The organism is Legionella bononiensis (assembly GCF_016786215.1).
Lineage (GTDB): Bacteria > Pseudomonadota > Gammaproteobacteria > Legionellales > Legionellaceae > Legionella > Legionella bononiensis.
The window spans coordinates 1-57,671 of sequence record NZ_JADOBG010000015.1 but is presented as its reverse complement, the minus strand read 5'-3'; the positions used below and the strand labels follow the sequence as shown (position 1 = coordinate 57,671).

Below are 57,671 nucleotides of genomic sequence, written 5' to 3'. Positions count from 1 at the left end.
CATCAGATTACAGAGGAGATTACCATCAAATCTGTAACAGCCCCGTATTTTTTAGCGACAAAAATAGAGGCTTTTAAATCAAGGGGCAACTATGATTTTCTTGGAAGTCATGACTTTGAAGACATGATTACGGTGATCGCTGGATGTATTGATATTGCAGAGCAAGTGCAAATTTCAAGCGATGATTTAAAGAAGCACTTAAGGATAGTATTCAATGAATTCTTAAAGAACGATGAATTCATGCAGTCACTCCCTGGCCATCTTAATGACGGGCCAGTGACAGAGCAACGAGTTCAAACTGTCATAAAACGAATAGAACAATTTGCTCAAAAAGAATAGGGTACATACAAATGAAACTGGCTTGGTTAACGGATATCCAATTCAATTTTCTAGAGGTTGAGTCTCGCCAAAAATACTATAGGGACACCAGAGTCCTAGCGCATTATTTTTAATTATTTGTATAATTTTACTAATATTAAAATTCATGTAATTACCTATTTAAAGACTACTCAAAAATATCATCCAAAGATTTTCACGAAAAGATGAACAACGATCGCTCTTATCTACCACGATTACTGAATACAACTAGCAATAAATTTAGCAAAAGGAAGGATATTCTGATGCTCACTTGCCTGTTCCAATGCCTCCATATATTCATTTCTTCTATCCACAGGAATAATAGTCCACGGATAATGACCACTCGCCAGCATAACATTCATCAAAAAACGTCCAATTCTGCCATTACCATCTGAATAAGGGTGGATATAAACAAAAAAGAAATGTCCGAGAACAACTCGAACAGCAGGTTCCTTTTCTTGAATTATTAACTGAAAAAATTCTTCCATTAGTTCACTAACAATTTGCCAACGGGGAGGAATATGTTTTGATTGACGTATGTATACAGGGCTGCGTCTGTATCCTGCCAGATCAGTTGGTTTTAAAAGACCTACAGCAACGCTAGGTTGAAATAATTCTCTATACCAATCCCCATGTTCTTTTTGTATTATTTTTCCGGGGTTTTCTTCATTTAATATTTCTATAAGGCTCTTTTTCACAGATTGAAATGCTTGCCAGTATCCACGGGCGGCTAATGCACTACGGTGATTACGATCCTGCTCTGTAGCATCGGGATTCCATTGCCCAGAACGAACTTTTTCAATTAAGTCTGGACTTACTTGATAACCTTCAATAGATAGAGAATGGTAAGCGTCTGAGATATAATTTTCGTCTACTTGTTCTAAATATTCTTTATTATCGGTTGTCTTGAGAGGGGGCTTAGGGAAGTTTTCCCTGACTGTCTCGCGCATATCATGCCACATAACTTCCAAACGACTGCGATAGGCTGGCTTATAAGTTGCGGAAAAATCTATCGGTGTATTTGTTAAAAAAGGATCTTCTTTCCTTATTTGATAACCGGCACTCTCCATGGTTTTTTTGATCTCTTCTGCCATGTGAGATTTGCCAATATTTTGAAGTGCGCCACAAATCCTTCCTGCTATCCAGGAATGTCCTTCTTCTAATAAATAATGCAGAAGATCAGATGCACTATTAAACATTGAAAGAACAGAGCGTGCTTCAGTAGGATATTGAGAAAAAAACTTAGGTGAACAATAGATCAATGCTGGCACAATTGCATAAACTCGCATGTCCTGCTTAATCTCTATATCCTGAGTAGCTGGCATTTTGTATTGTACTGAAAATAAAGAAGTATTATGAGGCAACTCCATATTACGGTTTGTTCCGTTGGGGCTGCGTATCATTAGTTGTTTAGGTACAGTCCAGTTTTCTGAATGAAGAAGTAAAGATTGTTCTGGGGAAAGGCACCATTCGTCACCAAAACGTTCATTTAAATAAGAAGCACAAAAACTCCAGAAAGAAGCATACCAAGCCGTACTTTCCCCTTTTTGTTCATCAGGTTTTATAGGTACATACCAACCTTTTACAACCTCTTCTAAAAATGCATTGTCTACAAGTCGTTCCCTATGAGTACGGCTTATGTCTTTTGATTGGATAGCGTACTTACCTTGCTTTTGTAGATTGTGTAAAACTTCTAGTGACTGCGATAGTTTTTCTGAAGGTTTCATAATATTTCAATTTATAGGTGTATGTAGAAATTATAGTATATTATGTTGTGGAAATCATAGTATATGATGATGTTTAAATTATAGTTTATTCGGTTGTGGAAATCATAGTATATTGCGTTATTAAATATCTAAAAATCCTTAAAGCAATTATTAAACATATAGTTACATTCGTCTAATATGGATTGTAAGTCCGTCTAATATGGAATATAAATGAATTTTTCTCCTTGAAGACCTTGTAAAAATGCCAGGGACTGCTGGGACAGGTGGGACATCTAAGCCATTATTGAGCTAGACTGGTCCCTATCCTACTTTGTAACCTTGGGACATATGGGACACTAAAAACTCTGCATTTAATTATGATAAATTCGCGATTCGCGATTCGCGAATTTATGACATGCTACATTTCATTTTCAGCAATGAGAATACGGGGTCAGATCGTGCCTTTTGCTTCTTAATCATAGAGTAGTTTTATAATTCTGTTAACTCATGAATTCCAGATCCCCAAATTTTTACCAATTTTATTCAAGCAAATGGCAATCTGACCCCTTTATGTTCGCAAAGGTATTTTACCTAAACGAATACCTTTAAGAGCATTAGAAATGTCGGGCAATAAGTTGCCCGGCCTACGCTTACTAATATAGAAAGAAAAATCATTACCTTTTTAACAGCTAATTTTGGCCTCAAAAATAGCTTTTAAGAGGGGAAATATAGGGGGTTTTATGGATATCTTATTGTTTATTAATATAAAATTTTGGTCAGACCCCTATGCAGGATACTATTTCCGAAAAATTACTTATTCGTTTTAAGCCATTGTAGGAGACATTGTTTGGTTTTTTCAGCACATTTTTGAAATTTAGCATAAACAATTTCTTTTTGGCCATCATCTTCATTAAGTGCAATTTCTTGGAGATTCTTGGTCAAATTTAGTAGAGCAGTTGTCGAGCTATATAAGCAAGAGCTTTTAAATTTGTGGACACGGGATTTGAGTTGTTCCCAATCTTTTGATACAAAAGCGGAGTCAATTTCGGGGATAGCTCTCGTTAGTTCTTCATTTACCATATATTCGATCGTTTCAATAACTGCTTCTTTAGCCCCCCATAACTTGATAGCTGTATCAAATTCAAATAATGGGTCATCATTTCCTATATCAACTTGATCATTAGCATTTGTAGTATTGAATGATAATTTTTTCGAATCTGAGCAATATTTTTGGATGAGAAACTTCAACTCCTCAGATTTTAGAGGTTTTTCGAGTACGATTGTCATGCCAGAAGACTCTTGTTGTACTTTGGCTTCTTCTTTTGCATGTGCTGTAAGCCCAATGACGGGGGTAGGAGAGAGACCTTGTTCTTGTTCATATTCCATGATTTTTTTTGCCAGTACAAAACCTGAAAAATCAGGTAGGCCAATGTCAGATAAGATAAAATCAAAACGGTTTTTCTTTACAAGTTTCAGGGCATCTGTCGAATTGCTTGCTTGGTCAAAACGGCAACCTACCTTTTTAAGCATGTTACTGGCAATGCGCATAGCCATTGGGTTGTCTTCAACCAATAACACAAAAGGCTGGCCTTCGATATATTGAATTGCATTAGAATTACTACTCGATTGCAAGGACGTTTCTATATCTTTTTCAAGCTTTAGAGGAGCAATTATTTCATTGCTAACTGGTCGGAATGGAATTGTAACAGATATGGTTGTTCCTTTATTACGTTTACTTTGTACTTCAATGGTGCCTTGTAAAGCCTCAATGTATTTTTTAACAATTGAAAGACCAACGCCATGTCCCTCATATTTACCTTCATAAGATGGAGAAGCTCTAAAGAAGGTTTCAAATATTTTATCTTTGTCTTCTTCAGCAATACCGATGCCTGTATCAGTTACATCAAATCGTAATAGTGGGGAAGAACGTTCTTGTTCCAAGAGACTTGCTTTTAATGTGACGCTGCCCTCAGTGGTAAATTTTATAGCGTTGCTCACCAGGTTTAATAGAATGCGATAGACCTTACTTTTATCAGATTCTATCACTTTAGGAATATTATCATCCATTTCGAGCTTTATCGTTATGGATTTCACCTGAATCGCTGGAAGTTCCAATTCAAAAATGTTGTGAAGCATTTCTTCTAAATCAAATTCAACTAGATTTAGCTTTTTGTCTTGGATGGTTCCACTGGCTACAATATCAAGCACGCTATTTAACAGTGATAATAATTGTTCACCACTAATATTTAGCATATGGGCATGTTCTTTTTGTTTGATTTCAGAGACTTCATCCTCCAAAATTCCCGATAGTCCGATAATCCCTGATAAAGGGGTTCTAATATCGTGGCTCATATTAGCGAGAAATTCTGACTTGGCTTGACTGGCAGCTTCCGCTTTTTCTTTAGCTATTTTTAACTCGTTTTCTAGTTTTTTTCGTTCAGTAATATCGAGAGAAAAACCAATCATACCTATGATAATACCCTGGTCGTCTCTTATCGGCTGTTTTTGGGAAAGAAATACTTTTACCTCTCCATTTGCCATTGTTATGGATTCTTCCAGCTCTTGTGGAATGCCATTTTGCATGACTTGATTATCTATGTCATCGATCGCCTTTGCAGAATCATAATCCTCTAAAATTTCAAAAATAGTCTTGCCTATAACTTCATCTCTGTTTAACCCGAAGAGTTTTAGTTGGTTGGAACTGGTTCCCTTATAAATGCCTTTGGTGTTTTTCCAGAAGACATAAGAAAAGGGCATACTATTAAAAAGCAATTCAATGAGGCGCTCTGAATTATTATGCTTATCCATAATGATATCTTTCTCCTATCAATAAGCATAATGTATAGGCCACGAAATTGCTAATCAGATTGTTATAAGAGAAAGATGAGGGTTAGGCAGACTCTTGTTGGAACAGGAGAGGTTTGTAATTTTTTAAGTATTCAAAAGTATTATAAATTTTATCATAGCACTCATCCCAGAAGATAATACTACAAGAAATATCTAATAAATTAGCTGCCTGTTCCAGCTGGTCATCGGGTTTCACAAATTCAATAAATTCACTGTCAATATCTAAGCTGGGTTTTACGATTGATTGGAGCGAGCCTTTTATTTTAGGAAAATTGAGGAAGCCAGCATAGATATCTTTTTGGGTTACATTAATCTCTTTCAGTTCCCCCATCTGTATAAGATAGTTTGTTTCTTCAATATTGAGATTAAACAGTTTTTCATACACTTTTGTGATAAGTGCACCACCAGTTCTCGCTCCTACCTCAAGAAAAACAAACTCACCTGTTTTATTATCTAAAAAAGCTTCAAGATGATATGCGCCAGATGGACAGGATAACTTATCAAAGACTTTCTGACTAAATTGTTTCAACTCATTAAACATGTGTTGATCTACAATTGGTATGCTGCCAACTGGTTTTCCTTCAAAAAATCTCGAAAGAGCAAAGCTGCACTTACCGATCATGAAAAAATGCATAACACCATCGATAATCATTGCATCGCAATGAAAGAGCTCGCCATCAATAAATTCATCAATTTCAAAATCATAATCATGGACGACTATACGATCTAGCACATGAATCAGCGTATCCATGTCCGGAATACGATGGGTTTCAATACTGCTAACTAAATCTACAGGTTTGGCAAACATTGGAAAGCCCAAGTTATTCTCTAATGATTGGAGGTAGTCATCCTTATTCTCTAAATAGGCTTGTTTATCAAACTGTATGTATTTTGGCATACGAACGACATTTTCCAGTCTGTCCTTTGATACAACCTTATTGACAAAAGGGAGCAATGTCTCTGCTCTATGGCCGCTTATACCATATTTTTCGCGCAGATGCCCGCAGACTAGTAGAGTACTATCTTCATTGCTAAGTAGACGTATATTTTCTGGACCATATTCTTGTAAATATTGGAGAATAATTTTTTCGATTTCATCCAGATCTACTTGTTGAAAATCTCTGGAAATGGGATGGATTTCATCAAAGCAAGCACGGTTTTCATCACTCAGTTCGTTGAGACAGTAGGGGCTTGCAATTAAAATAAGCTTTTGAGATTCACTAGTACGTATTTTAGAAAAGTCACATTTAATATACACCACATTATAGATAAAAATATCTATCATACAGATCTCCTTACAAAACTTTTCTCATACGATTTTTCATATTGAAAAGAATGCACATCATATCATAAGTGTAAAAAACGCTCAATAAGGTGATTGTATGAGCATGAATTTAATATGATTTTTTATAATTTTGTGCAATTTATTAAAGCCCAAGGGGGCTTCAATAATTAGAAAAACCATGAGCCTTTAAAGAGAGACTGTATCTTCAATTCAAAGTGATCTTTGTAGGTGTATTTCTCCGAACGGATACGATTAAATAATAAAAGATTTAGATTGATTCTATTTTTTAGTTTAAAGGCATAGGTCTAATAGCCAGCCTAGCAACTGTCTTGAATGAAAATTCAAGACAGTTGCTACTCGCTTCAATATAATTAATCTTTTACTTTAAATTTAGTTTAAATTTAATTGCCTCTGATTGAAATATTTTTTGAAATTCATCCGAGGAGAATCCTAATTTTGAAAAAATTAAAAAGCATAATAGAACATCCATTTTGAAACAAAGTTCTAACAAATTGTTTTCATGAGATTTTTTTATATTTTTAGCATCTATATGGGTTAAGTTATTTCTTGTTCGAACAATTCTAGTTATCAAATTGTCACATTCTTCATTATCTTTTAAATATACTTTAAATGGCTCGATTAATTGGTTGAGCCTTTGCTTGAAAGTTATGTCATTCATATGAGATATTACATCATTTAACCATTCTTGATGGATATTATTTTCCTCTATAGCACACCAATCTAAAATATGAGTTTTTAAAGTTTTAAATTGCACAGGGTCCATATAAGTATGATTTTTTTTCTCTAGATCGATACGATGAAATGCCTCTAAAGATTGTGCTAATGCGAGGAACTTAGTTTCAAGCACATGATATTGTTCACTTAAGTATGATAAATACAAATAAAAAATAGGGTAATGAGTTTCATAGAGATCTATGAAGTTTTTCAAAATTAGTAAAAAATTCTCAAAATCATAAAACTCTAAAAATTCACTAGATTGAAAATCTTTATTCTTATCAAATATAGTTGATTGGTGGTAAACAAGTACCTTACACTTGTTTTCATCAACCATACTTATTTTTTTTAAATTTACTATATGATTCAATATTAGAATAAAAAAGTATTCAACTATTTTTATTTTTTTATAAAATTCCTCTTGTGTGAATGGAATTGAGCTGGTTAATACAAAACTAGTGTTATTTTTATTTACTTTTAGGGTTAATAAAGTGTCATCGTTTATTTTAATTGAAGTTGTGATTTTTTTATTGAACCATTTGTAAAGTGAAATAAACCTAAATGTCCCTTCGATTAAATTAATTTTATCAGCATTTAGATAATGTTTACCATATAGTGCTTCATGAACATGTATTTCAAATTGTTTATCCAAAGGATATAAAAAAGGGTATCTTCTATAATAGGAGTTAATAAGACTTACTGGCCTATTATCTATTAGGCCGTGTATAACATCAAAATTATCTTCGGAATTTCCAAGCGGTTTTTCCATTAATAATTTAATTCTTCCTCCATCAGTTATTATTAAATTCCCTTCGAATTTATTTTCATTCATGGGTAACCAAAATAATCCTTTGTGTTTTATTTTTTTAAGAATTCTCATTTTAACTCCTAAAATGATATCACTTAGTATAGTATGTCTTGATTAGGATTGGAGCATTTTGATATGCTCACGCCAGTCTACATATACCCAACAAACACAATGCAAGAACTGTTACCATGTACTTAGTCGAATGCTCACGCAATCTGACAAGAGTTTGATTAATTCCAATCTTGATATTAAAAAATATATGAAGATATCGTTATGAGTTATTTTCAGGATTGAAATCTTTAGGGAGTTGATACCATTTCCCTCTTTTTTTTCGAACCAAGCGATGGATAGTTAAGGAGTCTGGGTTTTGAGGGTCAAAATCTATTTTTTCTCTTGGTATTGGCTCTGCATTAATCATGCTCTTAATTTCTTCGAGTATTTTTGGATTAATTTCATTGATAGGTTTCTGGGTACGCCAATCGGAAAAATATCTATCCCAAATTTTGCTAATTAGAAAGCTGTCTTCTTTGGGTGGTGTTTTCGCAAAGGAGATAATTCCTTTCTCCTTTTCTTCAGGGGAAAAATTATCAAAATACTGGTCAATTTGTTTTAAACCTTCTTTTAATTCAGTTCCTCGAACAAACAACTGGTTGTTTTTCAAAAATAACGGTGCACATCTTTCGTGAAGCTTATCTTGAGAAACAAAAAAGTCACAAAATGGAAGATAGTTAAGGTATGCCATATCCATCAAATGTGAGTTTCTCTCTCCCGATTCTAGGTTTGATGCTATTAAAATGTAAAAGAACAGTTCAACCGTTGCTACATAAGCTGCATAGGGGGCATAACGACTAAGTGGCATATTGCCCGAACTATTCCAGCGAGCAAATATTTGATGCATGTATGATTTTGGTGTCCTTAAGAGTATGCAGATTAAGTGCATTCGTTCAAATATTTTATCTGTTCCATGAATAATATTTTCAGCAATAATTTTAGCATCAGTATGCGTTTTACAGGATCTGGTATTTATCCCCAGTTTATGAAGCTCATTAGCTGTACTATTCAAATCTACATTCGATAATTGAGCGCGCCAATTTTTTGCATATAATCGTTCAATCTCTTGGAAATCTCCACTGACCCATCGATTAAAAGCATCATTTTCGGATGTCACTTCCTGTACTATCCCCGATTTTCCATCTTTGTTTACAAATTTACCTCTATTTAAAGGGATACCTTTTCGCATGGGAATGGAAGAGCCGAGCAAATTTACTAGTGCCATTTCTAAATGAAATGCGCAAGGGGAGCCATTTGCGTCCGGGAACTTATTGGCGATTCTTTTCACAATGGTTTCTGGAGGAAGTTTTCCGTTTGTTTTTGCTAGGTCTGCTAAAGTTTCAACATAAAATATAGGGCAGATAATGGGGTAAAAAAAATGTCCGAACCATACAGATTCATCCACAGAAAGGGCTTGTATGAATGATTTATCAAAAAGCGTTATTGGTCCCATATCCGACCTTAAAATTTCCTTATAATCTGTCTACATTGCGTCTACATAACTTTTTCGAACTTTCTGAAAACTACCGTCACTACTTGATTTTATTGGTGGGCCCACTAGGACTTGAACCTAGGACCAACGGATTATGAGCCCTCAGCCTTTAAGTTAACTCGTTGATTTAAAATAAATAATTTGTCGCGCGATACCACTACAAATGTCGTACGATGTATAACAGTGTCGTACTCAAACACGCAAATCTCACGCAAGGTTATTTTAGCCTCTTGTGGATTACGTTATCAACTTTTTATTTTAAATAGTTATGGTATTAATAACTTGTTCAATTCTCTTTATATTTTCCAATATGTTCTCAAAGTCAGGTGCCTCACCAAAAAACATATCAACCATTTTGCTATGATCTTGCTTTAATTGATTTATAAATTCTTTGTTAGGGTACAAGCGTAAAGTTCCAACTACCGCCTCTTCATAATTTGCTCTTTTTGTTGGGAAATATATGGATTTATTTTTTACAACATCTGCTAACAGATTAATATCTTGTAAGGCATCTTGTGTTAGACCGCTTTGATCTAACTTAACAATATCATAATAATGACGAAATAATCTGCGAGGAACAGTACCCTCAGTAGGGCGATGATACTCAGCATGCAGTAAAGTTACTTTTTCCCAATAGGTCCGTTTAGCTAACAGTGTAGAGACAGATATTTCGGGGATATCATCAAATAATTCTGGCAAAAGTTGGTGGCAATAAGAGGTTATTTTTTTAGGCTCAAAAGGGCTAATATCTCCCCGAGCACCAAATTCCAATTTTACTGCTGATTGAATATATTCCGAGGTTTTTTTAGGGAAGCAACTTGGATAATGAAAAATCAAGCTTTGATCATCATTTTCATCAAGTTCTAAGTGCCAATCACTTTCGTTAAAATGCTCTGAAAGACCAGCGTTAAATGAAGTCGTTAGTAGCTTTCTGATTTCTCCAGAAATTTTTTCTTTAACTTTCTCACTTAACTCATCCAAGCGCTTGTCTCGTTGTTTTCTTGAACTTTCTTTTGCTGGGTCATTATTTTCGTTGATGCCGATATAGTTTTTGCACAAAGTTAAATCAATATCTTCAGAAAAGCGTTCAATTACATTGTAGCATTTCGAGAGAGAGGTTCCTCCTTTGAAAATAACGTGAGGTAATAAATCAGGGTGTGAGAAAATTTGATTTAGAGTCCAACATACCCAAAAGTCTTTTTCAATAATAATGGGGTTCTTAATCATTTCTGATCGAGCTGTTGCTTCTTCAAAGGTCAGTTGGCGTTCTTTCGAGCTAAGCTCCAGTAGTTCTCTCATTTCATTTTCCTATAATATTTACAACAACTCTAATCATCCAATCTGGTAATTGAGTCAATATTTTTTTGAGCTGCGCTTTATCTCTTTGTGACAGGATAGCTTTACTTTTCTGAATCATGTCGTCAGTAATACTGTCTTTTCCTAGATGATTTAATGCGTTTAATACCTTAATTACATTAGGATTTAAAGGGATATTATTTAAAAATTTCGAATGGCTAAACTTCATTGGATAGTTAGATATTCTTTTTTGTTTTGTGCTACCGGAGGTAATATAAGACGGCTTTGCTGAAACCTGATTATCAAAACCTAGCTGATTAGCAAGTTGCGCACCACCGGGTTGAATAGTGTCTCCTGTGCGAACTGCAACTGCTCTGGCAATCGCATCTGCATTTGCTGATAAGGTCCCTAACTTTGGGTGCTGAATAGGAAAATCATAAATCCCGTGGCCTATCTTTCTGATAATCCCCTTATCAACCAATCTATGTAAGACAACACCGACAGTATTACGAGGTGCTATATCCACAAAATCTTTGGGCGTGAACACCCACCCACGCTTTTTGGCTCTTATACGCCTTATAATACTATCACTCACTGATTTCATGGAAGTATCTCTTGTAATGAAATTACATTAAAAAACATTACATTAAAATTTAATATTTAAATGTTTATTCATTGAAAAATATATGTTTTTTTAAATATATATAAATATAGTGCTTTTTAATATTATAGCAGGCATTGTTTGAATAACAATAATGTTATTCATTTGCTAATTTGCGAGCAACTGATTTGAGCAATTGCATGTTGGGAAGCATACAGAGCATTCACGTAACATATGTAATTCAATTTAAGTTTGAAGGATATGTTGCCATACCTCTATAATCATAACCATGGCCAATGTATCTAGTTCGCAGTATCTTAATAAAGCGTTTCTAAGTTCTTCTCGTTCAGAATTACTCATATTGGTGAACTGTAACTTTGCATAAGCTATTGTTGCGGCACCACCTTCTTTTAAGTCTTCACTATCAAATAAAAGCTGAGCATCTTCATCAGTGATGTCTTTATTGATTGGTGGTAACAAATGATAGGGATCTTTTATTCGATCATTTTCTTTAACTATCCAACATTGATTTATAAAGTTATGGCTGTGAATTCCATTTACGGATCCATATATTGGTTGGCTATATTTTTCTTGAAGGAAATCTGATCGATTTAAAATAGCAGGAAATACTTGTTTAATTGAATTAGAACCATTGGTTAGAGGATCATAATAAAAACGTTTAACTAATTCCAAAATATCAACCATACAACGCGGACCTTCCCATTTTACCTTGCTATCAGATGGTGACTTTGTGATGGAGCGTATAAAAGAGCCTAAATCTTCTTTATCATTAGGAGGTTCAATCATTTGTTCTAGTCGTTCAAGAATAGAGTTGAGATAGGTGTTTTCATGGTTACTATATCGAAATATTGTCCCATCATCATTTTCTAATTCCTTTTTTAGATGGCGAACAAATTCGATGCTTGGATCAACTCCAGGCTCAGAATTCAGATACTGACCAACATGAGAAACTTGACCGTTTTCATTAAGTGTATGATGTGAGAATTGAAAGGTGATACCTTGATAAGGGTGAGAACCTTTATTAAAAGGAATTGGCAGCATAGCTGTTTCAAAGTCTATAAAGTGGAAGGGATATCGCCATGAATCAATTTCAGCCTTTAGGTTTTCTTTATCAATCCAGATGCTATTGTCTTGAGTTTTAATTTTTTCTATCTGGAGCCATTGCCTTTCTGTTCTCGAAATACCTGATTTATCCGATTCGTTTATTTTGAATTCTGTTTCGTTAATATCCTTTAGCTTGATTAGTCCTTGCTGAAAGTATTTCGGTTTATCTCGGCAATCCCATAAATCGAGAATTGTATGGTCATTAAAATCTGTTTCTTTGTACCCTAATGATTCACGCCAACATTCTTTAAAACCAGATAGGAATTTGTCTGATTCTTTTGTATTAAACTGGCAATCACCACATTCGCTTTTTGCTTTAGGAGTGAACTTCTGCTCACTAAAATACATTTTGCTGAAATTGTGAAACTGGTCTTTTACCGTTTGTTCTTCTTCATTTTTTTCTTGCCAAAACAATTCGATATGATGGTCAACATTTACTTCTCTTAAGATTTTTATCGATAAATCTTCTTCCGTTACTGGTGATGTTAATGTAACAATAGCTTTACTGTTGCTATCTTTTTGTACCAGAAATTTTTGATTTAAGCCATCAGTTGGACAGATAGCATCTTTATCGACAAGCATTAAATAACTACTTATGGTGAAGGATGGGTAGAGTTGCTGCAGAACCCATTTTTGAAAAGCGATATCAGCAATATATGGCTGCCATTTTTTAGTTGCCATCTTAGATTCATCTTTTTTACTAATTGATTTTGCTTTAACTTCAATTATTTTGATATGCCCTGGTCTTTTTTGCAGGATATCAGCACGCAGAAAATAGTTTTGATATTGAAAGGAGGCCTCGAATACAGTTATTGAATCCCTTTGAATTAACAATTGAGTTTTGTTTAGTGCCTCCGTTGTACTTGAGCTTTCAATTGATATGCCATCTGGAAAATAACATCTTGCCAATGCTTCTACTTGAGCACCACCTTCAGCCAATGCTTTTAGAAAAGAGTCATCATCCAGTATATTTGCATATTCATCAGGTCGATCATAATACCAGAGCTTAGTTGGGCATTCTAAAGCCATTTTGAACTTTGATTTAGTTAGGAGCTTTCCCATCCCTGTCTCTATCAGTATTTGTTTAAATATTCATGTTATTAAGTTTAGTTGATAAAAATAAGAAGCCCCAATCTGGGGCAAGAGATAGATTTATGAATTCTTTTGCGATGAAATCTATTTACAAAATAGCAAGAGAACCACACAAGAGGCAGCAAACAATGTGGCTGAAGATACCAATGCAAATCGACTGAATTTCTGTGTCTTTTGTGTGAAGGAGTGGGCCTCAATCAATGAATCCGAGATCAGTTTCTTCATAACTTGAACCGATTCTTTAGTAGATTCGTGCAGCAATCTGGTTATAGCTTCTTTACTACTAGCTAATGCTGCATTGAGAACCTTTTCAGCTTTTTCTTTGGTATCATCTTTCCATTGTGAGGAAATGCCTTCTATTTCCTCTCGGAACTGTACCAGCAAATCCTGTTGGGTTTTCCGATTATCCTCAATCAGTTGTGCATTCATAGTCTGAAGTATGAGGATTGGATCGTCTTTACCCAAAAGTACACCATGTTTGACTGTGATGTCTTGAATGATTTTATCCAGTTTTTCTGACATTAGATCACCCTGGCGCTATCCAGTTGTCCAAATAGTTGATCGCGAACGATTTTTAAGCGTTGGCGGGTCATAATGCTTTTCTCTGGCGTACCCAAAACTTCATCGAAGGTCAGTTTCTGTTGAAGCATCTCGGTTAGATCTCTGCCATAGGTTTCTTTTTTCAGATCGGGGATTTGAATTAAGGCTGATATTCTATCCTTGTTATCTCGATAGGCTTTCAGTTGTTCAAATGCTTTGCCTTCATGTTCAATAGCTCCCCAATAGGGATTGAGCCAGACTACAAACTGAGCTTCATTTGCAAACTGGTCAATCAGCTGTGCGAAGCCATTAATGGTATCAAATAAGGCCTGGCCTCCGGTTATGACAGTATGAATCACCATTTCATGGCCTAATTCCTTTAACAAAGCCGGAACTTGATTGCTGATGAGGTAGTGAGATAGCGGTACAAAAGAACTGGCACCGTTGTCAATGACTACATCATTAGTTGTGGAGGCAATTTTTTCAATGAGGGTATCAAAAAGACGGGGGTTAATTTCATCACCACTCATAACTTGAATATGATCGACGTTTAGAGCCTTAAAGCCATGAAAGGTCGAATTGATGGGGTCGGTGTCAATACACAGCGGAGTGTGGCCTTTGTGTTGTTTGTATTGTGCTGTAGTTGCTGAAATAAATGATTTGCCGACACCGCCTTTTCCCTGCAGTGTGATATGTATTTTTGCCATTACAAGAGTTCCTCCAAGTTGGGTTTGGGATTAAAAGTAAAGCCGCGAATTTCGGTTTTTGCCTTACTTTTAGCCTTTTCATCATCCTTGGTGTTTTCCTGCATAGATGGCTTTTTTTCTGCAGCAATCAAACGTGCTACATAGCCACAAAAAGTTTTATATGAAAATGAAATTTTGCCTTCTTCAACTAAGGTTTCCCAGACAAGCTTTATAGACCAGCCGTCAGCTAGCGCTGAAGCGATATCATTTTTTAATGCAAGAAATGCGGCTTTATTTACAGATTTAGCAGAGGCTTTTCTTAACATTTGCTTTGCTGCGATTCGTTCGCTGAGGGAGTTTCCCATGTCATACCATCAACTTATTATTGTTCTCTTTCTGATGGTACAAACTATTTTGTTGCTGTGCAATCAGTTGAGTTATTTTATTTCCTTTTGGCGTAATTAAACCTTCTATAAAACGCATAAATATGTAATTTATCGTAATTATTGGTAATTATTAGAAATTAATTTGGTTTAAAAACAAATAGCCTTGAAATTACATAAAATTACCTGATAGTATGCTATTAGATGAACTTAAAACGCAGGGCAAGATAGGTGAAGTTAGCTAACCAGCAAGCTGGCTACCAAACCTCACAAGTCTTATTCGCACCTTCGGTGCTCAACGAAAAACCAGTGTTTTGAGATCAAATTAATACCTAAAGGATTGTCATAACCACTTTATTAAGAGGTCGGCATCCTTATGGACGATAAGCTTAAAACACCCACTAGAAAAAATGGTCGTCATCTTCGCGTTCCTGTTTTGCCTTCCGAAGAAATTCAGATTAAATCAAATGCAGCCACAGCTGGGCTTTCAATTGCCGAGTATTTAAGAAGGATTAGTCTCGGTTATCAAATTCAAAGTAGTGTTGATAAGGATTATGTACTGCAACTAGCCAAAATTAATGGAGACCTAGGACGGCTTGGTGGACTGTTAAAACTATGGTTGACTCAGGATAAACGTGTTGCACACTTTGACCTCCAAACAATAAAAACATTGTTAGCTCGTATTCAAACTACTCAGGATGCGATGTTTGAAGTGGTGAAAAAACTATGATTATTCGCCATATTCCTATGAAGAAAACCAGGCTTAGTAGTTTTTCAGGTCTTGTTCAATATCTATGTAATCAACAAAACAAACAGGAGCGAGTGGGTAAGATCAGATTATCAAACTGTAATAGTCTCGATCCCATTTGGGCTGTTCAGGAAGTATTGGCAACACAAGCTAAAAATCAAAGAGCAACAGGCGATAAAACTTACCATATGCTTATTTCGTTTGCTCCAGGAGAAAACCCTCCAGCTCAAGTTTTACAGGAAATCGAAGATACGGTGGCTTCATCGATTGGATTTAAAGAGCACCAAAGAATATCAGTTGTTCATCATGATACAGACAATCTTCACATTCATGTTGCGATTAATAAAATTCATCCTCAAACCTTTAATATGATTGAACCTTACAGGGCATATAAGACTTTTGCTGAGGTCGCATCCAAGCTAGAGATTGAATTAGGTCTTCAAATAACCAATCATCAAACCCGTAAAAACCATTCAGAAAATCTTGCTGACGATATGGAGCATCACTCAGGTATTGAAAGCTTAATTAATTGGATGAAACGCTATTGTAAAGAAAAAATCGATGCTGCCAGTAGTTGGAAGGATATTCATACTATTTTGGCAGAACATGGGTTGATGATTCGTATTAAAGCCAATGGTTTTGTGTTTTGCAATGTCCGAGGGCTTACTGTTAAAGCAAGTTCAATTTCCAGAACATTTTCTAAAAAAAATCTCGAATCCAAGCTAGGTTCATTCGCACCATCTTACCCAGAAGACGATGGATCTACATCAAATGTTTATCATTATGAACCATTAAATAAAAAGGTACTTGGCACCAATCTCTATGCTAAGTATCAGCATGAAAAATCACACACTAAATGTTTTGTTTCAGACAAACTTAAAAAGTTACGTGAGGCCAGAATAAAACTTATTGAAAAGGCGAAAAAGCGAGGACGAATTAAACGAGCTGCTTTGAAGTTAATGAACCTTTCTAAAGCACAGAAAAAATATCTCTATCAGCATATAAACAAAACGCTGCTTAATGAGATTGATAACATAAGAAAAAATTATGCAAAAGAACGTAGCCAGTTATTAGATTCTCATAAAAACCCAACCTGGGCTGATTGGCTGAAACAAAAAGCACAAGGTGGCGATCAGGATGCTTTAATGGCAATGAGGTATCGTAATCGTAAAAATAAGCATGATTACACCATATCAGGATCAGGCTCTTCTTTTTCTTCCTCTTTAAACTTTAGACAAATCGACTCTGTTACTAAAGAGGGTACTGAGATTTATAAAAAAGATAACAGTGTTATTAGGGACAATGGAAAAGAAATTATCATTTCTAAAGGCGGCTCTATTCCTGCGCTTAAAAGAGCCTTGGAAATGGCAAGACAGCGCTATGGTGACTGTATTTGTGTGAATGGGTCTCCATTATTTAAAAAGATTATCTTGCAGATTGTTATTCAGTATCAAATGCCAATCACTTTTGCTGATTTGGATTTGGAAAATCAACGTCAAAAACTAAATTTTGAACAGGAGAAACCCCATGATCAATCAAGAGCAAACCGACAAAGCCATCGAGGAAGAACTTCAGGAGACCATGAGGCTGCTGGAACAGCCACTGGAAATAGAAGGGGCAGCACAAAGCCCAACTCTTTCAGCATTAGACAAGGCTCGCCAGCCAAAGATCACCACAGCTTGCGAAACTTGTCCAAATGCGATCTGGTTCAGCTCACCGGAGGAGGTCAAGTGCTATTGCCGGATAATGCACATGATCACCTGGAGCGGAAAGGATTCAAATCTGATAACCATGTGCGATGGAAAATTTTTGGAATAAATGACAAAAGTAAAAGCCGCAAAAATAAATAAATTGGGGTTAATTTTCCATCTATCCTATAGTTATTAGATGGGGTAATTAAGAAAAACCACACTGATATTAGGAATAACCAGGGTTTTAAGTAACTTAGGGAAAACTATGGACGATGATAAATTAATTTTGGATGCGGCTAATAGCTATGGTTTTAATTTAGAATTCCGAGCAAAAAAGATACTGGAAGAAAAGAGTTTTTCTGTTTTAATGAATCAGTTAATAAAGAATGAGGATGAATTTGTAGAGGTCGATATTAAAGCAGCGCAATATCAAGGTAGGGAATGGCTAATTGAGTGTAAAGGGGCCACAAACTCATCATATCTGATTTTGATTAAAGAAGATAATGGCATTGACCCCAAAATGTATAATACAAGGCGACATGCTATTAAGGATTCTAACTATCGAATTGCTCAATTCAAACCAGATGAAAATCAGTATTTTTTTACGTTTACTGGTGATTTTTTTAATAAAACAGGTAATCAACTAAAAAAAGCAGCTAAGAATGACTTTGAAAATAATTTCTTTAAGGCTCAGAATCAAATTTTGTCGGCTATAAAGGCTATATCAGTAACAGATGTAGATAAAAATAAATCAAGAGACTTTCCCATCATCATCCCCATTATTATTACAAATGCTAAGTTATGGGTTATTGATTACAATAATTCCTCAGCCCCACAAGTTAGCCAATATAAATGGGCTTTACATAAAATACCAACTAAAAATAATTTATATATTGCTCCCAAAAATGAAAGAGAATTTGACTCAATTTCAATACTGGTATTAAACATTGAATATCTGGAAGAGTTTCTGAGTAATTATTCATTTTGTGAAGACGGAGAAATAACAGTTAGTAATGGCTCATTGTAATAAAACAGGTAAAGGTTCAAACCTGATGGCTTGAACTTTTACCCATTATGTCGAATCTAGGAAATATGAATTACATTGTTCTTTGACAATCGCATACGATTATAACGTTTAGCAATTTTTTCAACCTTTGGTTTGATCTGACGTATAACCCCTTCGAAACCCAATTTGCTATGATTTGCCAAGTCATTAAAATCACTGAATTTTTTAGGGTTTGATGACTGCTCATTTGACGCGAAGGTTGGTAGCACAATAAAACCATTGACAGCATCAGCAGCTTCGCCAGCTTTTTCTTTACCGGGGTTGATACCCTTCGATAACTCCAGATGCTTGTCATCATCCGCGGCCAGGATAACTGGAGTATGTGGATACTTTTCATGCAATGCTTTAGCTACTGCTTTTAGGTTCCCTGAATCAAAGGCAGAAACGACAGCAGGCAGCTCACATGCTTCTTTTATCGTTGCAGCAGTAGCATAACCTTCGGCAATTATAATTACAGGTGTATCAGCAAGCTTTTCCAAACCACCTAGCACGTGGAAACAACCCTCCTTTTTGGAATCTTTTGCAAAGCGTTTGGTTCCATCTTCGGCAATGTATTGAACAGTCCAAAGTGTTCCTTCGCAATCTGTTGCTGGAATACAGGTTATTTTTCTTTCTTCATCGGTATATACGCCAGAATGAACTTCAATACCCTTAGCCTGCATATAAGGTGTGGGTTCCACAATCTCTGCCATTATTGATAATTTTTCCTTGAGTCTTAATGCAGTATTTTTTTGTTTAGTTTCAAGCTCACGTTGGCGAGTCTGTTGATGCTCAAGCGCTTCAGTCTTAAGCGTTGTCTTGTGTTCATCAGTCAAAATGTAACCCTTACATTTCCAATTAAGCTCAGCACCAGTTCGATTATTTTTAATATATCCAGCCGGAATACCATCTAAATGGGCTACATAAAATCCTGCCTTTTCACCATTTTTATCACCCTCTGTAGCTATGCGATGAGGTTTACCATCCATAATTGGATGCCCACCTGAAACAATAGCACCAAGGTTTATCAATGCTGCTTTAAATTCATCGGCAGGTATAAGCGCTTTATCCTGAGACATTTCTTGATTTTCAGGAAGCCAGGCTTTGATTTTCTCAATAGGAACACCAGGATTTGCATACCAACATTTTTGGACTTTATCCCAGGCAATACCTGGTGTTCCATCAGAGAGTTTTCCTATTGTGGATTTAGCACTCTCTTTTTGTTTGAAGGAGATGCTTAACCAGACCTTTTCAGAAGTGATGTTTTCAGACGTCATAAATGCTACCTCTTTAAGTTTCTCATCCTTGATTTCAATAAGTTCTGCTAGTTGAATGTCTTGGGTTTGCTCAAAAGCACACAGGTGACTAACGATTTTTTCTGCATCTGCAGATGCTCTGAATATTTCTAAAGGTTCATCTTCCAGAACTTGAATCCACGATTTGATATATGCCGTGTGCTGAGAAGGGTCATGGCCTATACCAAGCTCTGCACCTAAGAGCATACTTGCAATTTCTGCTCTCAATTCTTCTTTGGCGTAGGCATCTGAACCAAAGGGATGACCTAAATCTCTATCCAGTCTTGAAGGATGACCGCTCCAATGTCCAAGCTCATGCAGGGCAGTGGCATAATAGTTTGCTGCAGATTTAAATTGCTCTTTTGGTGGAAGATGAATGCTATCAGTCGATAATCTGTAAAATGCTCTGTCCGCTTCAGAATGAGTAATGGTGGCGCCAGAGTTAAGCAGTAGTTTTTCTGCTCTTTCAATTAAGGACCAGTCCGGCTCTTTTGTAATGAGTTTGGGCATATTATCAATTTGTGATGCATGAAATACTGTTGCATAAAACACCTTGGGTCGTTCAAGATTCACCTGCACTTTTAATGGATTACCTTGCTCATCAAGCACAGGTTTACCCGCAGCATCTTGTTTGATTTGTTCTTCATGAAATTTCCAATACTGAATCGTCGTGCCTTTTTCTCCCTTGCGCACTTGCGCATCGATGCTTTGTGCTTGTTTGTAAGTTAACCAGCGATTGTCATCACTTTGATTCAGCATTAAATACAATGCATTAATCCCGCGATAACGTTTACCTGTTATTGGATTATAAGGAACTTGACCATTACCTGTGCCTGGTTCCCATGGTTTTAGCCAGGGTGCCGTTCCTGCTTTCAAGCTTTCAATAATTTGGTTGGCGACGACCTGATGATAAGGCATTTTAGTCATAAATAGCCTCCATCGCATCTTCTTCATTGAGTGCATCTTCAAAAAATGCGCCCATGATATCTGCCTCTATCGGACTGACTTCGACAAGAAAGCCAGGGATTACTAAATCCTCGAACTTTTCTGAAATCACATCCATTAACTCGGTTTCATGACTCATGTGGTTTTCTCCCGTTTATTAATTACCCATATGGGTGTGATCATTCCCTTGATTTGTCTTGTGTGAACAAGACCATAATATCGACCATCGAATGACCATTCGCTTTGACTGGTCATCGTCATGATTTCATTTACTTTAAGTTGATAATTCATTACCTGCCATTGAGGTAACGCGCGATTTATCCCATCCTGTAATTTTGGTTTTGAATAGGGGATTATTACTTGATTCACAAAAACCCCTTCATTTGTCACAGAGAGGATATCGCCAGATACAGCCACTACTTTTTTCATTAAATAGCCATATCCATTACAATAAAGACCTTGGTCTATATAGCCTCTGTTCTTGGCTAATTTGAAAGTTTGCCTATCATCTGGGCAAAAAATCACATAAGCATTTTTTAGCGGCTCTGCACCGGTGATGCGATATAAGCCTACAGGAATGGATTCAGTAAGATTTATCCTAAAGCCCATAGAATGGAATAATGAGCCTGCAGCTATAGTACTTATCAAAACAATAGCGATGACGACGGACATTTTTTTCATAACCGGATCACCTCGTCTTCACTTAAACGAACACGTAAAATATCTGAGTGAATAGGTGCCTCTACAGAGGCTCTAGCCATGAAGACTGGATCTTTAAAATAAAGCGGCTGTTTACCATAAATTGCAGGAAAGCCCGCTGCATAAATAACCATGTCGCCTGCTTCAACAATTAAACCATTTGAATCCTTTTTAGGCCCAAGCATACGCAGACACTCATCAACGGTTAAAAGTGGTCTCGATATTTCCTGAATGGTTTTTGATATTTGATTTAAGAACGTAGAGAAACGTTTACCGCTGGTGGTGATGTGTTCTTTAACAATCGTCGTTTGACCTGTCAGCTTGGAAAGATGTTCTGCCGTTTCAACTCGGTTGGGTGGATAAGCATTTTGGATGTGGCAATTAGAAGTAATGGTCTCATCAGGGCCATAGCCCCGTTCACGGCTTTTAAGCTGATTAATGTCCTGACAAATTAAGTAAAATTTTAAACCATAACCTGCAACAAAGGCTAATGACTCTTGTAGAATATCGAGTTTTCCAAGGCTTGGAAATTCATCAATCATGCAAAGCAGTCGATGTTTATACGTTTTTTTAGCACTCACATAAGATAATCCTTTGTCATCGGATACACGCTCAAATTCCATTTTGTCAGCCAATAGTTTCACTATCATATTAATCATGACTCTAACCAGAGGTTGAAGCCTGGCCTTGTCATTAGGTTGGGTAACAATATAAAGACTCACGGGATTTTCATGGTTCATCAAATCTCGAATACAAAAATCGGAAGACGAGACGTTATGTGCTACCACTGGATCGCGGTATAACGCCAAATAAGATTTTAAAGTAGATAATACAGATCCTGCTTCTTCTTCGGGGCGGTCTATCATGTCACGCGCAGAGGCTGAAATAACAGGATGGGTTTTGCCCTCAATATGTGGGTATTGCGTCATTTCAATGAGCAGGTCGGCAATATTAATATTGGGATCAACGAGCATACGGTCAATGTTGGGAAATGTGGCTGGTTCTCCCTGGTTGTTCAGTTTATAAATCGCATGCAGAATAAAACCAACCAAAAGGGCTTGAGAGGTTTTTTGCCAATGCGTTTCCAATCCTTTACCATCGGGATCAACTACAAGTGTTGCCAAATTTTGTACGTCGCCGACCTCTGATTCAGTACCGACTCTGATTTCATTTAGTGGGTTCCAGCGTGCACTTCCTTTTAACGTTGCAGGCTCAAAGCGAATGACTTTGTTGGTCGCATGTTTCTGCCTCCATCCAGCGGTCATTGCCCAAAGCTCACCTTTTAAATCAGTGATTACGCAGGAATGTTTCCACGATAAAAGGGTTGGAATCACAAGGCCAACACCTTTCCCAGAACGTGTGGGCGCATAAGTTAGGATATGCTCAGGCCCATTATGACGAAGATAATGAATATCCCCTTTGTCATCCTCAAACGCCCCAACATAAACTCCTTCATCATGTCCAATGAGGCTTGCACTGTTTAAGTCCTCCCAATTAGCCCATCTGGCTGAACCATGGAGGTAATCACTCACATTGTTCTTTTTAAAGTATTTGGAAGCCAGCACGATCATCATTAAAAAGAGACAGCTAATCATGACAATCAGACCAAAGGCGGCATTAAAAGAATCTGGGTAATAGTATTGATATTTAATAGCCCAAATAAAAATCTGCCAAGGCATATAAATATGAACGAATGAAGTCCCTAAGACATCAGCATAGTGAAATTGATGCGCGAAAAACTGCGTGCCAATTTGCATACTGATTAAAAAAGAACAAATCACTAACCAGGTATGCGTTTTATTTGCCTTGCCATGATTTTTTTCTCTGACTTGAGGGCCTATGGCTTTATTCAGTTTGTTTTGGCTCATTGGCTCTCTCCCGATGCCCTTTGGTTCACAAACTGACTGAGCTCATCTGATGTATCAGTACCTGAACTAAAGCTACCTCCAGGAGTACCCATAGACAAAATATTTTGTGCGTTGGATTCTTGCGATTCAGAAGCAGATGAATCTACCTTGTTCTGAATTGCCTCAGCAATTTTTCCACCTGTTGTGTCAGCAATTTTTTCAGCAATGGCCTCTTTAACCGAGTTTGCTTTTTCACGAGCCACATCCATAGTACCTGATGCTAAATGGGAACCAAAAGAACCTGCAAATTTGGCAGCTGTTCCCATGGCTTCGGCTAAACCACCGGTTTTAGAGCCTTTATCCATCCCTGACAGAGAACTTGTATCGCCAGAGTTGGTTGATTGGCTGGCTGCTTTAAATGCCGCATTGAGTGCGGATAATCCACCACCGCTTTGGGCAAGTACACTACCTGCAGCCCCCGCCATGGCAGCCCCAGCTATTCCAGCAGCTCCCATAGCACCACCCAGACCGAGCCCACCGCCACCACCAGAACCACCTCCTGATACAATGCCTGCTAAAGCAGGTGGAATTTTATCAATAAGAACCAGTAACAGTACGGCAACTACCAGCATGACAAACATTTCTTTAAGCATGATGTTTTCAGACATTGCAGCGTAATATTGATCTACAAAGGATTTACCAATACCAATAATTAAAATCATGGCAAAAGCTTGTAATGCAATCCCCAACACAGTTTTGTAGTAGTTAATTGCAATGTCCTGAGTCCAACGGCCACCGCCAAACCCTAATAAAACAATACCACCATAAGTTAAAATCCATGCGGTGATTAAGATAATGAGCATATTGATACTGACTAAAGCCAATATAATTAGAATGACCCCGGCAACGAGCAATCCAACGGTAGTTGCTGCAGGAGACCAGATGGATGAGCTGTCTATGGCTTTTGAAACAATATCAAACCCAACATCCACAATATCAGAAGGAGAGACATGTTCATTAATTCCAGAAGCCTTGGCTGCAAGTTGCCGCATGGAATCTATTATCGCTTTTGCAATTGCAGGTCCATTGTCTAAAATCCAATAGAAAAAACCGATAACCACAAAAAAACGTACTGTTTCAGCTAAGAATTCTTGAATGTCTGCTTTACGCAATGCCATCAAGCCGTAAGTCCACACCATACTGATTGAGGCCAAAGACCAAAACAAATATCTGGCGTAACTCAACATGGTTTTACTCCATAGCGCAGATGTGCTGGCAAATCGCTGTAAAATATTATCCAGTAAATCACGGCTATCCATGCCATGCCCCTGAGCATGGCAGCAAGCAGAAAACCCAAGTAAGCAAAAAAGAATAAAATAAGGAGTTATTTTTTTATTCATACCATCACCACTTCTTGCCAGAGCTTTTGGAATAGCTACCACCACGGAAACACGCATCACCAATAGCTTGGAGTTCTTCTTTAGTTCGACCCTCTCTTGAGCTGTTGCATGTTAGAGAAGCCAAATGTTCAGCCTTTTTTTGAGCCGCGGTTTCAGCGCTGTCGCAACCTGACAGAACACAAGTAAGAACCAAAATTGATAAACATATAACTTTCATTTCCTCTCCTTTTTATGATGGATTACCATTTTTTCCCTGAGCTTTTATGGTATGCCCCTGATCTGAAATGCTCATCTCCTGCAGTCTGTATCGCTTCCTTATTGGCATTCGCTGCATCTTTGACTGCCTGGGCATTTTGTTGCGCCAATAACACACCTCTGATTTGAAGCAATTGATGGGATTGATTACTTGCTAATTGAGAAGCAGCTTGAAGAGCCTGTTTTTGGCCGGCAGCACTTTGTGCTTGAGATTGCAAAGTACGTAGCTTTGCAGAATCATTTTTTAAGCTCTGTTGTTGTTTGTCAATTCCTTTGAGCATGGCATCATTTGAGCGTTTTTCAGCAACTGAAGCCGCTAATCTGCTTTGTTTGATTTTTCTAAGCTCTTCAGCAGAACATTGACCCGTGCCATTAAAACACGGTGTCTTTTGGTAGTATTCCTGACTTTGGAATCGGTCCAAATATCCTTGGAGGCTGCCAGCTTCCTGCTTGTAGTAATCAATGGTATCAGTCGACTCAAGCAAATTATTAATAACCGAGTTGGCATTATCCCATTCAAAGGAAGTCAGTGATTTGGTGTTGTCTAACATGTTTTGATATTGATCCATCTGATTCTTGTATTGATCGACTTGCGTTTTATATTCGCTAAGCTGAGTTGCAATCATTTTTCCATTTTGAATCCAGTTCGCAATGTCAAATACAGGCGCACCACCCGCGAATGCTGGCAAAACAAAGCAATAAATAATTATGGATTTAAATTTCATAATGCTCTCCTTCATTGATAAGCAAATTGCCTATAAGGCTGCTTAAACGTTAAATCTTTCACTACGATGATATTGAAACGATAACCTGGACGGACATTGATAGTAGGAGACACATTCAGGTTTTTTGAAACCAGTTGCGAAGTAACCTCGCCCAACTGTTGCCCTAAAGCCTGACTCATCACACTGCCAGCTGTGGGTTGGGCGTAACCGAATTGGTTAGACTGGTTGGTATTTTGGCTATAAGTAATACCCGCAATAATGCCTGACATTAAAAGCGCTGAACCATAAATTCGCGCATAATGATTATCTACCTGATCGCGAAAACCACCATATCCAGCACTATCAGCACCCGGCATAGACCCAATATCCAAAGCTTTACTGTCTGGAAACACTAGGCGTTGCCAAGCCACTAATACGGAAGACTGACCAAAAGGGACATCACTGGAATAAAGCCCCAATATCTTGGTGCCTTGGGGTATCAAAAGATATTTTCCGGTAGCGGTGTCATATACGTTTTGTGATACTTGAGCGATAATTTGACCTGGTAATTCTGAAGAAATACCACTAATCATTACCCCTGGAATCACGCTGCCAGCTCTTAGTTCGTATCGACTGTTCGGATTTTGCAGCGTTGAATTTAAATGCCAGCGCATTTCATTTTCCTCACCACCTAATGTTTGTGGCATAGGTTTGGCCTGTCTTCCTTGTAATAATGCGAGCTGCTCTTTAAATGCTGATGAAGGGTCGATGTTTAATGTCATCTCATTGCTATTCATGGAAGTTTTAGTAGTGTCGCGATTATTCAATCGTGGGTTATCTACCATTACGGATGACTTAGCTTTGACAGCCTCTTCAAATTCTTGAGTTTTTTCCTGACGAATACGCTCGATTTCAGCTTCAGATACCTCTTGTGTCAGAGTATCTTCTTGATGAGGAAGTTGTTCAGTAATGGGCAAAGGACCTGCTTCATTATTAGCTATCGTGTCACTCTGGGGCGGAATCACTGCTGTTTTATGATTTCCTACCACATCATTGGCAAGGCTCATGGTATTTTTCTTAGGGTTCTTAACCTTTGCTATTTCTTGTGGCTGGTTTTGCGCATTAGCCCGTTTATTGGCAACCAATGCGATGAGCACCACAAAAAGAGTTAAAATACCAATTGCAATCATTAGTGGGACATTATTTACACGTTTTACACCTGTGGTTTGAAGCTTTTGCGGTGAATTGTCTGGTGACAAATAATCATTATTTTTATTCATAGTTCTTATTCCTTATGTGTCCATGCGCTGATAGGGATGATATTTTCGCGGCTTTTTGCATACAGACGGCTCAATGTTTGCATTCCTACAAAAAGGCTTACTCGATAGCTTTGAGGTTTAAGTTCATCTAACACATAGAAAAAATTAGCCTTATTCTTAGGGCATTGATTTTCATTGATGCCATAACCTCTTTTTCTCAAGTTTTGAATAAGACTTAAGCCAAAGCCATCTGTTACTCTTTGACCAATACAAAATGTATTTTGAGCTGGTGGATATACTCGAGTTAATTGATTGGTTGCATCTACAGCCAAATAACTATCTTTACCCTGAGACATGTGAGTGAAATTGCCATAACGCATGCTGGCACAGCTTGATAACAAGACAGCGAGCAGTAAAACACTTAATTCTTTCATCTTCAGCACCTTGTAATCGTAATTTTTTCTTGAGAGGAACCGCTGCCGATAACCAATACGGCTTTATCAAAAACACCATCCACGATGTAACGACAACCCTGAAGGCGATAATTGACCATGACGGACTCTGATTTTTTAAATAGCCCTCGACTTCTTAAAACTAGCAGCGCGGGCGCTTCACTTTGAGCCATGGTTCTTGGCATCTCAATAATCGTTTTGACGCCATTGTTATAAACTCTAACTGGCTTAAATCGGGCATTGCCTTGAATTCGATAATTGAAGTTAAGATCGCCTAGATACTCATTGGTTTCTGGTAAGGTATCTACTTTTCGTCTTTCAGCCTGGATGCGTTGTAGTAACTGCCATTTGGCTTTTGCCTCATCAGGATAGGTAAATGAAATGTAAGGCATAAATTCGTTTCTATCTGACTTTAATCTAAAGTGATACGTTCTTCTGTCTGTGGTGACTACCAGAGAAGAATCAAGCCCTACATCTTTGGGTTTTATGAGCAGATGGATTTGTTGCATAGCCCCAGATCCTGTGATGGATGTTTCAACGACAAAGCGTGGGTCACCGACGTTCATGTCGTTAAATTGCTCACCTGGTTGGAGGGCAATATCACATACCTGTAAAGGCGCACAAACTACCCTGATTTGCCCTGAGCCATAAATAAAACTGACTGAACCATCAGAGGACGCAAAGGGTTTACTTGTTTTTTCTCCTTTTTGTGTACGCTCTGCAATATCTAAACCTTGTTTTTCCTGACTCGATAGCTTGGGTACAGTTTCCGAAAAATAATGTTCGGCCAGAATAGTGTTATCCAATGCAAAACTTGTGAGCGGTGTTAATAAACAAAATAGCTGCATTAATCTTTTCATTGCTGTTCTCCATGCTTTAATTCGTAGGACCAGTTAAAATCACGCACATAAATCAGGTGGGGATTTTTCAAAATGGACTCACTGGTGGCATCATTGATTTCATTCTCCTGATACATCGTAATCATCGCTTTCATCATGCGAGGCTTTTCTTTAAGCGATCCATCACGATTTCTCACCGTTTCAATCCAGTCGACTTGCCAGGTCTCATCGGATTCTTGAAGCACTGAACGTATGTCTATGCTCACAATCTCAAAGGCAGCTCTTTCAAAAGGATTTGATTGCTGTTTATCGCTATAGAACTCTTGAATCTTAGTCAAAGCTGCATCATTGGCATTTAAATAGGAATACACCTGAAAAACTGCTTTCTTTTGCAGTTCCGCATCAAGACTTACCATGCGAACGTTTTCAATAAAATGAGCAGCTGCAGCCCGATAATCATCAATGCTTGCGTCACCAACCTTATTAGCACGGGTAACTGACAAGGTATTGCCATTGGCATCTTGTTGAAACACCAAAGGGATAAACTTGGACTGGCTACCTATCGCGATGAGTCCACCAACTGCCGCCAATGCGATTAACAGGCTACCTAAGCCCACCAATTGCCAAACTTGTACTGATTTCATAAGGCCTGCAGTGTGGACATTCCAGGCGCGTCTGGCGTTGAGGTAGGGGTTATTCGTTATACTTTTTTTCATGCTGCTTCTCCGTACTGAGCCAAATGAATACCTTTTTCTGAAAGCCATTGAGAGACCCACTCATCTTCATACTTCGACTCTAATTGCTTCATACGCGCAATCGAATCGGGATCTGTTGCACCAACAAATGCCAAGGCATAAGGTCCTAACGCCAATTGATAAAGTCTTTGGCCTTTTTCACTGACGTAGTAGTAATCACGCTTGGGTTGAGCCGATGCTATGATGTCTATCTGGCGTGGATTTAAGCCCATGCGCTCATAAATGAGTCGGGTCTCAGGATCTCTTGCATACAGATTGGGTAAAAAGATTTTGGTGGCGGTTGATTCAACAATAATATCTAAGATTCCAGAGTTGGCTGCATGAGATAAATGTTGGGTTGCCATAAACACCACACAGTTTTTCTTGGCCATGGAGTCAAGCCATTCAGCAATCTTATTTTTAAACACTGGATGCGCCAGCATCAACCATGCTTCATCAAGCAAGATTAGGGTGGGGCGACCATCTAACGAGGTTTCAATACGCCTAAAGAGATAGAGCAATACCGGCAATGCAAATTTCTCACCTAGACCCATTAAATGCTCGATTTCAAAAGTCATAAAGGAAGACAAACCAAGCCCATCACTTTCTGCATCCAATAAATGCCCCATTAACCCATCTATGGTGTACTGCTTTAACGTTTCTCTAATGGGTTCATCCTGAATCGTCATGACAAATTCAGATAAGGTTTTAGAGCCACTTTGGTGCATGCTTAGAATGGCATGGCCGATTTCATTGCGCTGAGCTGGTGTGGTATTCAAACCATTCAAAGCTAGAATCGTATCAATCCACTCCATAGCCCAAGCCCGATCAGCTTTAGTTTCTAAAAACTGCAATGGCGCAAAGGCAAGGCGTGAGTCTTTACCTGCGATAGTGAAATGCTCCCCACCTGTTGCTTTACAGGTTGGATACATAGACATGCCTTTGTCAAAAGAATAAATACGCGCATCTTTATATCGACGCCAGGACAAGGCCAATAAACCAAGATGGGTTGATTTACCAGAGCGCGTTGGACCAAACATAATGCCATGGCCTAAGTCTCTGACATGAAGATTCAAACGAAATGGTGCATTACCGCTAGTGACACAGTGCAGCAAAGGCGGTGATTGAGGGGGAAACAGTGGGCAAGGCGCTTTATTTTCACCAGTCCAAATGCTAGATGTTGGCAATAAATCCGCCAGATTCATGGTATTCATTAGAGGTCGTCTGATGTTTTCAACACCATGGCCGGGTAGGCTGCCCATGAAGGCATCCATGGCATTAATGGTTTCTGTTCGTGCGCTAAAGCCTAAAGCGTTGATATTCTTTTCGATAAATAGAGCAGCTTTCTCAACGTTCGCTCTATCCTCATCCATTAATACAACGACAGATGTATAGTAGCCTTGCCCCACCATTCCTGAATTGGTTTCGGCAATAGCTGCCTGCGCGTCATTAACCATGCTGAGTGCATCTTCATCAACGATACCGGAGCTGGTATTAAACATTTGGTCAAAAAAACCTCTGACCTTTTGTTTCCACTTTTTACGGAACTTAGTGAAATGAGCTACAGCTTCATGAGGATCCATGAATATGAAGCGAGAATTCCAGCGATACTCCACAGGTAATTGAGTTAACAGCGTTAAAATACCTGGGTAAGATTCCATGGGGAATCCTTCAATAGCAACACACTGAATGAACTTTCGGCCAATTTTGGGTGTTATACCAGGTATTAATTCCTGACCGCCTATGAGTGCATCTAGATAAATTGGATTTTTAGGCAGATTAACGGGATGGTTAATTCCCGTGACACAATATTGGATGTATCTTAAAAAGTTATCTTGAGTAACTTTATGGTTTTCATTGATGAGTATTTCTGAGCCCAGCCTTTCCAGGTGAAGTGCAGCACTCATACGAGACTCAAAGTTTCTGCATGATTGCTTGAATGTTTCAATCAATTGATGGGTTTTTTCTTTGTGGTTTAATTTCTCCCCTGAATCATCAAACATCAATTCGACAAAACGCTTTTGGGCCAATACAGGTGGATACCAGGTTAGGGTGATAACAAAATAACCTTCATACAAAGCACCAATACTTTCAAAGTATTGTCTTCTTTCTTCGTCAACAGCCTTCGACACATGATCGGGAAAGTATGAAGCACTGCACTCACTGTAACTTGGAGCAGCACGTCTAATGGCATCTACATGAATCATCCAGCCATTACCCATAGAGGACATTGCCTGATTGATTCGAAAAGCCATCATTTCACGAGCTTCATCGGTAGTGTTGGCAATGTCTTCACCTTGATAAAGCCAGGCTGCCATAAACGAGCCATTTTTACCGATAATCACGCCATCATCGACAACTGCAGCATAATTCAGTAAATCAACCAATCCTGCTGTACGACTTCGATGTTTTTTGACATGGTGTTTACGACTTTTAATTTGAGCTGCGCTAAACAAAATACCTAATAGCAATAGCCCCGTAATACTGATTAAAAAGGTAATGAACTCAATCATAAATAACCCCCTTTATTATTACGAAAAGGGGTTGAACGAGCTGGGTAATATGCCTGATAGCCTCTTTGCCTTAGATAAACAGCTCTCATATAAGGGTCGGCTTTTGCCATGAGCCTTAAACCCTTTAAAGATAAAAACCAAAGGGCAAAGCCAAAAATAGCAGCAAGCCAATCTTGTGCTGCGAATACTAAGATTGCTGAAAGTAAACCTGAAAACATAACCAGCTCGCGGTCACCACCCATAAAAAGACTTGGGCGGTTACCACATCTGCGTATAGGAATAGTACGAAGACTCATGGTTGTGTCTCCATAGCACTTTTTGAGACTGAAGGTTTAGCAATTTCGGCTCCTTTTCCTGTAATTGCTGTCATGGTATTTTGTGCTGCAACCAAGAATGAAAGCACCAGTACAATAAAGAGAAGGGTTCGCAAAAAGCCATTCATTTCACCACCAAAAATCAGCGTGGCTCCCGCGCCAACCAAACCAATAATTGCTGCGGTAAATGCAAATGGGCCTGTTATGGATTTTTGTATTTTGGTGAGATACGAGTCAAAAGGTAATCCTCCGCCTGCGCTAGATGCACATGCAGGGTGTGTTATTAACAGAAGCAATAAAACAATCGCTCCCATCATCCATAGACTTCGATAATTTATATTAACTGCTTGGTTCATACCTATTCTCCTTAAATAAGTTGTTCAATGTTGTAATGACCGTTTTCATACCCTTTAACCGATATGATTTCTTCGACTCTGCGTCCTTGCGGGGTTCTTGCGATATGCACCACACAATGAACCGTCTCACCAATCAAAGGTTCAATTTCAGACGGGGCAGAGGGGTTACGGGTAATGAGTGATTTCAAACGATGAAGTCCTGCAAGACAGTTATTGGCATGCAAAGTAGCAGCACCACCCTCATGCCCCGTATTCCAGGCATCAAGTAAATCCAGCGCTTCACTGCCTCTAACTTCACCAACAAGGATTCGGTCTGGCCTCATCCTAAGCGTGGTTTTTAAAAGCTGAGTCATATTGACATCAAGAGTGGTGTGATATTGAACGCAGTTCTCAGCAGCACATTGAATTTCACCAGTATCTTCAATGATGAAGACACGCTCGGCTGGTGAGCTACAAACCATTTCATTGATAATGGCGTTCACTAAAGTAGTTTTACCAGAACCTGTACCGCCAATGACGAGAATGTTTCGATGTGCAATAACAGCCTTCTGAATCACCGCACATTGTGCTTCTGTCATAATTCCTGATTTTACATAGTCATACAGTGTAAAAACCGAAATGGCCTTTTTACGAATCGCAAAGGTTGGTTTTGATACCACTGGTGGCAGCTGCCCTGCAAAACGTGATCCATCCAGTGGCAGCTCACCTTCCAGTATCGGATTAAAACGGGTTACTTCCTTACCATGAAAGCCTGCAACAGTTTTAATGATGGATTCAGCACGAGCGTCATTGATACTACCTATACAACGCATTGTTTCACCAAGCCGTTCCTGCCAAAGTTTGCCATCTGCATTGAGCATGATTTCAACGGTTTTAGGATCACTTAGCGCCTGTTCAATCATGCCACCCAAATCACGCCTTAGCTTTTCACGGGCTCGGTCTTTAACCGTTATCCCTTGTTCTTCTTGTGCTTTCATACGAATAATCCTTGATGTTTTTAAGCTGACTTCAAGCCGTGTTTGAATTTGCTAATTAAACGGTCAACAATGCTTTCCTTATTGGAAGGAGAGTCGCTGAACCATTGATCTTTTTGGCGTTCTCGATAAATGCGTCTTTGAATTTCATCACGGTGAACAGGGATAGATTGAGGGGCATCGAAAGCAAGGCGAACTTCACCATCACGATAACCCACTACAGTGCAGTAAACCTCCTCACTGATAACAACTGATTCTCCAACTTTTCTTGTTAAAACCAACATAATGCGTCTCCTTTTGTTATTTAAATAAATAGGCCTTGCACTGCCTGATATTCTCTTCAGCCACTTCTTTGCTGGCTGGTTGATATTTTTCTGGTGCGACATTAAAAGAATTTCGTCTTTTAATATCACGACAAAAGCCAATCATTTGCGGCAGGGTAGGAGGCATTTCGCAATGATCTCGGCAATCAATAATGACCTGATTCAAAATCCCATCACTGAATTGACTTAAGCCCTCCAGCCACTCCTTCTTGGCAAACTCCAAAAAACCATCACTCTTGAACTGACTGCGCCACAAATGTCCGTAGTAAACTGCAAAGCGAGTAAACAAGTTTTCAATACACTTTTTTCTACTGTCGGTAGCATTGCAGGTTGATGACGTTTGACTGCTGGTATTCGTCTTCATCGGTGATTGCTGCGTCTCCTGTTTCTGGGTTCCAGAATGGATCAATGGCTCCGCTCTTAGTATTTGTGCCGCACTTCTCATTCCTTTTCTCCTGCGTTAATTCGACTTTGACTTCATCTTCCCAACATTTTTGAGACAACCAATTGGCTGGAAATTTCCATGCTGGAACCCATTCTCCATGTGCTTCTTTTGCTTCACGCGCTATGATTTGTTGATAAAGTGCTTGCAATATGCATTGCAGCAAAGCTTCATCTGGATTGATTTGTGTAAAGATTTCAAAGGCACGTTCACGAGACTTTTTCTCGGGGTACATACGCCAAAAATGGTCGAAGCGTTGTAATAAATAAATATAATTATTTTCTTCTATTAGAGGTGTGTCGGCTTTTAGGATTTCATCTGTGTCGGCTTTTGCTCCGATACCCTCAGAATACCCTGTATTTATAGGGAGTTTCGCATGCGACTTTGTGTCGGCTTGCTGTGTCGGGTTTGTGCCGGGTTTATTTTGGACACAATAACTGATATCCGCTAAAAGACATTTTAAAATAAGATGTTTATCGAAAGACTGAATAACTATAAGACCTGAGCGTTCAAGCCCTTTAACGGCTCGGCGAATTTGCTGACGGCTAGGACTTCCAGATTCTGTAATGCCTTGATGGGGTTCAATATAAAGTACTTCAGCCAGTGATTGGTAACTAATACGCCGCTTGATCCCTACTATGAAAGTATTGCGATCCATGTAGGGCCGAATCCCTCTTAAGTAGGTGATTTGCTGGATATATGAAAGCCCACAGAGCGCATCCAATTCCTTGTCATTCACTGTAAAGTACATAAATAATCCGTTATTCCTTAATTAAAAGTCTTAGCGCTCAATGAAACATGTGATAACATTTTGAGAACTTAAGACAAATAAATAGCTCTTAACGAGCTTAACTACTCGAAATGAGTAGTTATTAGATCTCAAAATAACACATATTGAGCTATAGTCAATATGTAAATGGACTAATTTATTAACCTAAAACCGTGGAATGGGTATGAACATCAAAGAGAAAATCGGCCAAAGAATTATGAATGAACGAAAGGCCAAAGGATTGACGAGAAAAGCATTGGCTGAGTTGACCAGTGAGTTGAAAATTTCACGTATAAATAATTATGAAAGAGGGGACCGTACCCCTGGCCCAACAGAAATTAAATTGTTGGCAGATGCACTAGAAGTTTCAGCTTCTTATTTGATGTGCTTAACTGATAGCCGTGAAGGGAAGATGACAAAATCCCTTGGTATGGGTGCCTTGATTCCTGTCTTGGATTACAAACAAGCAACTGATCCAGCTGCTTTCATCCAGAAAATCAAAGAGGATGTTGATACCAAAGTTGAGTTTATTCCTGTTAGTACAGCTGTCAGTGATAGCATTGGCAAAAATGCTTTTGCGCTGCAGATTAAGGACGAAAGCATGATACCTGAGTTTAGGATTAATGATGTCATCATCATAGATCCTGATACAAGCCCTAAGCCTGGTGATTTTGTAGTGGCCTTGATTGAAGTGGATCAGGAAATAATTGTTCGCAAATATAAGCAATTATCAGCCTCCAAAGAAGTAAGAGAATTTGAATTGATTGCTCTTAATGAGGATTGGGCTGGTATTCGTGTTGGTTCCAATGAAATGCAAGCCCAGATTATTGGATGTGGGATTAGTTTGGTTAGATCATTAACAGTATAGTCACTAATAGTTTGGGTTCTGCTCTCTTAATTTAGGTATCCTCAAATCAAGGAAAGATCATCTTAAACCAAACCCCATGGAGAAAAATCGCTGTTATGATAAGAAACGTAATTAAAATAATGTACAAATGGATGGTTTTCTTCTTTTTTCGAAATAAAAAGCTAAGGGTAATCAATACGATAATTGAGATGCCTAAAGAACCTAAAAACCATCCATCTGTAAACATGTTCATTTCTATTTAGTCACTCTTGGGTTGGTGATTGTGTCCTCCATTACCACCAAATCCTCCATCATAGCCACTTTCGGGGTGAGTTTGAGTAGATGTTGTTTTGGGAGTACAAGCTGACAAGCCAAAACTCAATAAGCCAATCAACACAATCATTTTAAATCCAATAGTATTCATTATTATCTCCTTAACACGATCCAGCTTTATTCTATCTACATCGTAACATATTCGTTCATTCGAAACCCAGTCATTCATCACAAAGACATTCATTAAGCCTTCATTTCTTGATATTTTGAATGTCCTTTGTGTGAATTAAGTAAACGCAACCCATTTGCAACAACAATTAAGCTCGCACCCATATCCGCAAATACTGCCATCCAAAGCGTTGCAAGTCCTCCTAAGGCCAGAATAAAAAACACCCCTTTTATCGCAAGGGATAAAGAAATATTTTGACGAAGAATGCGCGCCGTTTTTCGGCTTAAGGTAATGTATAATGGGAGCATAGCTAAATTATCATTCATTAACGCCACATCTGCAGTTTCTAAAGCAGTATCTGTGCCTTTCCCCATCGCAAAACTAATTGTGGCCTTAGCCAAGGCAGGGGCGTCGTTGATTCCATCACCCACCATTCCTACCGTGTTATAATGCGCTAAAAGACGATTAATTGCTTGTAATTTTTCTGTAGGCAGGACATTCGCTTGCACTTCATCAATCCCCACCTCCTTGGCAATAGCTTGAGCTGTCAGCGCATTATCGCCAGTTAACATCGCTGTTTTAAGTCCTTGTTGATGCAATGTGTCAATAGCCCATTGACTTGTCGCACGAAGGGTATCAGCTACTGCAAAAATCGCCAAAACTACTGATGAATTACTCAATATGACCGTCGTTTTTCCTTCTTCTTCCAAACGCTTGAGCTCCTGCTCTACAGCAAGAGAGCATACCTTATTATCCTCTGCCAATTGATGATTCCCAACGTAATGTAGTTCTTCACCAATAATGCCCCTTACCCCTCGCCCAGGAAGCGCTGAAAATTGCTCTACTTCAAGCAATGAATTATTAGATTGTTTTTGCCGGAAGTATTCCATCAAAGCATGAGCAACAGGATGTTCTGAATGACTATCAAGACTTGCAGCAAGTAATAATAAGTACTCTTCTGGTTGTTTTTTATCGTAGGTGATGAAATCAGTCACTACAGGTTTTCCTTCTGTTAAGGTACCTGTTTTATCCAAAGCAATACATTTTAGCTGGTGCCCTATTTCTAAATAGCTGCCTCCTTTAATAAGAAGACCATGTTGTGCCGCTGAGGCTAATCCGCTGACCACCGTCACTGGCGTTGAGATGACTAAAGCACAGGGGCAGGCTATCACTAGCAAGGTGAGCGCTTTATATACCCAATCATAAAAAGGATAACCTAACACCAATGGAGGAATTACAGCAATTAAAAGTGCTATTAACACCATAATAGGGGTGTAATATTTGGCAAACTCATCAACAAAGCGTTGTGTGGGGGCTCGCTCACTTTGCGCCTGTTCAATGGCCTTACCAATTTTAGCAAGCAATGTATCGCCTGAAGCCTTACTGACTTTGACTTCAAAAGCACCGTGCTCATTTAAAGTCCCCGCAAATACAATATCCCCTACTTGCTTACTAACTGGCATGGACTCGCCTGTAATCGGTGCCTGATTAACAGTACTTTGTCCCGATATTAGTACTCCATCAAGCGGGACGCGTTCACCGGGTTTTACTTTAAACACGGCACCGACTGCAACTTCTTCTACAGGCAAAGTCTGCCATTGACCATTATCCATCTTAATCTGAGCTACCTCAGGCGCAATTTGCATGAGACTGCGGATGGCCAAACGTGCCTTATCCAGAGAATAACGCTCGATGCGCTCAGCAAGCGCAAATAAGACAGTGACCATGGCAGCCTCCGGCCAGGCACCTATAATCATAGCCCCTGTGATTGCAATCAACATCAAACTGTTAATGTTCATAGCTTTGGTACGTAGCGCTAACAAACCCTTTTTAAGGGTAGGTGGCCCGCTTAAGATAATGGCCAGCACCGCAGGAAGAATTACCCAAATTGATTGCTCTGTTGCCCAAAAATAAGCGGCTAGCTCAGAGAAAAGCGCTAAAAAACCTGCCAAAGCAATAAAAGGCCATGAAGAATCAACTCGACTCTCTTCTTTTGCCGAAGAGGTACTGCCCTGAGTGCGCACGCTCATGCCTAATGCTTCGATTTGTTTTTGCAATACATCAATCGCAGGAAGACGATGGTGAACGGTCACTTCTTCAGCAATGAAATTAAAATCCATCTGTTCCACTTCAGGAATCATTTCTAATTGCCGCCTGATTAATTGCTCTTCAGTCGGGCAATCCATTCCCGCAACAAAAAAAGTGGTTACGGTTAAAGGCTTTGTCATAATGAACTCCCGCATTGGCCGCAAAATTTCGCACCAGCAGCAACAGTGGCACCACAAGTGCATAAGCTATTCTCAAGTCCGCTGCCACATTGACTGCAAAAGCGAGCCCCAGGTATAAGAGAAATCTTACAACGTGGACAATTCAATCCTGAAGCGGAAGGGGTGGTTGAGTAATTATCGTGTTGGTTTGTTTGACCATGATGAGAATTTCTGTTTCTGCCATGGTGACCGCCTAATGTCCCAAGCATTCGTTTTAAAAAACTCATGCTAATTCTCCGTTTCTTCAGTAAAGTGTTTGAGCATATCCTCTAAAATGCAACGAACATGAGAGTCATAAATGCTATAGTAAATATGTTTGCCTTCGCGATTGGCCATTAATAGGCGAGCTGAGCGCAACAAACTTAAGTGATGACTGGCTAAGGGTACTGATAGTTGTAGTTGCTCAGCCAGATCCGAGACCGATTTTGGGCCATCTAAACATACGATGAGAAGCCTTAAACGGTTGGCCTCACCCATCAGATGCAAGATATCGCTAAGCGTTACAATTTGGTCTTGGGTTAGCATAATCATTTCAACAGTTAAATAAGTATTTAACTATTAGTGTAGCTCATTCTTAAAAGTTGTCAAAATAAGGCCCGTTGTCTTTGTTTAAAAAAGCTATACTTAAATGAGAATAGTTATATTTAAGGAAGAAGAATGACATCCCTTCTTTCAAATCATGTCCTTCTTATCATTTTAGGATTTACTTTTTTTATGGGACTGATTTTGATGATTCTAGCTACAGGAAGTTCCGGTCACAAAATGAAATGTATAACAAATTTTGGATTTTACCTCGCTCTTATTGCGGCGTTTTTCTTTGCAGTCGTTTTCTTCATAGATGTCTTACCAATTACCTTAAAAATGATACGATAACCAGAGGGCAGACTCACCAGAAATTATGAGATATCACTGGATTTTTTAATTAATGGTTTTTTATATCGCTCATGAAATAGATAATACAAGCCAGGCAATACTAAGAGTGTTAGAAAAGTTGATGAAATAATGCCGCCTATGACAACCGTTGCCAAAGGACGCTGAACTTCAGAACCGGTGCCGGTGGCTAAAGCCATGGGCACAAAGCCTAAAGAGGCTACCAAAGCTGTCATCAGAACCGGACGAAGCCTTGCCAAAGAGCCTTGCAATACCGCATCTTTTAAATACATTTTTTTCTGATCATGCAGCTTATTGATAAAAGTAATCATGACCAGGCCATTAAGGACAGCCACTCCTGATAAAGCAATAAACCCAACACCTGCTGAAATGGACAAGGGAATACCTCGAAGCCACAGTGCAAATACCCCACCGGTTAATGCTAATGGAATGCCACTAAATACCAAGAGTGCATCTCGTACTCGACCAAAGCTCATAAACAACAGTAAGAAAATGCCTAATAAGGTGATAGGAACGACGATTTGTAGTCGTTGAGAAGCGGATTGCAATTGCTCAAATTGCCCACCCCAAGTCACCCAATAACCACTTGGGATCGTGACATTTTGCTCAATACGGTGCTTGGCTTCATTCACAAAGGAGCTTAAATCCCGATTACGGACGTTAGCACTGACCACTATCCGCCGCTTGCCGCTTTCTCGACTTATTTGATTAGGGCTTTCACTCCGCACCATTTTGGCTATTTCACTTAACGGAATAAAATGCCGTTCGCCATCTTTGGCTTGTGGTAAAGGAATAAATACTTGGCGCAAAACATTAGGATCGGTGCGCAAACTCTCGGGCAAACGCACTACCAAATCAAATCGTTTGTCCCCCTCAAAAAGCTCACCACCTTTTTTGCCGCCTGTAGCGATGACAATAGCATCTTGTACTGTCCCAATTTGTAATCCATAGCGCGCCAGAGCATCACGATTGATTTCAATGGTCAGAAGTGGCAAGCCACTGACTTGCTCGACTTTAACATCCGCAGCACCAGAGACTTGTTTTAATTGGGCACTAATAGCTTCTGCCACCTTGAGCAGTGTATTCATGTCATCACCAAATACTTTCACTGCGACATCACTTCGAACCCCAGAAATCAACTCATTAAAGCGCATTTGAATGGGTTGGGTAAACTCATAGTTATTCCCAGGGACTTGCTTGACTGCTTCCTCGATTTCCTGGACTAGCTCCTGTTTGGTTTTCTTGGGGTTAGGCCAATCTTTTCGAGGCTTTAACATAATAAAGGTATCCGCAACATTGGGCGGCATAGGGTCAGTGGCCACTTCAGCAGTTCCTAGTTTGGCAAAAACACGTTTGACTTCTGGAAATTGACTTATCCGCTCTTCCACTAAATGCTGCATGGTAATGGCTTGCGTTAAACTGGTTCCTGGAATACGCATCGCGTGCATCGCAATATCGCCTTCATCAAGGCTTGGAATGAATTCACCACCCAATCTAAAAGCAAGCAGGAGACTCATTGCGACCAAAGCAACCGCGCCTCCTATTACCATCTTTCTGGCATGAAAACAACGGCGCAAGGCCTTCGCATAAGTAAGGGAGAGGTAGTGTACCAACCAATTTTCCTTTTCTTGTACGCGCCCATTTAGAAAAATCGCAACTGCTGCTGGAACAAAAGTTAGAGCAAAGAACATGGAGGCAAGCAACGCTGTAATTACCGTTTCAGCCATGGGTAAAAACATTTTTCCTTCAACACCAGTTAACGTCAAAATCGGTAAATAAACGACGGTGATAATGAAGACACCAAAGATGCTGGGCCGAATCACTTCAGTGGTTGCATAAGCAATGACTTTCAAACGCTCTTCTAAATTCAAAATACGATGAAGCGCATGCTGTTGCTCACCTAAATGCTTAATGCAATTTTCAACAATAATCACTGCACCATCTACAATTAAACCAAAATCAAGAGCGCCCAAACTCATCAGATTAGCACTAATTTTATTAGATACCATGCCAGTAATAGTAAGTAGCATCGATAAAGGAATCACCATAGCAGTTATAAGTGCTGCACGAATGTTGCCTAAAAAAAGAAACAAAATAACGCAAACAAGCAATGCGCCTTCCAGTAAGTTTTTCTTAACTGTGTTAATGGTGGCATTCACCAACAAGGTTCGATTATATACTGTAAACGCTTCGATGCCTTCTGGCAGTGATTTATTAATCTCTTTCATTTTGGCAGAGACTCGCTCAGACACGGTGCGACTGTTTTCACCCATGAGCATGAATACAGTGCCTAACACTACCTCTTTGCTGTTCTCCGTAGCAGCCCCTGTGCGCAACTCCTTACCCAAGGCTACTTCCGCTACATCACGAATTCGAATAGGTGTCCCCTCAAAACTTGCTATAACAATGTTTTCAATATCAGAAATGTTTTGTACCTGTCCAGGCACTCGAATTAAATTTTGCTCGCCATTGGTTTCGATATAACCAGCACCGACATTGGAGTTATTACGCTCTAATGATTCAACCACATCATTTAAACTTAACCCATAGCGAACCAGCTTCATGGGATCTGGCGTGATATGAAATTGCTTTTCATAGCCTCCAATGGTGTTTACTTCGGCAACACCTTCGACATTACGCAGTTGCGGTTTAATAATCCAATCTTGAACGGTACGGAGTTCCGTAGGATTATAACGTTGACTGGTTGGCACATTGGGCTTATTGGTTACCGTGTACATAAAAATCTCACCTAGCCCTGTTGAAATTGGACCTAGGGTGGTTTCTACTCCGGGCGGGAGCTTGTCTTTTACTTCTTGCAGCCGCTCATTAATCAATTGGCGTGCAAAATAAATGTTCGTTCCGTCTTTAAAGACTACCGTGACTTGTGATAATCCATAGCGCGATAAAGAGCGTGTATAATCCAGATTAGGTAATCCACTCATGGCTAATTCAATAGGAAAGGTAATTCGCTGCTCTACTTCAAAAGGCGAATACCCTGAGGCCTGGGTATTGATTTGTACTTGCACGTTGGTGATATCGGGTACCGCATCAATGGGCAAGCGTTGGAAATTATACGCGCCATAGAGAGCAATGACTGTCGTAAACAACAGAACAAACCAGCGATGTTTTAGGGAAAAACGAATTATTTTTTCAAGCATCAACAATCCTTAGTGCTCATGGCTTGCGCCATCTTTACCTAATTCAGCTTTCATAAAAAAGCTGTTTTTACTGATGTAGTGCTCTCCGGGATCAATGCCTGATAACACTTCCACCCATTGGTCGTCTTTTTCGCCCAGTACGACTGGGGTTGTTTCAAAATAATCACCTTGTTGGACAAAAACGACATCTTTTTCATCCATGTGCTGGATGGCTGACAAAAGTATGGCAACTGGGACTGTTTTTTCTTTAATAGTAATTGAGGCATTCACATACATACCTGGCAACCAAACTCGTGGCTCATTAGGAAGAACTGCTCGCGCTAACGTTGTCTGACTGTCTTCAATGCCTAAAGGTGCAATGTAGGAAATGGTGCTGGTGGATTTTGGTGTTCCTTCATCTCCTGTGACCGTCACTTCCATGCCTTGTTTGATTAAGGGCGCTTCCTTTCGATACAAAGTAAAATCGGCCCAAACAGTAGCCAAATTAGCTACCTCATATATGGGCTTGCTGTTTTGTGCCAGCTCTCCATTGGTTGCATATTTTTGTACAATGGTGCCCGTCATCGGTGCATTTATGGTGTAGTTTTGTAAACTTTCGTTACTCTCAATTGTGACTAATATTTCCCCTTTAGTAACTTCATCCCCTAAGTTTTTAGTCATTGATTTAATAATGCCTGAATAGCGTGCATAGATGGGGGCAAGCGTATCTCGATTGGGTGCAATCTTGCCAACGACTTTAAGTTGCGTTTTAATTGTTTGACTTTGAGCCTTAGCTGTTTCAATACCTGCCGCCTTAAGAATAGCTGGAACCATTTTAACGCGACCTTCATAAGTAGTATAATGCCAAGTATAGTGTTTGTCCTGCAGTTCCAATTGAATATTCACCTCAAAAGAATGAGGCTCTTCAATCACTTCACTACTTTGTAAAAAATTTTCGGCAGGAATAAAAGAAATTGTCTCTTTTTTATCACCAAATCGGGTTAATTGAACGGTTAACTGCGCCTTCTTAGGTGCTATGGACTCACCATTATTGTACAAATAAGCGCGAAAATGGGGCGGCATGCCTCGCTCAAAAATTAAAAGCTCAAGAGCTATATCACCATCTTTAAACAGACGGCCTCCTTGCGGGCCTTTCTCCATAGTTTCTTGATGAGTATTTTCCTCTGTGCCATGGGAGGCTTCTTCAGCCCATAAATAAAAAGAGCTGTATCCCAATAACAAGAACATAAAAAATATGCGAGTCAAGAATGACTTTAGAAATTTCATTGACTCTCCTTAGTAGGATGTAATCCTAAAAGCCCAGTCAGCTGAATTAGGGCTTTATGATAATCTGCATGAGCTTGTTGGTAATGGCGTTCTTCTTCATATAATGAATTAAGTGCTGTTGATAATTCAACGTAGGTGTAACGTCCCATTTGATAACCATCCTGTGCTAATTTGATTGATTTACGTGCTAAAGGTAATAATGAATTCGTCACCTGGTTGGCCTCATAGTGACTTTGTTCCGCTTGTAAAAAAATAGCATAGGCATTTTGACGCACCTCAAGGCGGGCTCCTTGAAATTCATGAGCCGTTTGTGTGTATTGCGCTTCTGCGGTCATTATTTTACCTTGATTTCTATTATAAACTGGCACTTCTGCAAAAGCAGAAGCAACTACCGCATTACTGCCGTCATCAGAAAAATGACGGCCGCCCAGTTGAATGTTTAAATCAGGCCACACTGATTTTTTAACAGCGGTAATGGTTGCTCGTTTGGCTTGTAGTTGTTGTTGCAGTTGTATTAACTGGGGGCTTCGCGGTAATTGTTTAAGTAACGCAGCCCAGTTCAAAGAAATACCTGGAAGCCCCTTGTCTACCAACTGCCTATCCACTCTCAAGCCATCACCTAATAAGCGTGCCAATTTTGCACGCTGGAATAAGGCGTCCCGTTCCGCTTTATTTTCTTGAATACGTGCATCACCCAAGCGGACTTGAGCCAATCGCAAGTCTAATTCAGCACCTGCCCCTGCCTTAACTCGATGCTCAATTGCGCTGACAATGTCTTGATTGAGACGAATGAGTTTTTTAGTAACTTGATGCCATTGCCCGGCATAGAGTGCATCGACATAGGCCACGCCTACTGCCACATAAAGTATCGCTTTTTGTACCTGAATTTGCGCAAGAGAAGCTAAATAATCTGCATAAGTTGCCTTTTTCAAATACTGTAATCGATGTCCTAGTGGTATGGGTTGGGTCACCGAAGCAGTTGTTTCTGCGGCCTCATAACTTGAATAACTCCCAGAACCGCCAAAATTTTCTGCAGTTAAAGTCAATTGTGGGTTAGGGTAGAGACCACTTTGAATAAAATACCCGCGCATGGCTTGTGCTTTATCTATTTCGGCTTGTAATTCGGGATTATTCTGATAAGCAATATCCAATGCTTGTTTAAACGTAAAAGGAGTAGCCGCAAGCCCTTCGTTCATCACAAAGCTCATTGCACTACAAAGGACTGAATAAAGTAAATAGCGCATTCCCTTCCTATCAAGTATTCCATACTAAACTGTATTGTTTCAGTGTACCTTTATTTTTGATTTGAATACATCCCACTACTAGAGAATTAAGAAAATTGCGCATTAAGACCCCAACAATTCCCCAGTTCATGTAAAAATCTATTTACTACGATTCTTTCTCAGTTTCTATTGCACTGCCTGTTTCAACCTAGGTATCAATTTGAGATATTTCAAATTTCAGGAACCGGCCAACTTTAATCAATTTGCACGCATGATTAATATCAAAAACGATAAAATAGATCTGAGTAATAGAACTTAAAAGCATTAATGTGCAATCAGCATGGTGAAATAATGAAAGAGGCTATGTGCCTTCGCAGGTCCCAAAAACTCCTTTCCAGCCAACACTTGGCTGAGCACCAATGGGCTAGCTTCAAGTATTCGGGCTAACTCTTTAAAGCTCAATTCACTATAAGACAGAATATAATCAATCAAATATCTCTGGGTATCTTTCTTTAATCGAAACTTAACATCAATAACAGGTTCTGCTACCTCGATAAAACATTCCATGTAACATCCTCGCTTTCATATTATTACGGCATAGTCCAGCCGAAAAATAGTAAACCATAGCCGTGATATCGATAAAATTAGTTTTTTTACACAGAGAAGATCAGAGATAAAATGCAATTCTGTTCTATCTTATATCAATTGTTATCGTTTGATACCCTTTTTATGTGGCTGTTATAGTCTCCGGGAACCCTGAATCTGTTTTCGACTCAATAACGGGCTTAATTCTTTTAGCGATCAAGTAAAGGAAAATAGCGCCCAATAGTGCCCACATACCCAGCTGGTTAAACACATGCTGGTAATCACCATTGGATAGCAATGGATTTGCGGATTCCCCTTTGGTCATCGCATTGGAAAAATAATGTGATAACGATGCTGATACACCCGATACCATCATCCAAGTACCCATGAGCAGGCCTTGTAATTGTGGAGGGGAAATTCTACCAATCATGGCGTAGCCGACAGGCCCTATCAGTAACTCTGCTACTGCTTGCGTGGTAAAATGGAGCATCACCCAATAAATACTAACATATCCATGCTTGCTGGCTGAGAGAATACCGCTGGATAAAAAGAAGAAGGACACTGCCAATATCAGAAATGCCCAAATAAATTGTTTGGTTACTGATATGTTGTATCCTTTTGCCTGCAGTCGTGTTAGCACTATTGATAATAAAGGGGCACCGATAATGATCACGATGGCATTGATATTCAAAAGCCATTGAGTCGCCATTTCATAGTGGAACAGGTGTTTATCGACATTGTTTTTAATGAATAGGGTTACACCCATTGGGCCTGTGAAGTAGATCATCCAGAATAGGATTGATGTTATTGTCAGGATTAAAAAAGTCATAATCTTTTGCTTATCCAACGTCGATTTTTGTTGGTAGCCAAGATATAAAATGACAAAAAACATAATAACGCTGAGACCTACAACAATCCCATTGCTGAACTGGGCTTTATGAAAACAAAGCAAGGTGAATGGGATAAGAGATAATATAATTCCCCATCCCATAGAGTTTTTTAAATTCAGTGAAGCTTTGCTTTTAACTCTAAGTAATGGAGTATCGCGATCATTCAAGTTCGACCAGTAACCCCACATCAGCAAAAGGGTGATTACGTTTGGAATTATGCTGGCATAGAGCAGTGTTTGATATTGATTGGAGTAATCAAAAAAACCGCTTATGATATAGCCAGCGCAAAAGCCTACATTCATGTAGGAATAGCTTAAGAAAAAGGCTTTATCTCGGCGGTTATCATCAGGTGCAAAGCGCTGTGTCAGTATGCTGTTGTATGCAGTAGTATTTAAGCCACATCCAACCAGAAATAAACTCAGCCCAAGGTAAAGCAGTGACTTAACTGAAAGTGCCAAAAATAAAATGCCAATGGTTTGTACGCCTGTGGTAATCAAAAACAAAGCTCGGTTACTTAGAAATCGTCCGCCAATTACTCCGCCGAGTAAATGTAGAACATAATTAAATGCTAGAAATAGCCCAACAATGCTGTTTGAAAGGGTATTAGACAATCCTAATTGTTTAGTGAGAAACAGAGATAATGAGGAATATAGAATCGCATAGGAAAAGGTTGAAAAAGCCTGTATTAAATACAGGGGCATGATTCCTTTTGGCATTTTTTCTGATAACAACATATTTTTTCCCTAAAACTATTTTGGAAGGTGACTCTACCATTAAAAATGGATAAACTTAATCCCTTTCTGCAATTATCCTGATTTTTAAGGGATGATAATTGATATTTAATTGCTGTGTGGGTGTTTAGGAATGAACAAAATTACTAGAGTTTCATGGGATGAAGTCAAGCATCAAGTAAAGCAAGTCAACGAATCAATATATCGTGTCATTGAAGATATTACGCCTAGCAAAGAAATACCATTCTATTTGGCCCGTTATAAATTTGGTGAACATTTCGGTATTAAAAATCATGCTTATCTGCCAACTAGCAGTGGTCAAATGGAAAAAATTGACAGCAAGCACACAGATAATGAGTTATTCAATCATCTTGGCTATGGCAAAAATAGTTTACCTTTGGGCTTAATACTGGATAAGTTTTGCGAATGGCATTATTTTGGTGAAGATGAGCGAATCTTTCCAGACTGTGTTCAGGGACCTGGTGCAATTTTTAATATGCAGGTTATTTTTGATGAGGATCAAACTGTAGATAACAATGTGCTCTCTGTCTCATCTGGGGCACTTTCATCCTTTTTATTACCGAATATAGGTTGTAAAAGGAAGCATTCAAGAATTCAGAAATATTTTAATGTTTCTGTTCCTGCACCTAAATCTCCTTATGAGCATTATTTTGTATTTAAAGAAATATTGAAGGATAAAAATACTATCGATAACTGGTATAGCGAGATTCTTTATTTTTCCGAGCAGTTTATCAATGAAGTTAAATATAATGATAAATGGCTTAAGCTGAAACTATATTTTTCGGAGTCGTTAAGGAAAAAGCTGACGCAAAATACTTACGATGCTTCTTGTAACGATTTATTCCTCAGTGCCAAGAGTATTAATCGTTTCAGACCTACGCCATTCATCATGGATACAGCAAAATACATTTTTAATATTTGCATGGGATCAGGTATTGGTGTAAAGCCGGCAATTGATGAGCAATATTTTCCAGTTAAAACGATTCAGAAAATTTATAATGAATGTTATGACTTGGAATACACAGCAACAATTATGGTGCCATCAGCCTTGAATGGCCAGGCTGATAGTGTTTACTATCCTTTACAATGCCCCTTTGCAAAGATTAATACATTTAAAACCAATCAAAGCAACAGCGCTTATAGTGAACTGGAAATGCTAAAAAATGTGCTGTTGGCTTACCAGTCTGAATTTACTGCAGATAACAGTTCCGCTTTTGGAAGTCTTCTTTATCACGTAAGCAAACAAACGGAGTTTTCTTTTTACCACTATAAATCCTCTAGTAATAAAAGCATTAATAGTTCTGAAGAACTAGAGCGAACAGATAACAGATTTGCTTTTTCTTATTGCAGCGATAAAACGCAATTTGCCAGCGATGCGAAGTTATTTAGAGGTTGTGTTAGATTAAGAAAACAATAAGGTTATATAGATGAGAATATTAGAAACAAAACGATTATTTCTACGGACTTTTCAAGAAAAGGATGTGGAATGATTAATTGCCATTAACCAGGACCCAAAAGTAATGCAGTTTTTTCCAGCCATACCCACGCGGGAAGAAACCATTGCATTCATAGATAAAATCATTTCTCATCAAGAAGAAAAAAACTTCTCCCTATATGCTGCTGAAATTAAAAATACTGGTGAAATGATTGGTTTTGTAGGTTTATTTACTGCAACATTTCAAGCTCATTTTACTCCAGCGATTGAAATTGGTTGGCGTTTATCCTCAAAGCACTGGAACCAAGGCTATGCAACAGAGGCTGCCAAAGCAGTGCTTTATCATGCTTTTAGGAAATTAGATTTGGATGAAGTAGTCTCGTTTACATCGGCATTAAATAAACCGTCTATTCGAGTAATGCAAAAGATTGGATTACGTACTAATTTAGAAGATGATTTTGACAATCCAAAAGTACCGTTAGGGAGTTCGCTTATTGGGCACGTGTTGTATAGATTAAAACGAGCAGAGTATTTATCAACTCAGTATTAAATCATCAATTGTCAGATTGAGCAGCTTCAGGTATTTGTTGCTAATAGTCTTTTTTTCGATTGGTGGGATGTATATTGTTGTTATTGAAGAAATAACTGATAGCTCAAGATTACAAAGTTGAATCCATTCTATTCTGGGAGAACAAGTAGGCAGGGAGGGGGCTTCATAAAGACAGATAGAGGAATCTACTTGATAGTAACCACTTAGATAATCTTTTAAAATTGATAGGTTGTTAGCTTTTTTTCCATCAGTTCTACCAAAGTTTGCTACTTGCCAAAGTATTAAATGCGCATGAACATCAATGCACCGTTCAAATAATACCAGCTCTGTAGCTTCAATTGAAAAACACCCCTGATCACCTGGATCAATTTCAAGATCACTAAACAAGCAGTCTTGGGCAGATACTGCAGGTAAAATAATGGCTTCACCACCATCTTTTTTAATTTGTCTTACGGCATTAAGTGCTGAGTCTGCAAAAACGGTAGGGTGGCCGTAAAAAACAACACATAAAATTGAAACCTTCTTATATTCTTCAATAATATAATTTGTTAATGCTTGATAAGCTTCAATTCGTTTTTCTCTGCTAAAGTAGATAGAATCGAGCGATTCAGAATTTTTCGCTTCTCGTTGAATCCATTGTTTTAAGTTATCTTCATTGATAAGGTAGAGTACCTTGTCAGCATTTTGAATAACTCGTTTAGTTTCTTCGGTCAGATGGGAAATCGATTTAATTCCCGACCCTACTACTATAAGCTTATTCATTAAATTGTTTTATATTCACTATTTTATTGCTATCAGGCTGGTGCTGTTTTTGTATTGAAACTATTTTATTAGAATTAGCCTGGCTCTGTTTGTTTTGATTTGTATCTAACAATAAATCTTTGTGGCTGATCAAATACTCATTCCCTACAGCGTATTCAAGTTTATCCATTAAACTCATTTTGATGTCACCTTATATTAAATTCTGATAGCCATTGTACAAATAAAATTCTTATAGGTATAGCCTAAAAAAATATTTGCAGTGATGTGCTCAATATGCTCTAATAAATGCTCGAAACGAGCATTATTGATTTATGAGTTACAGGAGTTGAGAAATCATGAGCAATATTCACCTAATCCCTCGATTAATTCGCTTAAGAGACGCTCCCACCTATGTAGGTATGGATCGTCATCGATTTAATAAAGATGTAAGGCCAAATTTGGTTGAGATTCCAATGGGGACTCAGGGTATTGCTTTTGATCGACTTGATTTAGATGCCTGGGTAGACGATTATATACGGTGTAGTGGTCGTCCCGCGGCAGTTAAACGTAGGAGTTTGGAGTTATGGGACGAAAAAGAACACCAGGGCTGCAAAAGCGTGGCAGCGTCTGGTGTATTGACAAAAAGGTCTTCGGACGACGACTTTGCGAAAGCACTGGTACTGACAACCTCGAAGAGGCGGAAAAGTATCTCGCAAGACGTCTCGAAGAGATAAGACTAGCAACAGTCTATGGTGTTCGCCCAAAAAGAATATTCAAAGAAGCTGCTACTAAATTTCTGATGGAGAACCAACACAAACGCAGTATCAGTGATGATGCTGGTCGTTTGCGAGAAGTGGTTAAGTACATCGGGGATTTGCCTATTGAAGCAATTCATATCGGTAGCTTGCAATCCTTTATTGAAGGTAGAAGAAAGGATGAAGTGAGCACGAGAACTATCAATCATGGCTTGAAGATTGTTCGGCGTATATTAAATTTAGCTGCTAGTGAATGGATGGATGAATTCGGGTTAACCTGGTTAAATTCAGCGCCAAAGATAAAACTTTTACCTGAGCCAGATTTAAGGAAACCTTATCCATTAAGTTGGGATGAGCAGCATAAACTGTTTCAGCAGTTACCGGAACATCTGAAAAATATGGCTTTGTTTGCCGTAAATACCGGATGTCGGGATCGCGAAATATGTGAACTGCGCTGGGATTGGGAAATACAAATTCCAGAATTGCCACACATCATCGTTTTTATTGTACCAGGGGAACTGGTCAAAAACGGAGAAGAGCGGCTGATTGTTTGTAACGAAACAGTTCGGGAAGTGATAGAAGGGGAGAGAGGTAAACATCCTACGCATGTCTTTAGTTTTAAAGGTCGACCATTAAGTCGTATGTTATCGACTGGTTGGCGGCAGGCTAGAGAAAAGGCGAAATTGCCTGAAGTAAGAGTGCATGATTTAAAGCATACCTTTGGCAGGCGGTTAAGAGCTTCAGGGGTAAGTTTTGAAGACAGGCAAGATTTACTTGGGCATCGTTCAGGAAGGATTACAACTCACTACTCTTCAGCTGAGCTGCAAAGTTTATATCAAGCTGCGAATAAGGTTTGTGAAAATCGTAAAAGCGGAGTGATATTAACGTTATTGCGAAACCCAAAGAGTAGACCTGCCAGTCAAAATACTCTAAGGGATAGTCAGGTAAGTTTGTAAGTGCGTGATCTAGGTCACGCAAAAGTCACGCAAGGACTTTTGTACTAAAACAGGTAATCAACGTAAGTTATTGATTTTAAAGGTTTAAATTGGTGGGCCCACTAGGACTTGAACCTAGGACCAACGGATTATGAGTCCGCTGCTCTGACCAACTGAGCTATGGGCCCGAAGAGGGGGTCATTTTAAACTGATTTTGTTTTTTGTTCTACTGTTTTTTTCATTTTTTAATTGCCGTTTTTTGAACGGCAATTAATTTATCCTTCGTCGCCTTCCAAGAAGCTTCGTAGCTTCTCTGAGCGGGAAGGGTGACGCAGTTTTCGTAGTGCTTTTGCTTCAATTTGACGTATACGTTCACGAGTTACATCAAATTGTTTTCCTACTTCTTCCAGTGTATGGTCGGTGTTCATTTCGATACCGAAACGCATACGCAGAACTTTGGCTTCTCGTGGAGTTAGTGTTTCCAATATTTCCAGAGTTGCTTCTCTTAAGCCTTCTGCGGTTGCCATATCAATTGGCGATTCGATGTTGTTGTCTTCAATAAAGTCGCCTAAATGAGAGTCATCATCGTCACCAACCGGGGTTTCCATAGAAATCGGTTCTTTAGCAATTTTCAGTACTTTGCGGATTTTATCTTCGCTCAGTTCCATTTTTTCTGCTAATTCTTCTGGTGTTGCTTCACGACCTGTTTCCTGAAGAATCTGGCGGGATATACGATTCAGTTTGTTGATGGTCTCAATCATATGTACCGGTATACGTATGGTACGCGCCTGATCCGCAATGGAACGGGTAATCGCCTGTCTAATCCACCAGGTGGCATAAGTAGAGAATTTGTAACCACGCCGGTATTCAAATTTATCTACTGCTTTCATCAACCCGATGTTTCCTTCCTGAATCAAATCCAGGAACTGCAGACCACGGTTGGTGTATTTCTTAGCAATGGAAATTACCAAACGCAGGTTTGCTTCAACCATTTCTTTTTTAGCACGTCTTGCTTTAGCTTCACCAATAGACATTTTTCGATTGATGTCTTTAATTTCACTAATAATCAGGCCGTATTCAATCTCAAACGAGGCTAATCGGCTTTGCAGACGTAAAATTTCATCTTTATATTCTTCTATTCGCGGTAAATCCAGTTTTTTAGCTTGTTTAGCGCACAGGGTTTCTAACCATTTCAGATCTGTTTCCTGGCCTGGGAATGTGTCAATAAAGAGTTTTCGTGGAATACGAGCTTTCTCAATACATAGACGCATAATTCCGCGTTCAAATTCTCTGATGTGATTTCGTAATTGACGGAAATGACGTGTCAATCGATCCACCTGTCTTGAAGTAAGCTTCAGCTTCAGGAAGGAATCCGACATAATTTCCAGTAATTCAAGAGTCTTTTTATTCGTTCTGCCGTGCTCTTTTAATGCAACCATTGCATTATTGAAATTTTCACGCAGTTCATCAAAATAAACTTTGGCTTGCTCTGGATTGGGGCCATCATCAACTTCGGCCAGTCCACCTTCACCATCTTCGTCTTCTTCATCAACAACACTAAGAATGACTTCTTCCTGTTGATCTTCATCAAGCATGGAGCCGATATTGGCGGCAGGTGCGATTTCTTCATCTGTGTCAGCAAAACCGCTAATGATTTCATTGAGACGTATCTCTTCAGCGTTGAAGCGATCGTAATCATCAAGAACTAATTGTACTGTTTCTGGATAGTGAGCAAGAGATTTGAGAACTTGATAGATCCCTTCTTCGATGCGTTTGGCGATACGTATTTCACCTTCACGGGTCAGCAATTCTACTGTTCCCATTTCTCGCATGTACATACGTACAGGATCTGTCGTTCTACCTGTTTCTTTATCAACCGAAGCCAGTACCATGGCTGCTTCTTCGATATCAGGCACTTCTTCAGTATTAAGCAGGAGGGCGAGATCGTCATCCCCGGGTGGTTGCTCAAATACTTTGATGTTCAAGCCTTCAAGCATGCTTATGATGACATCAAAATGCTCCGTATCTACTATGTTAGGTAGTTGGTCGTTAATTTGACTATAAGTCAAATAACCTTGTTCTTTACCAAGGCTAATGACTTTGGTAATTTGTGAGCTTTGCTGTTCTTGGTCATTTGTGGTCATAGGCACTTCTTTTAGGAACAATTAGGATCTACAAAAAGGGTTTGATTATAAACCGGGTAGCCTCAACATACCAGCTTTTCAGATTTTTTATTTTTCCAAATCCGTCTGAAGATGTCTTTCTTTTAGCATCTGCTGTAAATTGTTGCGTTCCGTTTCAGTTAAACCCTCTTTCCGCGATTTATCTATCAATTGTCTTATTATAAGCTCTTTATTTTGTTTTTGTAAAAATAATAGAGTATCAACAAATTCTTTTATCAGCTCTTGTTCTGGAACCTGATGATCCCATGAAGCTAATCGGTTAATGGCATCAAAATAATTGGTTGTACGCCAGTATTCGATTAATGTTGCTGTAGTTGCCTGAGGATTTAATTCCAGTTGATGGAGAATATGAAGTAAAATGTGATGTTCTTTTTTATGCAGCAGTTCTGGATTGATTTGCGGCGCGATTCGTTTGTAAATTTCAGGGTTTTGTAAGAGCAGTGCAATGGCAATTCTCAGTGGTGATCTGGAAATGGTTGTGGTCTGCTCTGTTGTATTGGTTTCTGTTTGTTGCGCTATGAGTTGATTGAGTCTGTGATTTTCTATGTGAGTCAAACGGGCTAAATCATCAATCAATAATTGTTTGAAAGAACCTTCTTCCATTTTTTGCAAAAAGGGTTTGGCGGAATTAATAAGTTGGGTTTTTCCTGCCGGATTCTGGAGGTTGATGTCTTTGGCTAAACTATCAAAGAAGAATCGATGCAGGGGTGTTGCTTGTTTAAGACGAACTAAAAAATTATCCTTACCTTCTTCGCGCACCAGACTATCGGGATCGTGTCCTTCAGGTAAAAACATGAAACCTGCGTCCAATCCTGAGTTCAAATGGGGTAAGCTGCTTTCCAGGCCTCTCCATGCTGCCTGTCTTCCTGCTGTATCGCCATCGAAACAAAAAATGAGGTGTTTGGTATGTTTCGCTAGTAATTGGATGTGGTAGGTACTTGTAGCCGTACCTAATGTAGCTACGGCATTCGTGATTCCGTGTTGTGCCAGGGCAATAACATCCATATAGCCTTCAACCAGAATAATATATTCAGCAGTTTTGTTTTGACTTAAAATCTGGTGTAAGCCATAAAGTTCGCGGCTTTTCTGAAAAATGACTGTTTCAGGTGAGTTCAAATATTTGGGTTTTTGTTCGGGATCCAGTACACGCCCACCAAATCCAATGATACGTCCATGGCGATCATGAATTGGAAACATAATTCGGTTTCGGTAACGGTCATAGATTTTTCCGTCATCATTCTTAATCAGCATTCCTGTCGCGATTAATTCCCGTTGATTTCGAGGAAACGATTTTTCGAGATTATGCCAGCCTTCAGAAGCAAAACCTAATTGATACAGTTTAGCGACAGCTCCGCTGAGTCCTCTTTTACGAAGATAATCAATGGCAATTTGTCCATCGTGTTTTAATTTTTTCTGATAATGCTGACTCACTTCAGACAGTAATTTATACAGATCATTGGATGAGTTATTTTTTTCTACCTGACCGTCTCTGGGTACGGTTAAACCGAGTCGAGCAGACAGAGTTTCAATAGCATCAATAAAGCCTTGATTCAGGTAATTCATTACAAAACTGATTGCATTACCTGAAGCGCCGCAACCAAAACAGTGATAAAACTGTTTTTTGGCTACAACATTGAAGGAGGGGGATTTTTCATTATGAAATGGACAGCAGGCAATATGGCTTGTTCCCCTTTTTTTCAGAGGAACATAACTGTCTATCAATTCAACCAGATCGGTGCGATGCAGGAGATCATCAATGAATGGCTGTGGGATTAAGCCAGACATAATATCCCTTAGCTCAATTTGGCCTTGATTAAGGCACTCACTTGAGTCATATCAGCTCGACCTTGCAGCTTAGCTTTAAGCTGTCCCATCACTTTACCCATATCAGCCATTTTTTCTGCTCCGGTTGCAGTAACGGCTTCATTGATCATCTGTTCGATTTCTGAGGCAGATAGGGGTTCAGGCAGATATTTAGAAATGACTTCCAGTTCAAATTGTTCCTGAGCAACCAGATCATCTCGATTTGCTTTTTCATATTGGGAGATGGATTCTTTACGTTGTTTGGTCATTTTGTCCAAAATGGCCAGCATACGCTCTTCAGTAACTTCAATACGCTCATCTACTTCGATTTGCTTCACCGCTGCGGTGATTAAACGGAGTGTAGTCAGTAAATTTTTATCTTTAGCGCGCATCGCGTCTTTAATATCGTTATTGAGGCGTTCTTTTATGGACATAATTAATTCCTTAAAAACCAAAAGGCCACATGAAAATGTGACCTTGGTATTATATCTGACCATTCACCCAAATAATGATTCTGGTGAATGAAAGCGTAATTCTTATTTACGTCGGTGTTTCATGCTGCGTCGTGAAGAAGTATCGCGAGAAATTTTTTTCAGATGACGTTTTACTGCAGCAGCTTGTTTGCGTTTACGCTCAGCGGTTGGTTTTTCATAAAATTCGCGACGGCGTAATTCGGTTAAAATACCGGCTTTTTCACAAGAGCGCTTGAAACGGCGCAGTGCATATTCTGGGTTTTCGCCTTCTTTTACACGAACGGTAGGCATTAAACTAATCCTCTGGTTATTTGATCTTAATAGGTGGGCAATTCTAGTGCTAGTTGAAGCACTCGTCAAGTCCAATCTAAATCTTTCTTATTATTTTATTAATTATTTATTATAACTCAACTTTATCCAATGTGTTAATTGTCTTTTATTTATTGAATGGATTTACAGTTTACGTGATTAGTCTAGTAAATGATTTTGGGTATCAGGAATTTAATGAGACCTTATCAGTAAATGAATCGCAGGGATTTAACTTTTAATTCATGATGGAGCTTGTGATATAATGACAAATGGTTATTGATTGCCAGTATTGAGGTAGTGTATGCGTGTATTAGGTATAGAGTCTTCCTGTGATGAAACAGGGGTCGCAATTTATGATTCAAAATCCGGGTTATTGGCTCACGCGCTGCATTCACAAATTGATACCCATAGAATACATGGGGGAGTCGTACCGGAACTCGCATCAAGAGATCATGTCAATTATTTAATTCCTTTAGTCGATGAAGTGCTTAAGCGCGCTCAATTAAATAAAAAAGATCTGGATGGCATAGCATATACAGCAGGGCCAGGATTAATCGGGGCATTATTGGTAGGTTCCTGCTTTGCAAAAAGCCTTGCTTATGCTTTAGAAATTCCTGCTCTCGGAATTCATCATCTGGAAGCGCATTTACTGGCAGCAAAAATGGAAACCCCAACCCTGGAATTTCCATTTATCGCGTTACTCGTTTCAGGCGGACATTGTCAACTCATCGAAGTAAAAAATATGGGTGAGTACCAATTATTAGGGGATACGCTGGATGATGCAGTAGGTGAAGCATTTGATAAAACCGCCAAACTAATGGGTATTCCATATCCCGGTGGTCCAGTATTAGCCGGACTCGCCGATCAATGTGCCTCAACGCCTTATCGATTTCCTCGACCCATGACCGACCGACCAGGATTGGATTTCAGTTTTAGCGGATTAAAAACGTTTGCATTAAACACCTGGAATCAAAGCGCAAAAGAAGACTCCGATCGTTCAGAAATAGCAAAAGCATTTCAACAGGCTGTAGTAGAGACTCTGATTATTAAAGCGAAAAGAGCAATACAGCAGTCCAATTGCAAGCGTCTGGTTGTTGCCGGTGGAGTAGGGGCAAATAGCGCTCTGCGTTTGGCTTTAAACGAGTGGATGGCGAGCATCAATGGTGAAGTCTATTTTCCAGCTCTTGAATATTGTACAGATAATGGTGCGATGGTCGCGTATGCGGGGTGTTTGAGAATGGTGTTGGGGGAGCGGGATTTGGGGTGGGATGTGGTTGTCAAAGCCCGTTGGCCCCTCGCCTGAACGGGCGTATTTGGCGCATCTTGCGAGAACTCCGCTCTAAAAAAATGCTCATGTACTTGATGTACACTCCGCTTTTTTTAGTTCGGAGTTCTCACAACCTGCGCTCAAATCCGACCGTTCAGTAGTTTGATGTATTTGGCGCATCTTGCGAGAACTCCGCTCTAAAAAAATGCTCATGTACTTGATGTACACTCCGCTTTTTTTAGTTCGGAGTTCTCACAACCTGCACTCAAATCCGACCGTTCGGGTTTATGG

52 protein-coding genes, 1 tRNA gene and 1 pseudogene (1 of these 54 running past the window's edge) are annotated in these 57,671 nt (G+C 39.0%); 9 read left to right on the top strand and 45 right to left on the bottom strand.

The window, feature by feature from the left end; genetic code table 11:
* A protein-coding gene (locus IZU94_RS10235) for a hypothetical protein (RefSeq protein WP_238400423.1) crosses the window boundary here: on the top strand, positions 1-339 show its 3' end. Its footprint begins 372 nt before the window's first position; 339 of the gene's 711 nt are visible here — the last part of the coding sequence; its start codon lies beyond the left edge, outside the window; the stop codon is at positions 337-339.
* A gap of 233 nt (positions 340-572) precedes the next feature.
* Here the strand turns inward: IZU94_RS10235 and IZU94_RS10230 are convergent, their stop codons facing one another.
* The 11 genes from IZU94_RS10230 to IZU94_RS10180 all read right to left on the bottom strand — a co-directional run bounded on the left by IZU94_RS10230 (position 573) and on the right by IZU94_RS10180 (position 14,986).
* Positions 573-2,084 (bottom strand): Fic family protein, encoded by a 1,512-nt coding sequence (locus tag IZU94_RS10230; RefSeq protein ID WP_203110357.1) that lies wholly within the window; start codon positions 2,082-2,084, stop codon positions 573-575.
* Positions 2,085-2,873: 789 nt separating this feature from the next.
* Positions 2,874-4,871, bottom strand: a complete 1,998-nt coding sequence (locus tag IZU94_RS10225) for a PAS domain-containing hybrid sensor histidine kinase/response regulator (RefSeq protein ID WP_203110356.1) — start codon at positions 4,869-4,871, stop codon at positions 2,874-2,876.
* 82 nt (positions 4,872-4,953) lie between these two features.
* Positions 4,954-6,195, bottom strand: a complete 1,242-nt coding sequence (locus IZU94_RS10220; protein ID WP_203110355.1) for an ATP-grasp domain-containing protein — start codon at positions 6,193-6,195, stop codon at positions 4,954-4,956.
* 379 nt (positions 6,196-6,574) lie between these two features.
* The gene (locus IZU94_RS10215; RefSeq protein WP_203110354.1) at positions 6,575-7,810 is read right to left on the bottom strand and encodes a HEPN domain-containing protein; all 1,236 of its coding nucleotides are present in this window, start codon (positions 7,808-7,810) and stop codon (positions 6,575-6,577) included.
* Between the two features lie 199 nt (positions 7,811-8,009).
* Positions 8,010-9,242 carry a hypothetical protein gene (locus IZU94_RS10210; protein WP_203110353.1) on the bottom strand — a complete coding sequence of 411 codons (1,233 nt, stop codon included), beginning with the start codon at positions 9,240-9,242 and terminating at the stop codon, positions 8,010-8,012.
* 297 nt (positions 9,243-9,539) lie between these two features.
* Positions 9,540-10,580 (bottom strand): nucleotidyl transferase AbiEii/AbiGii toxin family protein, encoded by a 1,041-nt coding sequence (locus IZU94_RS10205; protein WP_203110351.1) that lies wholly within the window; start codon positions 10,578-10,580, stop codon positions 9,540-9,542.
* A 1-nt stretch (position 10,581) separates the two neighbouring features.
* On the bottom strand, positions 10,582-11,181 hold the full coding sequence (locus IZU94_RS10200) for a DUF6088 family protein (protein WP_203110349.1): 600 nt from the start codon (positions 11,179-11,181) through the stop codon (positions 10,582-10,584).
* A gap of 243 nt (positions 11,182-11,424) precedes the next feature.
* Positions 11,425-13,365 (bottom strand): DUF2779 domain-containing protein, encoded by a 1,941-nt coding sequence (locus IZU94_RS10195; protein WP_203110346.1) that lies wholly within the window; start codon positions 13,363-13,365, stop codon positions 11,425-11,427.
* Between the two features lie 114 nt (positions 13,366-13,479).
* A complete protein-coding gene (traM, locus tag IZU94_RS10190; RefSeq protein ID WP_203110344.1) occupies positions 13,480-13,917 on the bottom strand; it encodes a conjugal transfer transcriptional regulator TraM in 438 nt (145 codons plus the stop codon).
* Positions 13,917-14,642: a PRK13886 family protein gene (locus IZU94_RS10185; RefSeq protein WP_058450392.1), complete on the bottom strand. Its 726-nt coding sequence runs from the start codon at positions 14,640-14,642 to the stop codon at positions 13,917-13,919. The genes traM and IZU94_RS10185 overlap by 1 nt, the downstream gene beginning before the upstream one ends.
* Positions 14,642-14,986: a TraK family protein gene (locus IZU94_RS10180; protein WP_028378772.1), complete on the bottom strand. Its 345-nt coding sequence runs from the start codon at positions 14,984-14,986 to the stop codon at positions 14,642-14,644. Before IZU94_RS10180 ends, IZU94_RS10185 begins: the two co-directional genes overlap by 1 nt.
* 394 nt (positions 14,987-15,380) lie before the next feature.
* On the opposite strand from IZU94_RS10180, the gene traJ reads away from it, so the two are divergent.
* The 3 genes from traJ (at position 15,381) to IZU94_RS10165 (ending at position 18,470) form a co-directional block, all read left to right on the top strand.
* Positions 15,381-15,734: a conjugal transfer transcriptional regulator TraJ gene (gene traJ, locus IZU94_RS10175; RefSeq protein ID WP_203110342.1), complete on the top strand. Its 354-nt coding sequence runs from the start codon at positions 15,381-15,383 to the stop codon at positions 15,732-15,734.
* On the top strand, positions 15,731-17,602 hold the full coding sequence (gene traI / locus IZU94_RS10170; RefSeq protein ID WP_203110340.1) for a TraI/MobA(P) family conjugative relaxase: 1,872 nt from the start codon (positions 15,731-15,733) through the stop codon (positions 17,600-17,602). Before traJ ends, traI begins: the two co-directional genes overlap by 4 nt.
* 106 nt (positions 17,603-17,708) lie before the next feature.
* Entirely contained in the window at positions 17,709-18,470 is a 762-nt protein-coding gene (locus tag IZU94_RS10165; protein WP_203110338.1) for a hypothetical protein, read from the top strand.
* Positions 18,471-18,526: 56 nt separating this feature from the next.
* Here IZU94_RS10165 and IZU94_RS10160 read toward each other — a convergent pair whose 3' ends face one another.
* From IZU94_RS10160 to IZU94_RS10075, 18 genes are read right to left on the bottom strand one after another with little or no spacing between them, the layout of a single operon-like run.
* Complete coding sequence (locus IZU94_RS10160; protein WP_203110336.1) at positions 18,527-20,710, bottom strand: zincin-like metallopeptidase domain-containing protein; 2,184 nt, start codon at positions 20,708-20,710, stop codon at positions 18,527-18,529.
* Positions 20,703-20,867: a hypothetical protein gene (locus IZU94_RS10155; RefSeq protein ID WP_019349995.1), complete on the bottom strand. Its 165-nt coding sequence runs from the start codon at positions 20,865-20,867 to the stop codon at positions 20,703-20,705. Before IZU94_RS10155 ends, IZU94_RS10160 begins: the two co-directional genes overlap by 8 nt.
* The gene (gene traF, locus IZU94_RS10150; RefSeq protein WP_203110334.1) at positions 20,864-21,409 is read right to left on the bottom strand and encodes a conjugative transfer signal peptidase TraF; all 546 of its coding nucleotides are present in this window, start codon (positions 21,407-21,409) and stop codon (positions 20,864-20,866) included. Before traF ends, IZU94_RS10155 begins: the two co-directional genes overlap by 4 nt.
* Positions 21,406-23,295 (bottom strand): type IV secretory system conjugative DNA transfer family protein, encoded by a 1,890-nt coding sequence (locus IZU94_RS10145; protein ID WP_203110333.1) that lies wholly within the window; start codon positions 23,293-23,295, stop codon positions 21,406-21,408. The genes traF and IZU94_RS10145 overlap by 4 nt, the downstream gene beginning before the upstream one ends.
* The gene (gene trbL / locus IZU94_RS10140; protein ID WP_203110331.1) at positions 23,292-24,674 is read right to left on the bottom strand and encodes a P-type conjugative transfer protein TrbL; all 1,383 of its coding nucleotides are present in this window, start codon (positions 24,672-24,674) and stop codon (positions 23,292-23,294) included. The genes IZU94_RS10145 and trbL overlap by 4 nt, the downstream gene beginning before the upstream one ends.
* Positions 24,675-24,678: 4 nt before the next feature.
* Positions 24,679-24,891 carry a hypothetical protein gene (locus tag IZU94_RS10135; protein WP_203110329.1) on the bottom strand — a complete coding sequence of 71 codons (213 nt, stop codon included), beginning with the start codon at positions 24,889-24,891 and terminating at the stop codon, positions 24,679-24,681.
* 22 nt (positions 24,892-24,913) lie between these two features.
* The gene (trbJ, locus tag IZU94_RS10130) at positions 24,914-25,654 is read right to left on the bottom strand and encodes a P-type conjugative transfer protein TrbJ (RefSeq protein WP_203110327.1); all 741 of its coding nucleotides are present in this window, start codon (positions 25,652-25,654) and stop codon (positions 24,914-24,916) included.
* 11 nt (positions 25,655-25,665) lie between these two features.
* The gene (locus tag IZU94_RS10125; RefSeq protein WP_203110326.1) at positions 25,666-26,913 is read right to left on the bottom strand and encodes a TrbI/VirB10 family protein; all 1,248 of its coding nucleotides are present in this window, start codon (positions 26,911-26,913) and stop codon (positions 25,666-25,668) included.
* A 5-nt stretch (positions 26,914-26,918) separates the two neighbouring features.
* Complete coding sequence (locus IZU94_RS10120) at positions 26,919-27,326, bottom strand: conjugal transfer lipoprotein TrbH (RefSeq protein ID WP_203110325.1); 408 nt, start codon at positions 27,324-27,326, stop codon at positions 26,919-26,921.
* Between the two features lie 2 nt (positions 27,327-27,328).
* A complete protein-coding gene (gene trbG, locus IZU94_RS10115) occupies positions 27,329-28,204 on the bottom strand; it encodes a P-type conjugative transfer protein TrbG (RefSeq protein ID WP_203110324.1) in 876 nt (291 codons plus the stop codon).
* A complete protein-coding gene (locus tag IZU94_RS10110) occupies positions 28,201-28,899 on the bottom strand; it encodes a conjugal transfer protein TrbF (protein ID WP_203110323.1) in 699 nt (232 codons plus the stop codon). Before IZU94_RS10110 ends, trbG begins: the two co-directional genes overlap by 4 nt.
* Entirely contained in the window at positions 28,896-31,430 is a 2,535-nt protein-coding gene (locus IZU94_RS10105) for a VirB4 family type IV secretion/conjugal transfer ATPase (protein WP_203110321.1), read from the bottom strand. Before IZU94_RS10105 ends, IZU94_RS10110 begins: the two co-directional genes overlap by 4 nt.
* On the bottom strand, positions 31,427-31,726 hold the full coding sequence (locus IZU94_RS10100; protein ID WP_038839093.1) for a conjugal transfer protein TrbD: 300 nt from the start codon (positions 31,724-31,726) through the stop codon (positions 31,427-31,429). Before IZU94_RS10100 ends, IZU94_RS10105 begins: the two co-directional genes overlap by 4 nt.
* A complete protein-coding gene (locus tag IZU94_RS10095) occupies positions 31,723-32,100 on the bottom strand; it encodes a TrbC/VirB2 family protein (RefSeq protein WP_018576441.1) in 378 nt (125 codons plus the stop codon). Before IZU94_RS10095 ends, IZU94_RS10100 begins: the two co-directional genes overlap by 4 nt.
* Positions 32,101-32,111: 11 nt before the next feature.
* Entirely contained in the window at positions 32,112-33,077 is a 966-nt protein-coding gene (gene trbB / locus IZU94_RS10090) for a P-type conjugative transfer ATPase TrbB (RefSeq protein WP_203110319.1), read from the bottom strand.
* 20 nt (positions 33,078-33,097) lie between these two features.
* The gene (csrA, locus tag IZU94_RS10085) at positions 33,098-33,358 is read right to left on the bottom strand and encodes a carbon storage regulator CsrA (RefSeq protein ID WP_018576443.1); all 261 of its coding nucleotides are present in this window, start codon (positions 33,356-33,358) and stop codon (positions 33,098-33,100) included.
* 16 nt (positions 33,359-33,374) lie between these two features.
* The gene (locus IZU94_RS10080) at positions 33,375-33,686 is read right to left on the bottom strand and encodes a Vir protein (RefSeq protein WP_203110486.1); all 312 of its coding nucleotides are present in this window, start codon (positions 33,684-33,686) and stop codon (positions 33,375-33,377) included.
* 19 nt (positions 33,687-33,705) lie between these two features.
* Positions 33,706-34,590 (bottom strand): LvrA C-terminal domain-related protein, encoded by an 885-nt coding sequence (locus tag IZU94_RS10075; RefSeq protein WP_203110318.1) that lies wholly within the window; start codon positions 34,588-34,590, stop codon positions 33,706-33,708.
* A 202-nt stretch (positions 34,591-34,792) separates the two neighbouring features.
* On the opposite strand from IZU94_RS10075, the gene IZU94_RS10070 reads away from it, so the two are divergent.
* On the top strand, positions 34,793-35,476 hold the full coding sequence (locus tag IZU94_RS10070; RefSeq protein ID WP_203110317.1) for a helix-turn-helix domain-containing protein: 684 nt from the start codon (positions 34,793-34,795) through the stop codon (positions 35,474-35,476).
* 238 nt (positions 35,477-35,714) lie between these two features.
* Here the strand turns inward: IZU94_RS10070 and IZU94_RS10065 are convergent, their stop codons facing one another.
* The 9 genes from IZU94_RS10065 to IZU94_RS10025 all read right to left on the bottom strand — a co-directional run bounded on the left by IZU94_RS10065 (position 35,715) and on the right by IZU94_RS10025 (position 46,911).
* The gene (locus IZU94_RS10065; RefSeq protein WP_203110316.1) at positions 35,715-35,879 is read right to left on the bottom strand and encodes a hypothetical protein; all 165 of its coding nucleotides are present in this window, start codon (positions 35,877-35,879) and stop codon (positions 35,715-35,717) included.
* 92 nt (positions 35,880-35,971) lie between these two features.
* Positions 35,972-38,125, bottom strand: coding sequence for a heavy metal translocating P-type ATPase (locus IZU94_RS10060; protein ID WP_203110315.1), 2,154 nt, complete (start codon positions 38,123-38,125; stop codon positions 35,972-35,974).
* A complete protein-coding gene (locus IZU94_RS10055; RefSeq protein ID WP_203110314.1) occupies positions 38,122-38,391 on the bottom strand; it encodes a zinc ribbon domain-containing protein in 270 nt (89 codons plus the stop codon). Before IZU94_RS10055 ends, IZU94_RS10060 begins: the two co-directional genes overlap by 4 nt.
* Position 38,392: 1 nt before the next feature.
* Positions 38,393-38,689: an ArsR/SmtB family transcription factor gene (locus IZU94_RS10050; protein WP_203110312.1), complete on the bottom strand. Its 297-nt coding sequence runs from the start codon at positions 38,687-38,689 to the stop codon at positions 38,393-38,395.
* 371 nt (positions 38,690-39,060) lie between these two features.
* A complete protein-coding gene (locus tag IZU94_RS10045) occupies positions 39,061-42,213 on the bottom strand; it encodes an efflux RND transporter permease subunit (RefSeq protein ID WP_203110310.1) in 3,153 nt (1,050 codons plus the stop codon).
* Between the two features lie 9 nt (positions 42,214-42,222).
* Positions 42,223-43,479 carry an efflux RND transporter periplasmic adaptor subunit gene (locus IZU94_RS10040; RefSeq protein WP_203110308.1) on the bottom strand — a complete coding sequence of 419 codons (1,257 nt, stop codon included), beginning with the start codon at positions 43,477-43,479 and terminating at the stop codon, positions 42,223-42,225.
* Positions 43,476-44,723 carry a TolC family protein gene (locus tag IZU94_RS10035; protein ID WP_203110306.1) on the bottom strand — a complete coding sequence of 416 codons (1,248 nt, stop codon included), beginning with the start codon at positions 44,721-44,723 and terminating at the stop codon, positions 43,476-43,478. The genes IZU94_RS10040 and IZU94_RS10035 overlap by 4 nt, the downstream gene beginning before the upstream one ends.
* Positions 44,724-45,026: 303 nt before the next feature.
* Positions 45,027-45,269: a hypothetical protein gene (locus tag IZU94_RS10030; protein WP_203110304.1), complete on the bottom strand. Its 243-nt coding sequence runs from the start codon at positions 45,267-45,269 to the stop codon at positions 45,027-45,029.
* Positions 45,270-45,429: 160 nt separating this feature from the next.
* A complete protein-coding gene (locus IZU94_RS10025) occupies positions 45,430-46,911 on the bottom strand; it encodes a peptide MFS transporter (RefSeq protein ID WP_203110302.1) in 1,482 nt (493 codons plus the stop codon).
* Between the two features lie 130 nt (positions 46,912-47,041).
* Here IZU94_RS10025 and IZU94_RS10020 point away from each other — a divergent pair, with 130 nt between their 5' ends.
* Positions 47,042-48,346 (top strand): hypothetical protein, encoded by a 1,305-nt coding sequence (locus IZU94_RS10020; RefSeq protein ID WP_203110300.1) that lies wholly within the window; start codon positions 47,042-47,044, stop codon positions 48,344-48,346.
* Between the two features lie 10 nt (positions 48,347-48,356).
* Positions 48,357-48,914, top strand: a pseudogene (locus IZU94_RS10015) (GNAT family N-acetyltransferase).
* Here the strand turns inward: IZU94_RS10015 and IZU94_RS10010 are convergent.
* Together IZU94_RS10010 and IZU94_RS10005 are read right to left on the bottom strand one after the other, a co-directional pair.
* Entirely contained in the window at positions 48,900-49,676 is a 777-nt protein-coding gene (locus IZU94_RS10010; RefSeq protein WP_203110299.1) for an SAM-dependent methyltransferase, read from the bottom strand. The pseudogene IZU94_RS10015 and the gene IZU94_RS10010 sit on opposite strands and share 15 nt — an antisense overlap.
* Positions 49,669-49,854 (bottom strand): hypothetical protein, encoded by a 186-nt coding sequence (locus IZU94_RS10005; RefSeq protein ID WP_203110298.1) that lies wholly within the window; start codon positions 49,852-49,854, stop codon positions 49,669-49,671. The genes IZU94_RS10010 and IZU94_RS10005 overlap by 8 nt, the downstream gene beginning before the upstream one ends.
* A 384-nt stretch (positions 49,855-50,238) precedes the next feature.
* Here IZU94_RS10005 and IZU94_RS10000 point away from each other — a divergent pair, with 384 nt between their 5' ends.
* Positions 50,239-51,366, top strand: a complete 1,128-nt coding sequence (locus IZU94_RS10000; RefSeq protein ID WP_238400424.1) for a tyrosine-type recombinase/integrase — start codon at positions 50,239-50,241, stop codon at positions 51,364-51,366.
* Positions 51,367-51,456: 90 nt separating this feature from the next.
* Here the strand turns inward: IZU94_RS10000 and IZU94_RS09995 are convergent.
* The 5 genes from IZU94_RS09995 to rpsU form a co-directional block, all read right to left on the bottom strand.
* Positions 51,457-51,533: transfer RNA gene (locus tag IZU94_RS09995), tRNA-Ile, on the bottom strand.
* A gap of 87 nt (positions 51,534-51,620) precedes the next feature.
* Positions 51,621-53,489 carry an RNA polymerase sigma factor RpoD gene (rpoD, locus tag IZU94_RS09990; RefSeq protein WP_203110297.1) on the bottom strand — a complete coding sequence of 623 codons (1,869 nt, stop codon included), beginning with the start codon at positions 53,487-53,489 and terminating at the stop codon, positions 51,621-51,623.
* 87 nt (positions 53,490-53,576) lie between these two features.
* Positions 53,577-55,313, bottom strand: a complete 1,737-nt coding sequence (gene dnaG / locus IZU94_RS09985) for a DNA primase (RefSeq protein WP_203110296.1) — start codon at positions 55,311-55,313, stop codon at positions 53,577-53,579.
* A gap of 8 nt (positions 55,314-55,321) precedes the next feature.
* On the bottom strand, positions 55,322-55,765 hold the full coding sequence (locus IZU94_RS09980) for a GatB/YqeY domain-containing protein (protein WP_203110294.1): 444 nt from the start codon (positions 55,763-55,765) through the stop codon (positions 55,322-55,324).
* Positions 55,766-55,867: 102 nt separating this feature from the next.
* A complete protein-coding gene (gene rpsU, locus IZU94_RS09975; RefSeq protein ID WP_018576467.1) occupies positions 55,868-56,095 on the bottom strand; it encodes a 30S ribosomal protein S21 in 228 nt (75 codons plus the stop codon).
* Between the two features lie 319 nt (positions 56,096-56,414).
* Between rpsU and tsaD the strand changes: the two genes are divergently transcribed.
* A complete protein-coding gene (tsaD, locus tag IZU94_RS09970; RefSeq protein WP_203110292.1) occupies positions 56,415-57,416 on the top strand; it encodes a tRNA (adenosine(37)-N6)-threonylcarbamoyltransferase complex transferase subunit TsaD in 1,002 nt (333 codons plus the stop codon).
* Positions 57,417-57,671: the final 255 nt, after the last annotated feature.

What these genes read in the sequence shown, in the direction of transcription:
- IZU94_RS10055 (WP_203110314.1), bottom strand. Translation starts at nt 38,391, where the DNA reads ATGAGTTTTTTAAAACGAATGCTTGGGACATTAGGCGGTCACCATGGC.
- IZU94_RS10160 (WP_203110336.1), bottom strand. Translation starts at nt 20,710, where the DNA reads ATGACTAAAATGCCTTATCATCAGGTCGTCGCCAACCAAATTATTGAA.
- trbB (WP_203110319.1), bottom strand. Translation starts at nt 33,077, where the DNA reads ATGAAAGCACAAGAAGAACAAGGGATAACGGTTAAAGACCGAGCCCGT.
- IZU94_RS10000 (WP_238400424.1), top strand. Translation starts at nt 50,239, where the DNA reads ATGGGACGAAAAAGAACACCAGGGCTGCAAAAGCGTGGCAGCGTCTGG.
- IZU94_RS10060 (WP_203110315.1), bottom strand. Translation starts at nt 38,125, where the DNA reads ATGACAAAGCCTTTAACCGTAACCACTTTTTTTGTTGCGGGAATGGAT.
- IZU94_RS10050 (WP_203110312.1), bottom strand. Translation starts at nt 38,689, where the DNA reads ATGCTAACCCAAGACCAAATTGTAACGCTTAGCGATATCTTGCATCTG.
- IZU94_RS10045 (WP_203110310.1), bottom strand. Translation starts at nt 42,213, where the DNA reads ATGCTTGAAAAAATAATTCGTTTTTCCCTAAAACATCGCTGGTTTGTT.
- IZU94_RS10070 (WP_203110317.1), top strand. Translation starts at nt 34,793, where the DNA reads ATGAACATCAAAGAGAAAATCGGCCAAAGAATTATGAATGAACGAAAG.
- IZU94_RS10035 (WP_203110306.1), bottom strand. Translation starts at nt 44,723, where the DNA reads ATGCGCTATTTACTTTATTCAGTCCTTTGTAGTGCAATGAGCTTTGTG.
- IZU94_RS10110 (WP_203110323.1), bottom strand. Translation starts at nt 28,899, where the DNA reads ATGAAAAAAAGTATAACGAATAACCCCTACCTCAACGCCAGACGCGCC.
- IZU94_RS10010 (WP_203110299.1), bottom strand. Translation starts at nt 49,676, where the DNA reads ATGAATAAGCTTATAGTAGTAGGGTCGGGAATTAAATCGATTTCCCAT.
- traF (WP_203110334.1), bottom strand. Translation starts at nt 21,409, where the DNA reads ATGAAAAAAATGTCCGTCGTCATCGCTATTGTTTTGATAAGTACTATA.
- IZU94_RS10155 (WP_019349995.1), bottom strand. Translation starts at nt 20,867, where the DNA reads ATGAGTCATGAAACCGAGTTAATGGATGTGATTTCAGAAAAGTTCGAG.
- IZU94_RS10125 (WP_203110326.1), bottom strand. Translation starts at nt 26,913, where the DNA reads ATGAATAAAAATAATGATTATTTGTCACCAGACAATTCACCGCAAAAG.
- IZU94_RS10165 (WP_203110338.1), top strand. Translation starts at nt 17,709, where the DNA reads ATGGACGATGATAAATTAATTTTGGATGCGGCTAATAGCTATGGTTTT.
- IZU94_RS10030 (WP_203110304.1), bottom strand. Translation starts at nt 45,269, where the DNA reads ATGGAATGTTTTATCGAGGTAGCAGAACCTGTTATTGATGTTAAGTTT.
- IZU94_RS09980 (WP_203110294.1), bottom strand. Translation starts at nt 55,765, where the DNA reads ATGTCCATAAAAGAACGCCTCAATAACGATATTAAAGACGCGATGCGC.
- tsaD (WP_203110292.1), top strand. Translation starts at nt 56,415, where the DNA reads ATGCGTGTATTAGGTATAGAGTCTTCCTGTGATGAAACAGGGGTCGCA.
- traI (WP_203110340.1), top strand. Translation starts at nt 15,731, where the DNA reads ATGATTATTCGCCATATTCCTATGAAGAAAACCAGGCTTAGTAGTTTT.
- IZU94_RS10210 (WP_203110353.1), bottom strand. Translation starts at nt 9,242, where the DNA reads ATGGGACCAATAACGCTTTTTGATAAATCATTCATACAAGCCCTTTCT.
- rpsU (WP_018576467.1), bottom strand. Translation starts at nt 56,095, where the DNA reads ATGCCTACCGTTCGTGTAAAAGAAGGCGAAAACCCAGAATATGCACTG.
- IZU94_RS10230 (WP_203110357.1), bottom strand. Translation starts at nt 2,084, where the DNA reads ATGAAACCTTCAGAAAAACTATCGCAGTCACTAGAAGTTTTACACAAT.
- dnaG (WP_203110296.1), bottom strand. Translation starts at nt 55,313, where the DNA reads ATGTCTGGCTTAATCCCACAGCCATTCATTGATGATCTCCTGCATCGC.
- trbG (WP_203110324.1), bottom strand. Translation starts at nt 28,204, where the DNA reads ATGAAAAGATTAATGCAGCTATTTTGTTTATTAACACCGCTCACAAGT.
- IZU94_RS10195 (WP_203110346.1), bottom strand. Translation starts at nt 13,365, where the DNA reads ATGGGAAAGCTCCTAACTAAATCAAAGTTCAAAATGGCTTTAGAATGC.
- IZU94_RS10215 (WP_203110354.1), bottom strand. Translation starts at nt 7,810, where the DNA reads ATGAGAATTCTTAAAAAAATAAAACACAAAGGATTATTTTGGTTACCC.
- IZU94_RS10120 (WP_203110325.1), bottom strand. Translation starts at nt 27,326, where the DNA reads ATGAAAGAATTAAGTGTTTTACTGCTCGCTGTCTTGTTATCAAGCTGT.
- csrA (WP_018576443.1), bottom strand. Translation starts at nt 33,358, where the DNA reads ATGTTGGTTTTAACAAGAAAAGTTGGAGAATCAGTTGTTATCAGTGAG.
- IZU94_RS10180 (WP_028378772.1), bottom strand. Translation starts at nt 14,986, where the DNA reads ATGGGAAACTCCCTCAGCGAACGAATCGCAGCAAAGCAAATGTTAAGA.
- IZU94_RS10100 (WP_038839093.1), bottom strand. Translation starts at nt 31,726, where the DNA reads ATGAGTCTTCGTACTATTCCTATACGCAGATGTGGTAACCGCCCAAGT.
- IZU94_RS10025 (WP_203110302.1), bottom strand. Translation starts at nt 46,911, where the DNA reads ATGTTGTTATCAGAAAAAATGCCAAAAGGAATCATGCCCCTGTATTTA.
- IZU94_RS10200 (WP_203110349.1), bottom strand. Translation starts at nt 11,181, where the DNA reads ATGAAATCAGTGAGTGATAGTATTATAAGGCGTATAAGAGCCAAAAAG.
- rpoD (WP_203110297.1), bottom strand. Translation starts at nt 53,489, where the DNA reads ATGACCACAAATGACCAAGAACAGCAAAGCTCACAAATTACCAAAGTC.
- traJ (WP_203110342.1), top strand. Translation starts at nt 15,381, where the DNA reads ATGGACGATAAGCTTAAAACACCCACTAGAAAAAATGGTCGTCATCTT.
- traM (WP_203110344.1), bottom strand. Translation starts at nt 13,917, where the DNA reads ATGTCAGAAAAACTGGATAAAATCATTCAAGACATCACAGTCAAACAT.
- IZU94_RS10095 (WP_018576441.1), bottom strand. Translation starts at nt 32,100, where the DNA reads ATGAACCAAGCAGTTAATATAAATTATCGAAGTCTATGGATGATGGGA.
- IZU94_RS10105 (WP_203110321.1), bottom strand. Translation starts at nt 31,430, where the DNA reads ATGATTGAGTTCATTACCTTTTTAATCAGTATTACGGGGCTATTGCTA.
- IZU94_RS10135 (WP_203110329.1), bottom strand. Translation starts at nt 24,891, where the DNA reads ATGAAAGTTATATGTTTATCAATTTTGGTTCTTACTTGTGTTCTGTCA.
- IZU94_RS10145 (WP_203110333.1), bottom strand. Translation starts at nt 23,295, where the DNA reads ATGAGCCAAAACAAACTGAATAAAGCCATAGGCCCTCAAGTCAGAGAA.
- IZU94_RS10185 (WP_058450392.1), bottom strand. Translation starts at nt 14,642, where the DNA reads ATGGCAAAAATACATATCACACTGCAGGGAAAAGGCGGTGTCGGCAAA.
- IZU94_RS10065 (WP_203110316.1), bottom strand. Translation starts at nt 35,879, where the DNA reads ATGAATACTATTGGATTTAAAATGATTGTGTTGATTGGCTTATTGAGT.
- trbL (WP_203110331.1), bottom strand. Translation starts at nt 24,674, where the DNA reads ATGAATAAAAAAATAACTCCTTATTTTATTCTTTTTTGCTTACTTGGG.
- IZU94_RS10075 (WP_203110318.1), bottom strand. Translation starts at nt 34,590, where the DNA reads ATGTACTTTACAGTGAATGACAAGGAATTGGATGCGCTCTGTGGGCTT.
- trbJ (WP_203110327.1), bottom strand. Translation starts at nt 25,654, where the DNA reads ATGAAATTTAAATCCATAATTATTTATTGCTTTGTTTTGCCAGCATTC.
- IZU94_RS10005 (WP_203110298.1), bottom strand. Translation starts at nt 49,854, where the DNA reads ATGAGTTTAATGGATAAACTTGAATACGCTGTAGGGAATGAGTATTTG.
- IZU94_RS10040 (WP_203110308.1), bottom strand. Translation starts at nt 43,479, where the DNA reads ATGAAATTTCTAAAGTCATTCTTGACTCGCATATTTTTTATGTTCTTG.
- IZU94_RS10220 (WP_203110355.1), bottom strand. Translation starts at nt 6,195, where the DNA reads ATGATAGATATTTTTATCTATAATGTGGTGTATATTAAATGTGACTTT.
- IZU94_RS10225 (WP_203110356.1), bottom strand. Translation starts at nt 4,871, where the DNA reads ATGGATAAGCATAATAATTCAGAGCGCCTCATTGAATTGCTTTTTAAT.
- IZU94_RS10020 (WP_203110300.1), top strand. Translation starts at nt 47,042, where the DNA reads ATGAACAAAATTACTAGAGTTTCATGGGATGAAGTCAAGCATCAAGTA.
- IZU94_RS10205 (WP_203110351.1), bottom strand. Translation starts at nt 10,580, where the DNA reads ATGAGAGAACTACTGGAGCTTAGCTCGAAAGAACGCCAACTGACCTTT.